54 protein-coding genes (2 of these 54 only partly in view) are annotated in these 54,947 nt (G+C 61.2%); 23 read left to right on the forward strand and 31 right to left on the reverse strand.

The window, feature by feature from the left end; translation table 11 throughout:
- From JJJ17_RS12900 to JJJ17_RS12920, 5 genes are all read left to right on the forward strand, one after another.
- Positions 1 to 317: the 3' portion of an NADPH-dependent FMN reductase gene (locus JJJ17_RS12900; RefSeq protein ID WP_200687103.1), read on the forward strand. 253 nt of this gene lie to the left of the window's left edge; 317 of the gene's 570 nt are visible here — the last part of the coding sequence; its start codon lies beyond the left edge, outside the window; its stop codon occupies positions 315 to 317.
- Between the two features lie 94 nt (positions 318 to 411).
- Positions 412 to 1,338 (forward strand): hypothetical protein, encoded by a 927-nt coding sequence (locus tag JJJ17_RS12905; protein ID WP_200687106.1) that lies wholly within the window; start codon positions 412 to 414, stop codon positions 1,336 to 1,338.
- A complete protein-coding gene (locus JJJ17_RS12910) occupies positions 1,316 to 1,705 on the forward strand; it encodes a nuclear transport factor 2 family protein (protein ID WP_200687108.1) in 390 nt (129 codons plus the stop codon). Before JJJ17_RS12905 ends, JJJ17_RS12910 begins: the two co-directional genes overlap by 23 nt.
- Positions 1,706 to 1,732: 27 nt before the next feature.
- Positions 1,733 to 2,785, forward strand: coding sequence for a C4-dicarboxylate TRAP transporter substrate-binding protein (locus JJJ17_RS12915; protein WP_200687110.1), 1,053 nt, complete (start codon positions 1,733 to 1,735; stop codon positions 2,783 to 2,785).
- Between the two features lie 48 nt (positions 2,786 to 2,833).
- Positions 2,834 to 4,783 (forward strand): TRAP transporter large permease subunit, encoded by a 1,950-nt coding sequence (locus JJJ17_RS12920; RefSeq protein ID WP_200687112.1) that lies wholly within the window; start codon positions 2,834 to 2,836, stop codon positions 4,781 to 4,783.
- On the opposite strand, the gene JJJ17_RS12925 is transcribed toward JJJ17_RS12920, so the two are convergent.
- Positions 4,764 to 6,512, reverse strand: coding sequence for a SulP family inorganic anion transporter (locus JJJ17_RS12925; RefSeq protein ID WP_200687114.1), 1,749 nt, complete (start codon positions 6,510 to 6,512; stop codon positions 4,764 to 4,766). The genes JJJ17_RS12920 and JJJ17_RS12925 overlap by 20 nt on opposite strands.
- A gap of 46 nt (positions 6,513 to 6,558) precedes the next feature.
- Positions 6,559 to 6,819, reverse strand: a complete 261-nt coding sequence (locus JJJ17_RS12930) for a helix-turn-helix domain-containing protein (RefSeq protein ID WP_200687116.1) — start codon at positions 6,817 to 6,819, stop codon at positions 6,559 to 6,561.
- Between the two features lie 168 nt (positions 6,820 to 6,987).
- Between JJJ17_RS12930 and JJJ17_RS12935 the strand changes: the two genes are divergently transcribed.
- From JJJ17_RS12935 to JJJ17_RS12950, 4 genes are read left to right on the forward strand one after another with little or no spacing between them, the layout of a single operon-like run.
- On the forward strand, positions 6,988 to 7,416 hold the full coding sequence (locus JJJ17_RS12935) for a carboxymuconolactone decarboxylase family protein (RefSeq protein WP_200687118.1): 429 nt from the start codon (positions 6,988 to 6,990) through the stop codon (positions 7,414 to 7,416).
- 16 nt (positions 7,417 to 7,432) lie between these two features.
- Positions 7,433 to 8,308, forward strand: coding sequence for an RNA polymerase sigma factor SigJ (gene sigJ / locus JJJ17_RS12940; RefSeq protein ID WP_200687120.1), 876 nt, complete (start codon positions 7,433 to 7,435; stop codon positions 8,306 to 8,308).
- Entirely contained in the window at positions 8,305 to 9,735 is a 1,431-nt protein-coding gene (locus JJJ17_RS12945; RefSeq protein ID WP_200687122.1) for an MFS transporter, read from the forward strand. Before sigJ ends, JJJ17_RS12945 begins: the two co-directional genes overlap by 4 nt.
- Before the next feature lie 17 nt (positions 9,736 to 9,752).
- The gene (locus tag JJJ17_RS12950; RefSeq protein ID WP_200687124.1) at positions 9,753 to 10,178 is read left to right on the forward strand and encodes a barstar family protein; all 426 of its coding nucleotides are present in this window, start codon (positions 9,753 to 9,755) and stop codon (positions 10,176 to 10,178) included.
- A 27-nt stretch (positions 10,179 to 10,205) separates the two neighbouring features.
- On the opposite strand, the gene JJJ17_RS12955 is transcribed toward JJJ17_RS12950, so the two are convergent.
- The 5 genes from JJJ17_RS12955 to JJJ17_RS12975 all read right to left on the reverse strand — a co-directional run bounded on the left by JJJ17_RS12955 (position 10,206) and on the right by JJJ17_RS12975 (position 16,966).
- Positions 10,206 to 12,884 (reverse strand): M10 family metallopeptidase, encoded by a 2,679-nt coding sequence (locus tag JJJ17_RS12955; RefSeq protein ID WP_200687126.1) that lies wholly within the window; start codon positions 12,882 to 12,884, stop codon positions 10,206 to 10,208.
- Between the two features lie 381 nt (positions 12,885 to 13,265).
- Positions 13,266 to 14,039, reverse strand: a complete 774-nt coding sequence (locus JJJ17_RS12960; RefSeq protein ID WP_200687128.1) for an ABC transporter permease — start codon at positions 14,037 to 14,039, stop codon at positions 13,266 to 13,268.
- Complete coding sequence (locus JJJ17_RS12965; protein ID WP_200687130.1) at positions 14,023 to 14,859, reverse strand: ABC transporter ATP-binding protein; 837 nt, start codon at positions 14,857 to 14,859, stop codon at positions 14,023 to 14,025. The genes JJJ17_RS12960 and JJJ17_RS12965 overlap by 17 nt, the downstream gene beginning before the upstream one ends.
- Complete coding sequence (locus JJJ17_RS12970) at positions 14,856 to 15,860, reverse strand: ABC transporter substrate-binding protein (protein WP_200687132.1); 1,005 nt, start codon at positions 15,858 to 15,860, stop codon at positions 14,856 to 14,858. Before JJJ17_RS12970 ends, JJJ17_RS12965 begins: the two co-directional genes overlap by 4 nt.
- Before the next feature lie 26 nt (positions 15,861 to 15,886).
- The gene (locus JJJ17_RS12975) at positions 15,887 to 16,966 is read right to left on the reverse strand and encodes a 4-oxalomesaconate tautomerase (protein WP_200687134.1); all 1,080 of its coding nucleotides are present in this window, start codon (positions 16,964 to 16,966) and stop codon (positions 15,887 to 15,889) included.
- Positions 16,967 to 17,053: 87 nt separating this feature from the next.
- On the opposite strand from JJJ17_RS12975, the gene JJJ17_RS12980 reads away from it, so the two are divergent.
- Complete coding sequence (locus tag JJJ17_RS12980; protein ID WP_234464081.1) at positions 17,054 to 17,956, forward strand: LysR family transcriptional regulator; 903 nt, start codon at positions 17,054 to 17,056, stop codon at positions 17,954 to 17,956.
- A gap of 149 nt (positions 17,957 to 18,105) precedes the next feature.
- Here JJJ17_RS12980 and JJJ17_RS12985 read toward each other — a convergent pair whose 3' ends face one another.
- The 5 genes from JJJ17_RS12985 to JJJ17_RS13005 all read right to left on the reverse strand — a co-directional run bounded on the left by JJJ17_RS12985 (position 18,106) and on the right by JJJ17_RS13005 (position 23,224).
- Positions 18,106 to 19,164, reverse strand: coding sequence for an ABC transporter ATP-binding protein (locus JJJ17_RS12985; RefSeq protein WP_200687137.1), 1,059 nt, complete (start codon positions 19,162 to 19,164; stop codon positions 18,106 to 18,108).
- Positions 19,164 to 20,216: an NAD(P)-dependent alcohol dehydrogenase gene (locus JJJ17_RS12990; protein WP_200687139.1), complete on the reverse strand. Its 1,053-nt coding sequence runs from the start codon at positions 20,214 to 20,216 to the stop codon at positions 19,164 to 19,166. The genes JJJ17_RS12985 and JJJ17_RS12990 overlap by 1 nt, the downstream gene beginning before the upstream one ends.
- Before the next feature lie 5 nt (positions 20,217 to 20,221).
- Positions 20,222 to 21,040 (reverse strand): carbohydrate ABC transporter permease, encoded by an 819-nt coding sequence (locus JJJ17_RS12995; RefSeq protein WP_200687141.1) that lies wholly within the window; start codon positions 21,038 to 21,040, stop codon positions 20,222 to 20,224.
- The gene (locus JJJ17_RS13000; RefSeq protein ID WP_200687143.1) at positions 21,037 to 21,900 is read right to left on the reverse strand and encodes a carbohydrate ABC transporter permease; all 864 of its coding nucleotides are present in this window, start codon (positions 21,898 to 21,900) and stop codon (positions 21,037 to 21,039) included. The genes JJJ17_RS12995 and JJJ17_RS13000 overlap by 4 nt, the downstream gene beginning before the upstream one ends.
- A 79-nt stretch (positions 21,901 to 21,979) precedes the next feature.
- Positions 21,980 to 23,224: an extracellular solute-binding protein gene (locus JJJ17_RS13005; RefSeq protein WP_200687145.1), complete on the reverse strand. Its 1,245-nt coding sequence runs from the start codon at positions 23,222 to 23,224 to the stop codon at positions 21,980 to 21,982.
- A gap of 146 nt (positions 23,225 to 23,370) precedes the next feature.
- Here JJJ17_RS13005 and JJJ17_RS13010 point away from each other — a divergent pair, with 146 nt between their 5' ends.
- The 4 genes from JJJ17_RS13010 to JJJ17_RS13025 all read left to right on the forward strand — a co-directional run bounded on the left by JJJ17_RS13010 (position 23,371) and on the right by JJJ17_RS13025 (position 26,960).
- Positions 23,371 to 24,330, forward strand: coding sequence for an AraC family transcriptional regulator (locus JJJ17_RS13010; RefSeq protein ID WP_200687147.1), 960 nt, complete (start codon positions 23,371 to 23,373; stop codon positions 24,328 to 24,330).
- A 165-nt stretch (positions 24,331 to 24,495) separates the two neighbouring features.
- On the forward strand, positions 24,496 to 25,461 hold the full coding sequence (locus JJJ17_RS13015) for a methionine ABC transporter ATP-binding protein (protein ID WP_200687149.1): 966 nt from the start codon (positions 24,496 to 24,498) through the stop codon (positions 25,459 to 25,461).
- 6 nt (positions 25,462 to 25,467) lie between these two features.
- On the forward strand, positions 25,468 to 26,136 hold the full coding sequence (locus JJJ17_RS13020; RefSeq protein WP_200687151.1) for a methionine ABC transporter permease: 669 nt from the start codon (positions 25,468 to 25,470) through the stop codon (positions 26,134 to 26,136).
- A 14-nt stretch (positions 26,137 to 26,150) separates the two neighbouring features.
- Positions 26,151 to 26,960, forward strand: coding sequence for a MetQ/NlpA family ABC transporter substrate-binding protein (locus JJJ17_RS13025; protein WP_200687153.1), 810 nt, complete (start codon positions 26,151 to 26,153; stop codon positions 26,958 to 26,960).
- A gap of 59 nt (positions 26,961 to 27,019) precedes the next feature.
- Here the strand turns inward: JJJ17_RS13025 and soxZ are convergent, their stop codons facing one another.
- From soxZ to JJJ17_RS13065, 8 genes are all read right to left on the reverse strand, one after another.
- A complete protein-coding gene (gene soxZ / locus JJJ17_RS13030) occupies positions 27,020 to 27,352 on the reverse strand; it encodes a thiosulfate oxidation carrier complex protein SoxZ (RefSeq protein ID WP_200687155.1) in 333 nt (110 codons plus the stop codon).
- An 8-nt stretch (positions 27,353 to 27,360) separates the two neighbouring features.
- Positions 27,361 to 27,858, reverse strand: coding sequence for a thiosulfate oxidation carrier protein SoxY (locus JJJ17_RS13035; protein WP_200687157.1), 498 nt, complete (start codon positions 27,856 to 27,858; stop codon positions 27,361 to 27,363).
- Complete coding sequence (locus tag JJJ17_RS13040; RefSeq protein ID WP_200687159.1) at positions 27,842 to 29,176, reverse strand: FAD-dependent oxidoreductase; 1,335 nt, start codon at positions 29,174 to 29,176, stop codon at positions 27,842 to 27,844. The genes JJJ17_RS13035 and JJJ17_RS13040 overlap by 17 nt, the downstream gene beginning before the upstream one ends.
- Positions 29,176 to 30,201, reverse strand: coding sequence for a YeeE/YedE family protein (locus tag JJJ17_RS13045; protein WP_200687161.1), 1,026 nt, complete (start codon positions 30,199 to 30,201; stop codon positions 29,176 to 29,178). Before JJJ17_RS13045 ends, JJJ17_RS13040 begins: the two co-directional genes overlap by 1 nt.
- Positions 30,198 to 31,478 (reverse strand): NAD(P)/FAD-dependent oxidoreductase, encoded by a 1,281-nt coding sequence (locus tag JJJ17_RS13050; RefSeq protein WP_200687163.1) that lies wholly within the window; start codon positions 31,476 to 31,478, stop codon positions 30,198 to 30,200. The genes JJJ17_RS13045 and JJJ17_RS13050 overlap by 4 nt, the downstream gene beginning before the upstream one ends.
- Entirely contained in the window at positions 31,475 to 31,777 is a 303-nt protein-coding gene (locus JJJ17_RS13055; protein ID WP_200687165.1) for a c-type cytochrome, read from the reverse strand. Before JJJ17_RS13055 ends, JJJ17_RS13050 begins: the two co-directional genes overlap by 4 nt.
- A 157-nt stretch (positions 31,778 to 31,934) precedes the next feature.
- The gene (hpbD, locus tag JJJ17_RS13060; protein WP_200687167.1) at positions 31,935 to 33,044 is read right to left on the reverse strand and encodes a 4-hydroxyproline betaine 2-epimerase; all 1,110 of its coding nucleotides are present in this window, start codon (positions 33,042 to 33,044) and stop codon (positions 31,935 to 31,937) included.
- Between the two features lie 38 nt (positions 33,045 to 33,082).
- Positions 33,083 to 34,318, reverse strand: a complete 1,236-nt coding sequence (locus tag JJJ17_RS13065; protein ID WP_200687169.1) for an aromatic ring-hydroxylating oxygenase subunit alpha — start codon at positions 34,316 to 34,318, stop codon at positions 33,083 to 33,085.
- 122 nt (positions 34,319 to 34,440) lie between these two features.
- Between JJJ17_RS13065 and JJJ17_RS13070 the strand changes: the two genes are divergently transcribed.
- On the forward strand, positions 34,441 to 35,316 hold the full coding sequence (locus tag JJJ17_RS13070) for a LysR family transcriptional regulator (protein ID WP_200687171.1): 876 nt from the start codon (positions 34,441 to 34,443) through the stop codon (positions 35,314 to 35,316).
- Positions 35,317 to 35,365: 49 nt separating this feature from the next.
- Here JJJ17_RS13070 and JJJ17_RS13075 read toward each other — a convergent pair whose 3' ends face one another.
- On the reverse strand, positions 35,366 to 36,589 hold the full coding sequence (locus JJJ17_RS13075; RefSeq protein WP_200687173.1) for an aminotransferase class V-fold PLP-dependent enzyme: 1,224 nt from the start codon (positions 36,587 to 36,589) through the stop codon (positions 35,366 to 35,368).
- Positions 36,590 to 36,671: 82 nt separating this feature from the next.
- Between JJJ17_RS13075 and JJJ17_RS13080 the strand changes: the two genes are divergently transcribed.
- Positions 36,672 to 37,478, forward strand: a complete 807-nt coding sequence (locus tag JJJ17_RS13080) for an IclR family transcriptional regulator (protein WP_234464082.1) — start codon at positions 36,672 to 36,674, stop codon at positions 37,476 to 37,478.
- Here JJJ17_RS13080 and JJJ17_RS13085 read toward each other — a convergent pair.
- From JJJ17_RS13085 to JJJ17_RS13115, 7 genes are all read right to left on the reverse strand, one after another.
- Positions 37,466 to 37,975, reverse strand: coding sequence for a RidA family protein (locus tag JJJ17_RS13085; RefSeq protein ID WP_200687175.1), 510 nt, complete (start codon positions 37,973 to 37,975; stop codon positions 37,466 to 37,468). The genes JJJ17_RS13080 and JJJ17_RS13085 overlap by 13 nt on opposite strands.
- Positions 37,965 to 38,927: an ABC transporter ATP-binding protein gene (locus tag JJJ17_RS13090; RefSeq protein ID WP_200687177.1), complete on the reverse strand. Its 963-nt coding sequence runs from the start codon at positions 38,925 to 38,927 to the stop codon at positions 37,965 to 37,967. Before JJJ17_RS13090 ends, JJJ17_RS13085 begins: the two co-directional genes overlap by 11 nt.
- On the reverse strand, positions 38,924 to 39,925 hold the full coding sequence (locus tag JJJ17_RS13095) for an ABC transporter ATP-binding protein (protein WP_200687179.1): 1,002 nt from the start codon (positions 39,923 to 39,925) through the stop codon (positions 38,924 to 38,926). The genes JJJ17_RS13090 and JJJ17_RS13095 overlap by 4 nt, the downstream gene beginning before the upstream one ends.
- A 15-nt stretch (positions 39,926 to 39,940) precedes the next feature.
- Positions 39,941 to 41,065, reverse strand: a complete 1,125-nt coding sequence (locus JJJ17_RS13100) for an amidohydrolase/deacetylase family metallohydrolase (RefSeq protein ID WP_200687181.1) — start codon at positions 41,063 to 41,065, stop codon at positions 39,941 to 39,943.
- A gap of 1 nt (position 41,066) precedes the next feature.
- Entirely contained in the window at positions 41,067 to 41,930 is an 864-nt protein-coding gene (locus JJJ17_RS13105; RefSeq protein WP_200687183.1) for an ABC transporter permease, read from the reverse strand.
- On the reverse strand, positions 41,930 to 42,871 hold the full coding sequence (locus JJJ17_RS13110) for an ABC transporter permease (protein WP_200687185.1): 942 nt from the start codon (positions 42,869 to 42,871) through the stop codon (positions 41,930 to 41,932). The genes JJJ17_RS13105 and JJJ17_RS13110 overlap by 1 nt, the downstream gene beginning before the upstream one ends.
- An 88-nt stretch (positions 42,872 to 42,959) precedes the next feature.
- On the reverse strand, positions 42,960 to 44,468 hold the full coding sequence (locus tag JJJ17_RS13115) for an ABC transporter substrate-binding protein (RefSeq protein WP_200687187.1): 1,509 nt from the start codon (positions 44,466 to 44,468) through the stop codon (positions 42,960 to 42,962).
- 251 nt (positions 44,469 to 44,719) lie between these two features.
- Here JJJ17_RS13115 and JJJ17_RS13120 point away from each other — a divergent pair, with 251 nt between their 5' ends.
- Complete coding sequence (locus JJJ17_RS13120) at positions 44,720 to 45,799, forward strand: alpha/beta fold hydrolase (RefSeq protein ID WP_200687189.1); 1,080 nt, start codon at positions 44,720 to 44,722, stop codon at positions 45,797 to 45,799.
- A gap of 113 nt (positions 45,800 to 45,912) precedes the next feature.
- Here JJJ17_RS13120 and JJJ17_RS13125 read toward each other — a convergent pair whose 3' ends face one another.
- Positions 45,913 to 48,741, reverse strand: coding sequence for a hypothetical protein (locus JJJ17_RS13125; RefSeq protein WP_200687191.1), 2,829 nt, complete (start codon positions 48,739 to 48,741; stop codon positions 45,913 to 45,915).
- A 60-nt stretch (positions 48,742 to 48,801) separates the two neighbouring features.
- Here JJJ17_RS13125 and JJJ17_RS13130 point away from each other — a divergent pair, with 60 nt between their 5' ends.
- The 4 genes from JJJ17_RS13130 (at position 48,802) to JJJ17_RS13145 (ending at position 51,824) form a co-directional block, all read left to right on the forward strand.
- Positions 48,802 to 49,023, forward strand: a complete 222-nt coding sequence (locus JJJ17_RS13130) for a hypothetical protein (protein WP_200687193.1) — start codon at positions 48,802 to 48,804, stop codon at positions 49,021 to 49,023.
- Between the two features lie 160 nt (positions 49,024 to 49,183).
- Positions 49,184 to 50,161, forward strand: coding sequence for a DUF1852 domain-containing protein (locus JJJ17_RS13135; RefSeq protein ID WP_200687194.1), 978 nt, complete (start codon positions 49,184 to 49,186; stop codon positions 50,159 to 50,161).
- 29 nt (positions 50,162 to 50,190) lie between these two features.
- Positions 50,191 to 51,222 (forward strand): methionine synthase, encoded by a 1,032-nt coding sequence (locus JJJ17_RS13140; RefSeq protein ID WP_200687196.1) that lies wholly within the window; start codon positions 50,191 to 50,193, stop codon positions 51,220 to 51,222.
- A 98-nt stretch (positions 51,223 to 51,320) separates the two neighbouring features.
- A complete protein-coding gene (locus JJJ17_RS13145) occupies positions 51,321 to 51,824 on the forward strand; it encodes a flavin reductase family protein (RefSeq protein ID WP_200687198.1) in 504 nt (167 codons plus the stop codon).
- A gap of 134 nt (positions 51,825 to 51,958) precedes the next feature.
- Here JJJ17_RS13145 and JJJ17_RS13150 read toward each other — a convergent pair whose 3' ends face one another.
- Together JJJ17_RS13150 and JJJ17_RS13155 are read right to left on the reverse strand one after the other, a co-directional pair.
- Positions 51,959 to 52,258: a DUF1330 domain-containing protein gene (locus JJJ17_RS13150; RefSeq protein ID WP_200687200.1), complete on the reverse strand. Its 300-nt coding sequence runs from the start codon at positions 52,256 to 52,258 to the stop codon at positions 51,959 to 51,961.
- Positions 52,259 to 52,324: 66 nt separating this feature from the next.
- On the reverse strand, positions 52,325 to 53,356 hold the full coding sequence (locus JJJ17_RS13155) for a zinc-binding alcohol dehydrogenase family protein (protein WP_200687202.1): 1,032 nt from the start codon (positions 53,354 to 53,356) through the stop codon (positions 52,325 to 52,327).
- A gap of 97 nt (positions 53,357 to 53,453) precedes the next feature.
- Between JJJ17_RS13155 and JJJ17_RS13160 the strand changes: the two genes are divergently transcribed.
- Positions 53,454 to 53,819, forward strand: coding sequence for a winged helix-turn-helix transcriptional regulator (locus JJJ17_RS13160; RefSeq protein ID WP_200687204.1), 366 nt, complete (start codon positions 53,454 to 53,456; stop codon positions 53,817 to 53,819).
- Positions 53,820 to 54,217: 398 nt separating this feature from the next.
- Positions 54,218 to 54,947, forward strand: the 5' portion of a protein-coding gene (locus JJJ17_RS13165; RefSeq protein WP_234464083.1) for a zinc-dependent alcohol dehydrogenase family protein. 266 nt of this gene lie beyond the right edge of the window; only the first 730 of its 996 coding nucleotides appear in the window; it begins with the start codon at positions 54,218 to 54,220; the stop codon falls past the right edge of the window.

Raw genomic sequence — 54,947 nt, forward strand, 5'->3', positions numbered from 1 at the left:
ACAACTATTCCATTCCCGGTGCGCTGAAGAACGCGATGGATTATCTCAGTGCGGAATGGGCGGGCAAGCCGATGTCAACGGTCGCTTATGGCGGCATTTCGGGTGCCGCCCGTGCGGTCGAGGATCTGCGCCGCGTCGCCATCGCTTTGCGGATGGTCCCGTTGGTTCAGGGCGTCGTCTGCCCGCTTTACGCCCAGCAGCGCGACGAAGAGGGTCGCTTTATCGGCAATCCGCTGCAAACCGCTGCGGCGGGCGAGATGCTGGATGCGCTGGCCGATTTCGGCAGTCTGCTGAAGTCGCGCCGCGCCATGCAATAAGGCCGAAAGGCACAAGGGGACTGAAGGAGGAATATGCCGGGCGCCAGTGGCGACCGGGCCGGAGCGGGCTTGCCCGAAGAGAGGAGAGGAAACCATGCCAACACCACTTGTCTTTCGTCTTGGCTATGTCGCGCTGAACGTCACCGACCCGCAGCGCACCGCCGAGGATACCTGCAACATCGCCGGCACCCGGATCAGCGGGCAGGACGGAGGGCGGATCATGCTGACCTCGAACCGGCGCCGGGCGGAAATGATCCTGTATCCCTCGGACGCGAACAACCTGCGCCGGGTCGGGCTTGAAGCGGTCACGCCGGATGCCGTGGACGAGGTCCGCGACCGTGCCCGCGCTGCTGGCCTGCGGATCTTGTCAGAGCGTCCTTCGCTGGACTGCATCGACAAGGGCGTGACCTTCCTGACCAGCGAGGGCCACGCGATAGAGGTGCATACACCGATGCCGATGGATCAGCCTTTGCGCTATCACGGTCCTGGCGTGCATCCGCGCTTTCTGGACCATGTGAACTTCGCCGCCATCGATCCGGTCACCTTCTCGAAAGAGCTAGGTGCCGCCACCGGCATGCTTCTGACCGAACGCACCAGCGGCTACGAGATCATGTGGATGCGTGCCGCCGATGGCCGCCATCACACGCTGGCAGCGGTCAAGGGCAATAGCGGCGTCCATCATATCAGCTGGGAGTTCGAGAACTTCGACGGGCTGAAGCGGATCGCCGACAGTCTGGGGATCGAAGAGCGCCGCGTTGTCTGGGGTCCGGGCCGTCATGGCGCGGGGGATAATCTGTTTCTCTACTATGTCGATTCCGCAGGCTTCCTGATCGAGTGCATCGCCGAGATGGAGGTGATCCAGGATCTGGACATGCCCACCCGCGTCGCCGATCCGGGCGAGAATCTGTCGAACTGGAAGGTGGTGAATCAGTGGGGCGCCCTGCCCTCGCTTGAATGGATCCAGCATTTCAGCCCCTGCTGCGGCGTGGATGAGCATGATGACCTGCTACAGCTCGCCTGAGGATCGCCGACTGGCCGAAACATTGGAGGCGCGGCGCTACAATGCCATGAAGGCGCGGGATGCCGAGACGCTGGAAGACCTGCTGGATGATGAACTGGTCTATACCCATTCCTTCGGCGACCGCGACAGCAAGGCCAGCTTTCTGGCCAAGCTGCGCGAAGGCTTCTTTCTCTATCACGAACTGAAGCCCTCGATCGACATCATCGCAAGGCGCGGTGACGTGCTGATCCTGACCGGGACCATGTGGGCCCGCGCCACTGTCGGCGGCGAGGATCGCATCATCGACAATACCTGCACCAATATCTGGGCGAAGACCGGCGGGAACTGGCGGTTCCTGTCCTTCGCACCCACGCCAATCCGGCGCTGATCGACACATTTCGGGAAGGAGAACACCATGAAGCTCGCGAAAGCGGCATGCCTTGTGCTGCCTGTCACCCTGCTTGGCGCGCCGGTCGTCGCCAAGGAAATCAACCTGACGATCTCATCCAGCCACAATGTCCAGATCCCCTGGGTCGCGCCGCTGCAACAGGTCATCGTCGCCGAGGCCAACCGGCGTCTGGAAGAGATGGGATCGGAAAACCGGCTCGACTGGACGGAATCCTATGGCGGCGCGCTTTACGGCTTTGGCGATACGCTTGAGGCCGTGGGCGATGGCATTACCGATGCGGGCTGGATCGGCTCGATGTGGGAGGAAAGCAAGATGCCTTACAGCAATCTGTCCTTCTACACGCCCTTCACCACCGACGATGCCGGGCTGATCATGGAGGCGTTCAATCGCCTCTATCAGGAAATCCCGGCGCTTGAGGCCGAATGGACCAGAAACAACGTGGTCTTTCTGGGCGCGACCGGGGCCGACACCTATCACCTATACACGCGCTTCCCGGTAAACAGCCTTGAAGATCTGCGCGGTCGCAAAATCCTTGCCCCCGGCCCGACGGCCACATGGATCTCGGCCGTGGGCGCAGTGCCGGTGAACGGCGCGCTGCCGACCTATTACAACCAGCTTGAGACCGGCGTGGCCGATGGCGTCCTGTCCATCGTCAGCGGCGCCCATCCGCTGAAGATCCACGAGGTCGCGCCGCATGTGACGCTGGTCGGCGCGGGGGCGAACATGATCGGCGGTTTCGGCATCAACAAGGACATCTGGGACGGCCTGCCCGAAGACGTGCAGCAGGTGCTGACCGAACTTGGCCCCGAATACAGCCGCCTGAACGCTGACCTGCTGCAACAACGCTACGACACCAGCATCGCCGAGCTTGAGGCCGATCCGAACGTCACCCTTACCCGTCTGGACGAAGCCGAGCGTCAGAAATGGGTCGATCTGCTGCCAGAGCTTTCATCGCAATGGGCCGCTGATCTGCCCGAAGGTCAGGCGCTGCTGGCAGGTTTCATGAGCGCAGTCCGCGATGCAGGCGCCACGCCGATGCGGGACTGGGCGATCCAGTAGCAACGGCTGCCGCAACCGGCAGTTTTCATCTCAGGGAGGAGTGATCTTATGAGCGAGGCAGTCGAGACATCCAGCCCCCCCGAATGGGCGATCAACCGCAGTTTCGGCTATGTCACCGGCGGTCTTTCGGTTCTGGGAACGGTCTGGATATTCATGCTGATGCTGCTGATCTGCGCCGATGTCGCGGGTCTGGCACTGTTCTCGCGCCCGCTTTACGGTGTGGTCGAGATGACCGAGATGACTATCGTGCCGGTCGTCTTCCTGCAACTGGCCCATGCGCTGCGCCATGGCCGCCTGACCCGCGCCGATTTCTTCTTCTCGCCGCTGAAACGCGCCAATCCAAGGGCCGCCGCGCTGCTGGACATCCCCTTCCTGCTGGTCGGCGCGGTGATCTTCGGCGCGTTGACGCAGCTTCTGTGGAACGAGTTAGTCATGTCCTGGCAATCGGCGGAATATTTCGGCACGCGCGGGATTTTCTCGGCCCCGACATGGCCCTTCAATCTGCTGACCACCATCGGCTCTGCCGCCGTCACCGTGCAATTCGTCATCGAGACCGCGCAGATCGTCGCCACGCTTAAATCCATGCCACGCGCTGACCGCAATCGAGGCGTCGCCATGGTCACCGGCGGCCTGATCCTGTTCATCGCCGCGCTGTCCCTTGTCATTTTCGGCGATTTCGACCGGGTGACGCTGGGCATTCTGGCGACGGTCTTCATGCTGGTGATGCTGATGGCGGGGATGCATGTGCCGGTCGTCCTTTGCGCGGTCGGCGTGGTGGCGATCTGGCTCATACGCGACAATCCAACGGTGGCGCTGAATTCGCTGAAGACATCGGCGACCGGGACGATCAACAAGTTCGATTTCGGCGTGGTGCCGCTGTTCGTGCTGATGGGCATGTTCACCGCCATTTCGGATATCGGCCGCGACGCCTATCAGGTGGCGGCCTGGTGGACGCGGCGTATCCTTGGCGGGCTTGGCATCGCGACGGTGGTGGCGAATGCGATCTTCGCGGCGGTCACCGGCATCTCGATCGCGTCATCGGCCATCTTCTCTCGGGTGGCGGTTCCGCAAATGGTGGCGCATGGCTACACGCCGCAATTCGCAACCGGCACCGTGGCGGGATCGTCGGTTCTGGGGATGCTGCTGCCGCCAAGCCTGCTGCTGATCATCTACGGATTCGTCACCGAAACATCGGTCGGCAAGCTGTTTCTGGCGGCGATCATTCCCGGCCTGCTGCTGGCTGTCCTCTTCTGCATCACCATCCTGCTGCTGGCCCGCATCCGCCCGGATTTCGTTGGCCAACCATCCGGCAACGACGACCTTCCGCCGGAAACACTTGCCAGCTCTGCCCGCCTGCTGGCGCCTATCGCATTGCTGGTAACGGTCGTACTGGGCGGCATCTATCTGGGCTGGTTCACGCCGACACAGGCCGGGGCTATCGGGGCCTTTGCCACCATGGTCCTGACCGTGATCCGTGGCCGACTGAACCGCAAGAACCTGTGGGAAGTGCTGCATGAAAGCGGCCAGATCACCGTTTCGGTGCTGACTTTGGTGATCGGCGCCAGTGTGTTCACCAAGGCGCTGGTCATGTCCACGCTGCCTGCGGTCATGGTCGAGTTCACCATCGCCTCGAATTTCGGGTTCTGGGGGGTGATGCTGCTGTTCGTGGTGGTGATGATCGTGATGGGGATGTTCCTTGACCCGACCTCGATCATCGTCATCACCATCCCCGTCATCGCACCAATCGTGGTGGCGCTTGGCACCGATATCATCGGCCCCGAAGTGCTGATCTGGCTGGGCATCATCACCGTCATCGCGGTCGAGATGGCGCTTCTGACACCGCCCTTCGGGATCAGCGTCTTCGTGGTGAAAAGCATCGTCGGCGATCTGTGTTCGCTGCCGCGGATCTTTCTGGGATCGCTGCCCTATGTCGTGGCAATGGCCGTGATGATCCTGACCTGCATGGTGTTTCCGGGGATCATTCTGGCGTTGATCTAGCGTCAGATTGATCCTTGGAAGATGCTGGCAGAACCGACTTACCGCGCTGCCGCTCAACCGCAGTCCTGATATCGGGCGCGTAGTGGCAGGTGGGCGGGCGCAGGCCGTGGGTCAGCAGCACCCGCCTGACGCCTCGGCTGGCCCCACTGATCCAGATCGCCACGCCGCGACGATGCGCCTTTTCCGCCAACCCGCCAATCATGTTCGCGCCGGTCGAATCCAGAAACGGCACCGCCGACAGGTCGATGACCAGCGCCTTGTGCCCGTCCCGGATCTGATCCAGCACCGCCCCGATCGAGGCCGCAGCGCCAAAAAACAACGCCCCGCTGATCCGGTAAACCACGATTTCGGGATCGGCGGCCTGCTCGTCATAGGCGGCGCGCGGCTCGGCCGTGTCGGGCAGATCGACCGCAACCAAGGGCGCATCGACCTCGACAGCGGCGATCTGGCTCATCCGGTGGATGAAGATCAACGCGCCGAGGGAAAAGCCGATGACGATTGCCTCGGTCAGGTCGCGGAAGATCGTCAGCAGGAAAGTCGCCGCCAGAACGATCCCCTCGGCCCAGCCTGACCGCAGCAATACACCGATCTCGACCCGGTCGATCATGTTCCACGCCACCACGGCCAGAACTCCGGCCAATGTCGCCAGCGGAATATAGGAAGCCAACGGCGCGGCGATCAGCACGAAGAGCAGCAGGAACAGCGCATGCAGCATCCCCGCGACCGGCCCATGCGCGCCCGCACGAACATTGGTCGCCGTGCGGGCGATGGTGCCGGTCACGCAGAAGCCGCCGAACAAAGCCGAGCCGATATTCGCCGCGCCCTGCGCCACCAATTCGCAATTCGAACGGTGCCGCCGCCCGGTCATCCCATCGGCGACGACGGCCGATAGCAGCGACTCGATAGCTCCGAGCAAAGTGAAGGACATTGCGGCGGGCAAGACGGCCACGATCTTTTCGACCGTGATCGCGGGCAGATGCGGCAGCGGCAGGGTCGAGGGGATGCCACCGAAACGGGTGCCGATGGTCTCGACCGGCAGCCCCGCCAAAGCGGTGAGGGCAGAGGCAGCGACCACGGCAATCAGCATGCCGGGCCAATGCGGGCGATAGCGTCCGATCAGCAGGATCAGCGCAATGGTCGCCCCGGCGACGGCAATCGCAACGGGGGTCACGCTGTCGCGCACGGCCCAGAGCGCGGGGATCTTCTCCAAAAGTTCGCCCGGCTCATGGGCCAGCGTCAGGCCCAGCAAATCCTTGATCTGACTGGCGAAGATGATCACGGCGATGCCTGCGGTGAAACCCACCGTCACCGGGAAGGGAATGAATTTGATGAAGGTGCCAAGCCGCAGAAAGCCCAGCAGCGCCAGCATGATCCCCGACAGCATTGTGGCAAGGATCAGCCCCTCCATCCCATGTGCGGCGACCGTCGCCGCGACCAGCACGATGAATGCCCCCGCAGGACCGCCGATCTGGAACCGCGAACCGCCAAGGGCCGAGACCAGAAAGCCGCCGACAATGGCGGTATAAAGCCCCTGTGCCGGGGTCGCGCCCGAGGCGATTGCGATCGCCATGGACAAAGGCAGCGCGACAATTGCGACCGTCAACCCGGCCAGCGCATCGGCACGCAAATGGCGCAGATGATAGCCTTCACCAAGGACGGTCAGCAGTTTCGGGGCGAAAAGCTGGACGAAACGGGGCGATCTGCCCGGTTGCTCTGTGGTGGCATACATGGCCGCACCATTCGAAGCGTCGGCAAGCGCCGTCGCGGTTGTTCTGTCAGGACTTCGGCAGAGGCTCTTTCAAGCGCACGCCGCGTCCCCCTGTCTGGCTGGTCGCTCCATCGCCGATCAGTTCGATCCCGGCGGCATCAAGCGCCTCGATCACGCGGGTCAGGCTGTCCACCACGCCGCGCACCGTCCCCTCACTGGCTTCCATGCGCTGAATCGTCGGGACAGACAGACCGGACAGTTCGGCCAGTGCCTTCTGATCCATGCCCAACAGGGCTCGCGCGGCGCGCATTTGGGCAGAGGTGATCACGCTGAGACTCGCTTGGATATGGACTAGCTGTTATCAGATATAAATAATGATGTTTCATATATCAATACTGATATACTGAGCGGTCCTTCGGCGGAATTTCCTCAACGGGGGTCACAAAAACGCTGCGCCAATCGTCACAAGGGTATGAAGCCTGAAAGGATCACCCCGATGACGACGAAACCCGTGAACCACTACACCAATATCCCCGATGTCTTTTCCTCGCTGGAAAAGGTGCATGGGGCAATCGATCAGCACGGGCTGGACCGGATGCTGCACCATCTGGTCCAGCTTCGCGCCTCGCAGCTTAACGGTTGCGCCTATTGCGTGAAGATGCACACGCGCGAAGCCCGCGAGGATGGCGAAACGAACGAGCGGCTGGACCGGCTGATCGTCTGGGATCACGTCAGCGATTTCACCGCCAAGGAACGCGCCGCGCTGGCCTGGACCGAGGCCTTGACGCAGATTGACCGGCGGACCGATTATGGCGCGCTGCGTGCCGCCCTGCGCGAGCATTTCAGCGACACCGAGATCAGCGCTCTGACCGCCGAGGTGGCGATGATCAATCTGTGGAACCGCATTCAGGTCTCCACGCACTGACATGGACATGCACGCGATGGACCTGTTCGAAGCCCGCCGCCCGTTTCTGACCGGGCTTGCCTATCGCATCCTTGGCTCTCTGGCCGAGGCCGAGGATGCGGTTCAGGACACCTGGCTTAAATGGCGCGAGGCCGATCACGGCTCTATCGCCAATCCCGCCGGCTGGCTGACAACCACCTGCACGCGCCGATCAATCGACATGCTCAGATCGGCGCGCCGGTCGCGGGTCGACTACGTTGGTGCGTGGCTGCCGGAGCCGATCCAGACCATGACCGACGACACCGCCGAAAGCGCCGCTGACCTGTCTTCCTCGCTGTCGCTGGCCTTCCTGCTGGTGCTGGAACGGCTGGCCCCGAAGGAACGGGCTGCCTATCTTCTGCGCGAGATCTTCGATCAACCCTATGCCGATGTGGCCGCAGCATTGGGCGTGCAGGAGACCGCGTGTCGCAAGCTGGTATCCCGCGCGCGCGACAGGGTCGGGCGGGCGGAGCCGGGACCAACCGTCGCGAAGGAGCGGCAAGAGGAACTGCTTGCGGCCTTCAAGGCAGCCATTGCCAGCGGCTCGACCGATCAGCTTTCGGCGATGATGGCCGAGGATATCGAGCTGCGCACCGATGGCGGCGGCAAGGTGCAGGCACTGCTGGACCCGCTGAAGGGCAAGCCCGGCGTGTTGGGCTTTCTGGGCGAGGTGCTGCACCGCTATTGGCAGGATTATGTCTGGCAACCGACCAATATCAACGGCGCCCATGGCGCGCTGATTTTCGACGGGGCGACGATCGTGGCCTCGGTCAGTCTGGCCTCTGACGATCAGGGGCGGCTGTCGGGGGTCTATATCATGCGCAACCCGGACAAGCTGGCCAATCTGGGGCGTGAAGGGAGGATGATCCAATGAGCGATATCCGGGTGACACCTTCCGCGCCGGGTTGGGCCGAACTGCTGTCGGGCGGCAATCTGGTCCGCTCCTTGGCTTTGTGCGGCGGGGTCGTGCTGCATGCGATCAATCTCTACATTTCGACCACGATCCTGCCCTCGGTCGTGCGCGAGATCGGCGGGATCGACTATTACGCGTGGAACACGACGCTGTTCGTCATCGCTTCGATCCTTGGGGCGGCGCTGGCCTCGCCGGTTCTGACGCAGGCGGGGCCACGGGTCGGATATCTGCTGGCGGTCACGGTCTTTGTCATCGGCACACTGATCTGCGCGGCGGCGCAGACGATGCCTTGGATGCTGGCCGGTCGCTTTGTGCAGGGCTTCGGCGGCGGCATACTTCTGGCGCTAGCCTATCCGATGGTGCGGCGGATCTTCCCCGAGCGGCTTTGGCCGCGCGCGCTGGCGCTGCTGTCCAGCATGTGGGGGATCGCCACCTTGCTTGGCCCGGCCGTCGGCGGCGTCTTTGCCGAAATCGGGATGTGGCGGGGGGCGTTCCTGTTTCTGGTCCCTGCCGCTGGCTTGGTTGCACTTGCCGCGCTGATGGTCCTGCCCAAGCAAGAGCGCGACCGCAGCCAGAGCGAGCCGCTGCCGCTGCTACAACTTGCCCTTCTGACCCTTGCCGTCTTTGCGGCTTCATGGGGCGGGGTCGGGGTCAGTTTGCTATCCTCAATCCTCGGCATAGGGGCGGCGCTGCTGCTGGTCGTGCTGACCATCGCGGTCGAGCGGATCTCACCGCGCCGGTTGCTGCCTCGGGCGACGTTCCGTCTGCCTTCGGCGCTTGGCAGTCTCTATGCGGCGTCGGCCCTGCTGGCGGTCACCGTCACCTGCACCGAGATTTTCCTGCCGCTGTTCCTTCAGGAACTGCATGGCCGGTCGCCGTTGCAGGCGGGCTATATCGCGGCGGTGATGTCGGCGGGCTGGACCATTGCGGCGGTCCTGACCTCGGGGTTCGCGTCAGACCGGCGCGTGATGGTGGTCCGTCTGGGGCCGGTGCTGTCGCTGATTTCAATGGTGACGCTGATCATCGTCATGCCCTGGTCGGGCGCGGCTTGGGCCTGGTTGCCGCTGGTGCTGATCTCGGCGGCATTGCTGATCGGCGGGGCGGGTGTCGGCATCGCCTATCCGCAACTGTCGGCGATGGTCCTGCGCGCCGCCCCGGCGGGGGAAGAGGATAACGCTGCCTCATCAATCATGACGGTCCAGCTTTGCGCCACGGCTTTTGGCGCGGCACTGGCGGGCCTGTCGGTCAACCTTGCCGGGGCGGGCGGTGGCGATATTGCCAATGCGGCGCGGTGGCTGTTCGTGACGGTGGCGGCGGCGCCGCTTCTGTGCATCGTGGTGCTGCGCAGCGCATCCTTCCGCCGCGCTGAAGAGGCACAGGCCGGATGATGCAGACAGAGGCAGAGATGATAACGCTGACCATCGACGGCGACAGGATCACCGACATTCCGTCGTTCTATGACGAAATCAACCGCGTCTTCATGGCGGATGAGGACTGGGCACTTGGCGAAAGCCTCGATGCGCTGAACGACATGCTTTATGGCTCCTTCGGCGCGGCAACTGCCGAACAGCCGCTGATATGGGTCTGGAAGAACATCGCCCAAAGCCGCGAGGTTCTGGGCGTCGAGACGACCCGCGCATGGTATGCCGACAAGCTGGCACAACCCGGCAGGTTCAATGTCAGGCAGATCAAACGTGATCTTGCTTTGCTCGAAAGCGGCGAAGGCCCCACCTATTTCGAGATCGTGCTGGAGGTCATCGCCGACCATCCCCGGATCCGTCTGGTCGATGAACGGGGGCAGGCGGTCGCGCTGCCTGCGACCTCTGGCTGAGATCGCAGGCGGGCTTGCGGTTCGGTGTCAGCCGAAAATCATGTCATCCTCAAGCGCGGCAAGCACGACGTTGCGCACCGTCAGCACATCGCCGCCGCCGAAATCGAAGATGACATCCGCGCCGCTTTGCACCGCACGGTCGCGGGCCTGAGCGAAGCTGTTGACGCCGACGCCCTGCATCTGGATCACGTCGATGCCGATCTCGAAATCGGTGATCACGTCGCGGTCAAAGTTCTTGCGGAACAGGAAAGTATCCGCATCGCCGCCGCCGGTCAGCCGGTCGTTGCCGAAGCCGCCATTCAGCAGATCCCTGCCGCCTTCCCCGCGCAGCGTATCGTTCCCGGCCCCGCCAAGCAGCGTATCATCGCCCAGCCGACCGAACAGCCCGTCGTCACCGTTCCCGCCGCTGACAAGATTGCTGCTATTATCGCCCCGCAAGGTGTCATTCGAATCGCTTCCGGTCAGATTCTCGATGCCGGTATAGACATGCCCGCCCGCTATTCCCGTATTTGCCGAGGCGTTTGCCAGATCGACAAGAATGGACGAGGTGACATTCTGGTAGCTGACCGTATCAACTCCGGCGCCGCCAGACATGGTATCGGCGCCCTTGGTCGCGATGATCAGATCGTTGCCCGCGCCGCCATCGATCAGATTGGCCCCGGTCGTGCCGCGCAAGGTGTCATTGCCGCTGCCCGCAAGAATATCCTCGATCCCGTCGATCTGCGATCCGGTCATGAACCCGCCATGACTGTTCGAGATCAGATCAAGCAAAACCGAGCCCTTGCTGCCGGTGAAATCAAGCGTATCCCGCCCAAGGCCGCCCGAGATCGTGTCCCTGCCGGAACTGGCGATGATCAGGTCATTGCCCGCATCACCCCAGATTTGGTCGCCGCCGGTGCCGCCGTTCAGCGTGTCATTGCCCGCACCGCCGCGCAAAACGTCGTTCCCGTCGCGCCCGCCCAGCCGGTTATCGCCCGCATTTCCGGTCAGCCGGTTGCCCGCAGCGCTTCCAAGCGCGCTGAGATTCGCGCTGTCCGCCAGAATGACATGCTCGACATTGCGGTATTTCTGCGCCGTCAGATCGATCGCAATGGTCGATTGCAGCGTGTCCGACCCACCCGCAGCCGTTTCGACCACGACATCGCCGACATTGTCGACCTGGTAGGTGTCATTACCCGCACCGCCCTCCATCCGGTCGGCACCTGCGCCGCCGATCAGCGTGTCATTGCCATTATGGCCGCGCAGCGTATCGTTGCCGGTGAAGCCGTGCAGATAGTCGTCACCATCGCCGCCACCAAGCAGATCGTGCCCCGCCCCGCCACGCAGATCGTTATCGGCAGTATTGCCGATGATGGTGTCGTTGCCGGAACCGCCGATCACCTTCTCGATGATCGTGCCGCGGGCGATGCCCAGATTGCCGATCCCGCCCAGCACGTCCGAAAACGCCTCGGGCCGAATATCGATCCGGTTGGCCGTCCGGCTGGGCGCGAGGTTCAGCGTGTCATACCCGCCATGATCGTAAATCGTATAGGCGACGGGATTGGTTGACACATGCCTGCTGCCGATCCCCCCAAGAAGTGCATCGAAAAGCGCGCCAGCATAGCCGGTCAGCGTGGTGTTCGCCCCCCAAACGGTCGCTCCGCTGGTGGCGTTCGACGCGCCATACAATTCCTGAATTGCCAGAATATCGACCATCATCGGCGAGGTGGCATAGGCATAGCTGGCACGGACCACATCGTTCTGCGACTGGTCGAAATAGGACATCAGCGAGAATTGCCAGCTATCGTTCACGAACAGGCTGTCATCGTGATAATTGCCGGTGAAGTTGTAATTGCCCTGATGGCCCAGCCCAAGCGCATGGCCCAATTCGTGCATGTAGGTCATGAAGCCATAGCTGTCGATCGAGGTGCCGAACTGGTTCAGCCATGCACGCGAGATCTCGATATCGGCAGACCGGATTTCACCCCGGAACCCCACATTTGTATAAGTCACCGCCGTCAGCTCGCGGTCGTCGTCATTGTCGTCAAAGGTGATCCGCGCGCCGCGAGTGACCTCGACCAGATCGATATCCGCTACCCGCTCCCACGCCTGCATCGCCCAACGCGCCAGTTGCTTTCCGGCATCTGTCAGCGCGGTGATGTCCACCGTAATCCGGTTACTGGCAGAGACATCGTGGCTGTGCGGCGCCATTCCCCGATCCAGCCAGAACCCTTCGCGCAGATATTCGGACAAGGTGTCAAGCGAGGCATATCCATTCGCCGCCTGCGCCCGCGTCTCGATCAGATAATCGCCGGAGTGGCTGTCGTTATAGCCCGCCGCCGAAATGTAATAGGTGCCGGTCTTGTCGGCCCGAAACTCGATCCGCGAATCGCGGTGCAGCCAGTCGTCGTTTTGGTCAACCAACCGCCCCGAGGCATCGTAAAGCCGAAGATGCGGGTCATTCAGGCTCGCACTGTCGCCGATACCTTTCAGGTCAATCTGGTAGGTTTTGTCTTTCTGAAGCTGGATCGCGATCCAGTCGCGATCTCCGCCACCATCAATCGTGCCACGGAATTGTTCACCAAGCTGCAGGCGATATGCCGTTGATATATCTGCTGCCGCATCGCCTCGTTCAGTCACGGTGCCGCGCGTTGCAAAGACGGGATCAGCGGATTCCGAATGTCGGCTGGGATCGAAGGTGCGGCTGATGCCACAAAGAGTGCACATGGCGAACGGCTTTCGTAAATGTGGCTTGTCAGGCGTGATGTCAGTTCATCTGACAATGCAAAAATGGGTTTAAATGTAAGGTATGAACAATCTGGTTACATAAATTCGACTGCGTATTCGCGCAACAAAATCCACGCATTTCTTGCGCGATGGTTTTCGCCTGTGTTCCGTTTGCGACGCCGTCCTTGATGAGGCGAAATTCAGCGAAGGCCGGCAGCATCGACAACGCGTATAATCGCGAAGGCCAGACCGCGCAAATATCGGCCCTCCCGGCTGGCTCTGTCTCGGTCACGCCAGCCTTATGCAGCACGGCGGCCCGTTTCCAGGCCGCCGTCGGTTCAGATTGCCAATGAGTGGATGCGCCGCCCCTTGGGCATTGCATCAGGCGGGGCGTTCGCCCTCTTTCGGTCGCCAGGTGATCAGACGGTTTTCGACCACATCCAGAATGCTGTCGATAATCAGCACGAAGATCGCCAGAACGGTGATCCCGGCAAAGACACCTGCTGCGTCGAAATTCCCCTCGGCCTGCGAGATCAGATAGCCAAGCCCTGCCGACGATCCCAGATATTCACCGATGATCGCGCCAACCACCGCGAACCCGACCGAAGTCCGCAGCGATGACAGGATCCAGCTTGCCGCCGCCGGGAAATAGACATGCCGCAGCAGCGCGGAACGGTTCGCGCCAAGCACGCGGGCATTCGACAACACCACCGGATTGACTTCGCGGACACCCTGCATCGCGTTGAAGAAGGTGACGAAGAAGACCAGCGTGACCGCCAGTGCCACCTTGGACCACAGGCCAAGGCCCAGCCACAGCACAAAGATCGGGGCCAGCACGACCCGCGGGATCGCGTTCAGCGTCTTGATAAACGGGTCAAGGATGCGTGCGGTGCGGCGGCTAAGTCCCAGCCAGACACCAGCGCCCACACCAAGCGCGGTTCCGATGACATAGCCCAGAACGGTCTCGCTGAGGGTGATCGAGACGTGCTTGTAGAAGCCGGGATTGATGATCCAGGCGACGATCTGTTTCAGGATGTCCAGCGGTGCGGGGAAGAAGAACGGATCGATCAGCCCGGCGGTCACGCCAAATTGCCAGCCGCCGAAGATCAGCACCAGCAAGGCAAGCTGGATCAGGCGGTCATTTATTGCGTGCATAGCTTTTCTCCACTTCGCCACGTAGCGACGCCCAGATGTTGCGATAAAGTTCCATGAAACGGGTATCGAGTTTGATCTCAGCCACGTCGCGGGGACGCGACAGATCGACCTCGAAACTGTCGATCACCCGGCTGCGCGGACCGGCGGCCAGCACCACCACCCGGTCGCCAAGTGCAATGGCCTCTTCCAGATCATGGGTGATCATCACCACCGCCCGGCGATCTTCCTGCCACAGTGCCAGCAATTCGTTCTGCATCAGATGTCTTGTGTGGATGTCCAGCGCCGAAAACGGCTCGTCCATCAGGATCACCTTGGGGCGGGTGATCAGCGCCTGCGCCATCTGCACCCGCTTGCGCTGCCCACCGGAAAGCTGCTGCGGATACCGACCCTCGAAGCCTGCAAGTCCGACTTTGGCCAGCCAGTCCATCGCCTGCGCCCGACGCTCTGCCGCGCCGACGCCGCGAAACATCAGGCCCAGTTCGACATTCTCCAGTGCGGTTTTCCACGGCAGCAGCGCATCCTGCTGAAACAGATAGCCGATATCGCCGCCGGTGCCGGTTACGCGCTGGCCGTCGATGCTGACGGTGCCTTTCGCGGGCTTCAGCAGTCCGGCAACGGCATTCAGAATTGTGCTTTTGCCGCAGCCGGTCGGGCCGACGACGGTGAGAAACTCACCATCGCCTACGTTCAGATTGACGTTCTCGACCGCGACGAAGTCGCCGAAAGCCATGGTGACATCGGCGATCTCGACCATCGGCTTCGCGGGGTCGGGCCGCCTTTCTACGCTGACCGGCGGCACAGATCGGGCCAGCACGCTCATTGGGTCACCTCGGCGGGCGCGACGTTCTCGACGAAGGCGTCGGTATAGGTGCGCGACAGATCGATTTCGGCATTGGCGACGTTTTCGTTGAACGTCTTCAGCACCTCCAGCGGCGTATTGATCGTCTCGGGATCGATCATCCCGTCCGGCGAAAAGATCGCCATCGCGTTCTGCACCGCCTTGACATAAGTGTCGCGGTCGCCGGTGACGAATTCCTGCGGCAACACATCGACGATCTCTTCGGCGGTATGGTCGTGCATCCAGCGCAGCGCCTCGACTGTGGCGTCGGTGACTTTCTGGATCGTCTCGGGGTTCTCATCAATGAAATCCTGCCGCGAATACAGGACCGAGGTGGGATAGATCCCGCCATAGATCGCGATTGCCCCCTCGTCCGAGCGCGCGTCGATCAGGATCTTGCCGATGCCGCGTTCGGTGATGATGGTGGCGGCGGGGTCATAGTTCACCAACAGGTCGATCTTGGCCTCTTGCAGCGCCGCGACCGCCGTTCCGCCCGAGCCGACACCGATCAGTGAAACATCGGCATCGCTCAACCCGTGGCGCTGAAGGTAATAGCGCACGAAGAAGTCCGATGAAGAACCGGGGGCGGTGATGCCGATCTTGGCGCCCTTGATCGTTTCGGGGTTGGCGGGATCGAAGGTCGCATCGGGGCGACCGGCCAGCACCAGCCCGGAATTGCGGGCAAGCTGGACGAAGGCCACGACTTCCTTGTTCTGCGCCTGCATCTGGATGGTGTGATCATAGAAGCCCACGGCGACGTCGGTCGAACCCGCAACCAGCGCCTGCAGCGTCTTCGAGCCGCCCGAGGCGAAGTTGTCCACCCGCACCTCCAGCCCGTGCTTTTCATAAAGCCCAAGGCCCTGTGCCACCGGAAAGGGCAGATTGTTCAGATTGAAAGAGCCGACGGCGATGCGGACATCCTCGGCCATTGCAGGGAAGGCAAGGGCCGTCGATGCGGTCAGCGCCATGATCAGGTTTCGCATTCTGTTTCTCCTCCGTTAGTCTTGGTTCAGGCCGCGCATTGCGACGCGGCGGGTTTGGCAAGGACATGTCCCTCGAACAGGCGGCGGGCCGTGCGGATGATCCCCGCGACGATCTGCCCGTCCCGTTCCTCGATATCCACCGACAGCTGGCCGCCGGGATGTTCGATCCCGATGATGGCCGGCAGCGCGGGGGTGCCGAATTGCCGCGCCAGCACCGTGCCGGGTGTGATCGCGGCGGTGGCGATGCCGACCGCGCCGGTTGTGGCCAGCGAGGGGTGGCATTCATGCGGCATGAAATAGCGCACGGCAAAGTTGCCGCCGTGATGAGGCGCACTGAACAGCACCGGCTTGGGGATGACCAGCCCCGAGACATCGCCCATTCCCATGGCAGCCCCCGCCTTGCGGCGCAGCGCCTCTAGTCGGGCCAGCATCTCGGCATTGCCATTCAGCGCGGCGACGGTCTCGGTCCCGGTCACGCCCATATCTGCGGCAGCCAGGATGATCATCGGCATGGCACAGTCGATGCAGGTCACGTCAATACCGTCGATCCGGTCCACCGGACGCCCGGTCGGCATCAGTTTGCCCGTGCGCGCCCCCGCCGCATCCAGAAACGACAGCGAGATTGGCGCCGCATTGCCGGGCACCCCATCGATCCGCGCCTCGCCCAGATAGCAGACCTTGCCGTTCGGTGTGTTCAGCACCGCCTCGATCATCTTGCTGGTATTGACGTTGTGAATCCTGACCCGCGTTCGTTCGCCGGTCGGCACGACCAGCCCCGCCTCGATCGCGAAAGGGGCGACGGCGGCAAGCATGTTGCCGCAATTCGGGGACGTGTCCACAAGGTTCTGGTCAACCCGAACCTGCGCAAAAAGATAGTCCACATCGGCCCCCGGAACGGTGCCCGGCCCAATGATCGCGACCTTGCTGGTCACCGGATTGCCGCCACCGATCCCGTCGATCTGCAGCGGATGTCCCGAGCCCATCACCGACAGCAGCAGCCGGTCCCGCTCGACCGGATCGGCCGGAAGATCCGTCGCCAGAAAGAACGGCCCCTTCGACGTGCCGCCCCGCATCATCACGCAGGGGATTGGGATCAGATCGTTCATCTTCCGCAGTCCTTGCATCAACATGCGACACTGATGCAGAATTCGCACCAATTACTGAAATGCAAAGATCACATGGAGTGATGCGTTTTGATTATCAATTGTGACATCCTCGACTTGCGGGCCTTCCTGATGGTGGTCGAAACCGGCGGCTTCCACCGCGCCGCGGAAAAGCTGAACATCTCGCAACCGGCGCTGACCCGGCGAATCCAGAAGCTGGAGCAGATCGTCGATGCGCCGCTGCTGGAGCGCACCACCCGCCACGTCGCCCCGACCGCCACCGGGACCGAGCTTCTGCCACTGGTCCGCCGCCTGCTGGACGAATTTGATTCGACGCTGTTTTCCATCCGCGATGCCGGGCGCGCCGGTGGGCATTTCACGCTGGCCTGCGTGCCGACGGCGGCTTTCTATTTCCTGCCCGGCGTCATCCAGAAATACAGCGAGCGTTATCCGAATATCCGGGTCAGCATCCTCGATCTGCCTGCCATAGATGGGTTGCAGGCGGTGGCACGCGGCGAGGCCGAGTTCGGCATCAATTTTCTTGGCGGCACCGAAAGCGGGCTGATCTTTGACAAGCTGGCCGACGATCCTTTCGTGCTGGCGGCGCGGCGCGATCATCCGCTGGCCTCACAGGACGAGGTTCACTGGTCCGATCTTGAGCCGCACCGCCTGATCACCGTCCACCGTGCCAGCGGCAACCGCACCCTCCTGGATGCGGGCCTAGCGCACAAGAATATCAAGCTGCGCTGGTTCTACGAGGTGACGCATCTGTCCACCTCTCTGGGTCTGGTCGAGGCGGGGCTGGGCGTTTCCGTCCTGCCCCGCCTTGCCACCCCCTCGGGCGATCACCCGATTCTGGTGACGAAACCGCTGGAAAATCCGCGCATCAACCGCACCATTGGCGTGGTCCGCCGTCAGGGCGCGCGCCTGTCGCCACCCGCCGACAGGTTCCTGTCGCTGCTTTTGGAGATGTGGACAGAGAAACCGGACTGACGCTCAGCCGTGTTTTTGAGACAGGCTTTGCATCCAGCCCAGACTGGTCATCTACGGATCGTCCTTCCCGTCAGATGCGTCAGAAATCGGCGCGTTCACCGCATACTGTTCGACAAGCGCGAGGGCGCCCAAACCCGTTCCGGTGCGGATCACGCGTCGATCCTTGCCCCGCTTTCCGTGTCGAAAAGGTGCAACTGATCCGGCGCGAGGCTGACGAAAACCTGCTCGCCTTCCGCCACCCGGACCGAGGCGGGGACCGCGACCATGAAGCTCTGCCTGCCTGCCGTGAGGCTCAGCAACCGCGTCTCTCCATGAAACTCGTCCCGATCCGCAATCGCCGGGATCGCGCCCGGCATGCCGTCGCGGACAAGGCTGATCGCGCCGGGGCGGATGCCGACCGTCACCGGACGCTCGCTCAGCGGGAAGGGCGCGTCGATGCTGATCTCTCCGTCGGTCAGCTTGCCGCCGCTGGCGACGAGGTTGAAGAAATTCATCCCCGGCGTCCCGATGAACCCTGCCGCGAACAAAGTGGCCGGGCGGGAATAGATTTCCTCGGGCGTTCCCATCTGCTCGATCCGGCCCGCATTCATCAAGACGATCCGGTCGGCCAGCGTCATCGCCTCCAGCTGGTCATGGGTCACGTAGATCGAGGTTGAACGCAGTTCCTTGTGAAGGCGCGCGATTTCGACACGCAGATGCCCGCGCAGCTTGGCGTCAAGGTTCGACAGCGGCTCGTCGAACAGGAACACTTCGGGCGTCTTGATCATGGCGCGGGCGATGGCGACGCGCTGTTGCTGACCACCCGACAACTCGGTCGGCTTGCGGTTCAGATAGACCTGAAGGCCCAGCGTCTCGACCACGGGCGCAAGGCGCCTGGCGATCATGTCCTTCGTCTCGCCCGCGCGTTCCAGTGCGAAGGTGATGTTCTCGCGCACCGACATATGCGGGTAAAGCGCGTAGTTCTGAAACACCATGGCGATGCCCCGGTCGCCGGGATCAAGGTCGTTCACCCGCCTGCCGCCGATCATCAGATCGCCGCCGGTGATGTCTTCCAGACCCGCAACCATGCGCAGGATGGTGGATTTCCCGCAGCCCGACGGGCCAAGGAAAACCACGAATTCATGATCCTCGATCGACAGGCTGAAATCGCTGATCACCTCATGCTCGCCGTAGGATTTACGGACCGAGCGGCATTCGACGGTTGCCATTAACCCTTCTCTCCCTGTTGATCGACAAGGATTTGCAGCTTCACATCCTCGGGGCGGCCCTCGGCTGCGCGCTCGAAGGCGGCGATGGACTGGTCAAAGCCGAACGTGTCAGAGATCAGCGGCTTCAGATCGACCTTGCCCGCGCTGATCAGCGCCAATGCGCGGTCGAAAACGTTGGCATAGCGGAACACCGTCTCCATCCGACATTCACGCGCCGCCGCACCCGAGATGTCGATGGCCACCGGCTCGGGCGGCAGGCCGACGAAGACCACCGTGCCGCCGGGGCGGACGATGCGGAACAGATCGCGCATTGCCGCCTCGGCGCCCGAGCATTCGAAGACGATATCGACGCCCCAGCCTTCGGTCTCAGTACTGACCACCTCGCGCAGCGACACCTCGCGGACATTGACGCCGGTGATGCCCTCATACTGCTGGGCCAGGGCCAGCTTGGGTGCGGACACGTCCGAAATCAGCACCCGCGAACAGCCCCCGGCCAAAGCGGCCAACGCCGTCATGATCCCGATGGTGCCCGCGCCGATGACCACGGCGGTATCGCCCGGCTCGATCCGGGCGCGCTTCGCGGCCTGCATGCCGACGGCGAAGGGTTCGACCATCGCGCCTTCGGCGAAAGAGACATTGTCGGGCAGACGGTAGGTGAAGGCGGCAGGGTGGATCACCTCGGGGGTGAGGACACCGTGGATCGGCGGGGTCGCCCAGAAGGTGACGGCGGGATCGACGTTGTAGAGCCCCATTTTCGACGCGCGCGACAGCGGATCGGGGATCCCCGGCTCCATGCAGACACGGTCGCCGGGGCGCAGATGGGTCACATCTGCGCCGACCTCGATCACGGTGCCGGCGGCTTCATGGCCCAGCACCATCGGCGCATTCACCACGAAATCACCGATCCGACCATGGGTATAGAAATGCACGTCAGAGCCGCAGACGCCGACCGTATGGATGCCGATCCGCACGTCATCCGGGCCAAGCGTCGTTGGCAGGTCGATATCGCGCAGTTGCAATTCGCCGATACGTTCAAGAACAAGTGCTTTCATGATCTTCAGTCCTGAGGAGATTTCTTGGAGAAGGCTGTATTCATGCCGCGCCCGACCAGCGCCAGCAGGATCAACGGCGGTAAAGACAGCAAGACGACAGCGGCGTTCAGGATGCCCCATGGCACATTCATGCCAAGCTGGGACATTTCCGACGCCACGATGGGCAGGGTTTTCGCCTTCGACGTGGTCAGCATCAACGCCAGCAGAAACTCGTTCCAGACAAGGATGAACGAGAAGGCGATGGCCGACAGAACCTGCATTCGTGCGATGGGCAGCGCCACCCGGAAGAAGGTTGCATAGGGGCCAAGCCGGTCCACGCGGGCGGCCTCTTCCACGGCGATGGGCACGCGCTCGAAAGCGGGGACCGACAGCCAGATGGTGATCGAGATGGTGATCGTCAGATAGGTCACGATCAGCGCGATGCGGCTGTCATACATGCCAAGGCTGATCCAGATCACCATCATCGGAATGGCGACCGCGACCGGCGGCATGAAGCGCAAGGACAGCGCGAAGAACTGTGCCTCGCGGGTGGCGCGGTTCTTGATCCGGGCGATCACATAGGCCGCAGGCACGCCCAGCACCGCCCCGATGACCACCGCTGACGAGCAGATGATTAGCGAGTTCTGCAAGGCCCGCGCGACCGACCGGCGGCTGAGGACATAGTCCATATTGTCCCAGACCGGGGTGAAGAACAGCTTCGGCGTCCCGACCAGCAGATCGGCATTGGTCTTGAACGCATTCAGCAGCGTCCACAGCAGCGGAATGACAACGACCAGCCCGGCCAGTATCAGCACCGCGCGCAGGATCAGGGTTCCGGGTCTCATGTGCCGATCCTTTTCCAGATGGTCGAGAACATCAGGATACTGATGACCAGCATGATGACCGCCATGGATGAGGCGTAAGATATTCGCCCCGCCTCGATGAAGCCCTGTGAATAGGCATACATATCAAGCGTCTCGGTCGAGATGCCGGGTCCGCCGCGGGTCATCACATAGACAAGATCGAAGGACCGCAGCGACTCGATCGCCTTCACCAGCGTCAGTGAGATCAGCGGCAGCTTCAGCATCGGCAGGGTGATGTAGCGATGAACGCGCCAGCCCTTGATGCGGTCGATGCGCGCGGCTTCGATCGGCTGCGGCGGCAGGGATTCCAGCAGCTTCAGCACGATCACCGCGAAGAACAGGCCCCATTGCCAGACATCGACGAAGGCCACGGTGAACAGCGCGCTGTTGGGCGAGGCCAGCACGTCAGGCGTCTGCCCGGTCAACGCCCGGACCGGCCATGTCACCGAGCCGTAAAGCGGATGGACGGCGAATTTCCAGACGAAGGCGGCGCAGACGCGCGGCAGCAGCACCGGGATGATGAACAGGAAGCACAGGATATTCCGCCAGCGGGGCGAGGCCGCCTCGAACATGGCGATGCCAAGGCCGATGCCGGTGATCATGGTCAGGCTGACGCTGATCACCTCCCATTTCAGCGACACCCAGAGGGCGTTGAGGAAGCGGGCGTCGGAAAACAGTGCGATATAGTTGGCGAACCAGACGTAATCGGAATCCGGCGCGCTAAGCGTGCGGTTCTGTAGCGAGATATTGATGGCGTAGATCGTCGGGATCAGCGCCAGCACGATCAGGACCACAAGCGCCGGACCAAGGAAAACGACCGGAAGAGAGCGTCCGCGATTCATGACATTCTGCCCGAGATTGAGATAGGAAATGACAGGGGCGAGGGGGGTTTCGCCCCTGTCTCGTCGCGATCCTTTCAGATCACAGCGATCTTGCGAATTCGTCCAGTTCCTTGACGGCACCATCGACATCAGTGCGCGTCCCGGTGATCAGCTCTTCCAGCTTGATCCCCCAGTTGTTGCCCAGCTCTTGCCAGCGCGGATCCTGCCAGAACAGAACCTGCGTATGGTTGCCCGTCGCGGCCATGGCGTCGGCAAGGTTCTGGCCGAACGCCTCGACATAGGCCGGGCTTTGATAGGTGCTGGTGCGGGTCAATTCGCCCGGCTGACCGGCTTCCAGACGGCGAGCCTCCTGCTCTTTCGAGGTGGACCATGCCACGAACAGACCGGCGCAGGCCTTCTCCTCATCCGTCGGGTTGGCGGCGGCGGCGATGGCGAAGCCATGCGCATAACCCGAACCGGCCAGCGGCGCGGGCGGTGCCAGGAAGGCCACCTTATCGACGACCTGACTTTGCGCCGCGTCAACCGACATTCCGCCCAGCGGCGCGGATTCGACAAGCAGGGCGATCTTGCCCGCCCGGAACGCGCCGGTCGATTCATCGAAGGAACCCGTCTGCGTGCCCGGTGCCGAATACTGGAACAGCTCCAGATATTCCTGCGTCGCGGCGGTCGCGGCTTCGATATTGATCGGCGTGTCCTCGGACTCGAACCACTTGCCGCCGTGCAGCGCATAAAGCGGCAGCCAGCGCCACACATTCGCACCCGACCCGCGCTGCCCGCGCAGACCCGTGCCATAGATACCCGCCGCAGGATCGTTCAGCGCCTCGACCGCGGCCTTGTATTCGTCCCATGTCTTCGGCGGCTCGATCCCGGCGGCTTCCAGAATGTCGGTGCGATAGACCAGCAGATCGCCTCCGCCCTGAATCGGCGCGAACCATTGCTTGCCGTCATAGGTCGCGACCTGACGCATGCCGGCGTCGAAATCGTCATAATCGTATTCGTCGGGATAGTACCCGGGCAGCGGCACGATCCAGCCCGAAGACGCGAAGAGCGGCAGGTTGGCTTCGTCCACGTAATAGACATCATAGCTGCCAACGGTCGAGGCATCGGCCTGCGACTTCGCCCGTCGGTCGTTCTCATTCAGGTAGTCAATTTCGAACCCGGCGCCGGAAAGCTCTTCGAATTCATCAACATAGTCTTCCAGCAGCGTCAGCCCGTCACGCGGTTGTGCCAGAATGCGCAGATCTTCCGAGCAAACGGCCTGCGCCCATGAGGCACTACCCATCAGGGCCGCCGAAAGACCGGCGGTCGCAAAAAGTAACTTCATTCTGAATCTCCTCCCCGAGATGAAGCAGATGCGGCTTCGTCACATCTGCGCTTATGATTTGCCGATAAAAGCGCCTCTTCTAGCTTATCTCTTGACATAAACCGATACTTTTATGTCATTCTTGGGGAGGGGAGAGCATTAATCGCATGGACAAAACACCATTACGCCCAAGAGACGACCAGCAGACCGAGGAACACGACTACAACGCCCATCAGGTGCCGCCGCGGTCCTTCTCGGCCAAGCGTGAACAGATCAGCATCCCGGAAGAGCGGTCTTATCTGATCCGTCTCGACGACTATCCGTATCAGCTTTGCATCTGGAATTATCACCCGGAATGGGAGCTGCATTATATCCCTTATGCCAGCGGTCTGGCCTATGTCGGCGACTATGTCGGCTCGTTCGAGCCGGGGCATCTGGTCCTGTGCGGAAAAAACCTGCCGCATAACTGGATCACGCCATCGGGCGTCGTGCCCGAGCGCGATTATGTGCTGCAATTCGACGCCGACCGGCTGATGGCGATGCCAGAGCTGCGCGCATTGCAGGCGCTGGCGCCGATGGCCGAACGCGGCATCGAATTTTTCGGTGACGACGCGGCCCGGATTGGCGCAATGGTCATGCGGCTTGCCGAAAGCAGCCCGGCCGCGGGTCTTGGCATCTTCGCGGAAATTGTCGGACAATTGCATGCGGCCCAGGACAGCCGATTGATGGCGAGTGCCGGTTTTGTCGAAAACTATGTTCCGCTTTCGGGTCGCCGCCATGCCCGGATCGATGAGGCGATCCAGATGCTGCAATCCTCGCCCAGCACCAATATGCAGACCATCGCCAAAAAGCTTGGCACCGATCCGGCGACCTTCTCGCGCAGCTTCAAGGCGCTGACCGGGATGAATTTTTCGACCTATCTCTGCGCGGTCAGGCTTGGGCGGGCGCGGGCGATGCTGGCCGATACCAGCCAGCCGATCACCGATATCTGTTTCGATTCCGGCTTCAGCAACCTGTCGAATTTCAACCGCACCTTTCTGCGAGAAACCGGAATGACGCCGCGCACCTACCGCAAGATCGCGCATCTGAAAATGTCGCAGGGCGAGACAGGTCCGAAAGTCGCATAAGACCGCCGCAGCCACCCGAAAGAATCCCCGCTGACGTTGCGTCAGAGATGAACCTGTTCAAAACGTCCAGAAAATCTGGCCGTTTTATGTCGAATCGGGGCAGACATTCAAAAGCCATTTCCCTTAATACTCGACTAAACGTCTGGTGATTAAGGAATGCGCAATATGATCTCTCTCCGGAACGTGTTCAGGATATTCGATGACGGCACGACGGCGGTTCGGGCGGTCTCGGATGTGGATCTGGACATCTCGAACGGCGATGTCTTCGGTATCATCGGCTATAGCGGCGCGGGCAAAAGCACGCTGATCCGCCTGCTGAACGGGTTAGAGCGCCCGACCAGCGGCAGCGTCCGCGTGAACGGGGTAGAGATCGGCACCGCGACCGAGGCACAGCTTCGCCGCATCCGCCCCCGGATCGGCATGATCTTCCAGCATTTCAACCTGCTCTGGTCGCGCACTGTCCGGGGCAATATCGCGCTGCCGATGGTGATTGCGGGCGTTCCGAAGGCCGAGATCGCCGCACGCACCGAAGAACTGATCCGCCTTGTCGGGCTGGAAGGGCGCGAAGAGGCATGGCCCTCGCAGCTATCTGGCGGGCAGAAGCAGCGCGTCGGCATCGCCCGCGCGCTGGCCAACAATCCCGAAGTGCTGCTTTGCGACGAAGCCACCTCGGCGCTGGACCCCGATACCACCGATCAGATCCTTGATCTGCTGTCGGACATCAACCGCCGCCTTGGCCTGACCATCGTGCTGATCACCCACGAAATGCACGTCGTCCGCCGCATTTGCAGCCATGTCGCGGTGATGGAACAGGGCCATATCGTCGAAACCGGCCCGGTTTCGCAGGTCTTCGCCAACCCGGAACAGCCGGTCACGCAACGCTTCCTGCGACAGCTTCCGGCAACGGGGAACGATGGCGCGCGCAAGCTGTCGGTGATCGTGCCGCAGGGGCGAGAGGCCGATTTGCTGCGTCTGGTGCATGACTTGCAGCTTGTCCTGACCCCGACACCCGGACGCGACGCAGATAACGGCCAGGCCCGGTTTGATCTGACGCTGGACGATGCCCATCCCGACCCCGAACCGATCCTTGCCCGGTTGCAGGACAGCGGCCTGACGCTGGCGGAGGGCTGATCAATCATGTTCGAGACGATTTTTCCCCGCGTCCGCGGCGATCAGCTTTGGCAGGCCACGCTGGACACGCTTTACATGACCGCCTTTGCCGGGGTCGCGACCTTCCTGCTGGGCCTGCTTCTGGGCGCGGCGCTGTTTCTGACCTCGCCCGGACAGCCGCTGGCGAACCGGCCCATCTATGCGCTGATGTCGGTCATCGTGAATGTGGGCCGGGCGATCCCCTATATCATCCTGCTGGTCCTGCTGATCCCGTTCACCAAGGCGGTCGTCGGCTCGATCCTTGGCGTGAACGCCGCCCTGCCCTCGCTGATCTTCGGCACCGCGCCGTTCTACGCACGCCTTGTCGAGATCGCCTTTCGCGAGGTCGATCGCGGCGTGATCGAGGCGACCCGCGCCATGGGCGGCGGTCTTGGGACGATCCTGTTCCGGGTGATGATCCCCGAATCCAGCCCGGCGCTGGTCTCGGGCATCACAGTCACGCTGATCGCGCTGGTGTCGTTCACGGCAATGGCCGGGGCGATTGGCGCGGGCGGCCTTGGCCATCTGGCCTATCTCGAAGGATTTCAGCGCAACAACCAACAAGTCACGCTGGTCGCGACCGCCGTGATCCTTGCCATCGTCTTCATCATTCAGCTAACCGGCGACCGCCTGACGCGGTTTCTGGACAAACGTTAACGAAAGGAAAAAGAATGAAGAAACATATCGTTGCAGCCGCCGTTCTGGCGCTTGGCACCAGTGGCGCATTGGCCGACACCACGCTTCGCGTCGGTGCAAGCCCGGTTCCGCATGCCGAGATCCTTGAATTCGCAAAGCCGATCCTTGCCGAACAGGGCATCGATCTGGAAGTGATTGTGTTTCAGGACTATGTCCTGCCGAACACCACCCTTGCCGGGGGCGAACTTGACGCCAACTACTTCCAGCACGTCCCCTATCTGAACTCGGTTCTCGAACAGAATGCGGGCGATGAAAGCTATGATTTCGTCAATGCCGGGAATATCCATGTCGAGCCTATCGGCATCTATTCCAAACGCTGGAAAACGCTGTCGGAACTGCCGCAGGATGGCCGGGTCATCCTGCGCGATTCCGTGGCCGAGGAAGGCCGCATCCTCTCCATTTTCCAGCGCGAAGGCGTGCTGACCCTGAAAGAAGGCGTCGAGCCGGTCGATATCCGCATCTCGGACATTGCCGAAAACCCGAAGAACCTGACCTTCCTGCCCGATATCGAGGCATCGCTGCTGCCGCAGGTCTATGCCAATGACGAAGCTGACGCGGTGACGATCAACGCCAATTACGCGCTTGGCGCGGGGCTTGATCCGGTGAACGACCCGATTGCGGTCGAAAGCGCCGAGAACAATCCCTATGCCAATATCATCACCGTCCGTCGCGGCGATGAAGAGCGGCCCGAGATCAAGGCACTGGTCGAGGTGCTGCAATCCGACGCCACCCGCGAATACATCAACGAAACCTACAAGGGCGCAGTGCTGCCCGTCGTCGAGTAACAAGACCCGCAGGGGCGCTATCCCGCCCCTGCCCTCTCGCGGAACAGGTCCGGTCGCGCCTAACCGCCGACCGTGATCTCGCGGGTGACAGTGGCGATATCGCCGCTCTGATCGGTCCAGACCATGCGCAGCGCCCCGCTGCGGCGGGCAGCGAAGGTGAACTCGATATAGGGGTTCTGCGAAATCGCCGTCTCGGGCTGCCATTCCATCAGCAGATCATCGTCCAGATGCGCCTGAAAGCCCTGCAACAGGTTTTCCGGCATCGGCTGACCGGCGGCATCGATCCGAAACCCGGTCTCCATCGGATGAACGATCTGCGCGCGGATACGGACAACCTCGCCCTGGGCGGGGGTTTCGTTGCTGATCCAGATGCGGGGGGGTGTCGTGGACATGGGAAACCTCACATACCGCAGCCGCCGGCGGCGACGGTGATTTCACCCTTGGCCTGCAACACGCGGCCATCGCTCATCCGCGCCAGCGCGCGCAGTTTCATCGACTGGATCAACCGCACCCGCACCGCCACATCGGCCGAGCCGGTCATCGGCGTGAACCGGAACCGGCACGCCAGCGGCAGGGGATTGCGCGAAGCCAGAACGATGATCTCTTCGCAGAAACTGTCCCCGGTCATCGCCTCGGTCACATGAACACGCAGCGGAACGGCGGCAGGATTGTCGCCAAGCGCAGGCAGCTCCAACACCAGCCCCTCATTCACCGGCTGCTGCCCGTCCAGAAACTGGGCGGCCAACCGATCGGATTCGGCATCGTCCGGCTGCGGCTCGGCAATGGTCGAGATCTGGGCGCGCGCCGGGAATGGAACCGCCACGGCGGCAAGCCCCGCGCCCAAGGCCGCGCCGGTCAACAGCAATTGGCGACGCCGCATTTCAGCGAAGGAAGTCATTGAACATCCCGTCGATCCAAACGAAATCCTCCTTCATCAGATCGGGCGTTCGCACGTCGATGTCGATCTGCGTCTGATGCACCTGATTGTCGGCGCCCATCTCATAGGTGAACTCCACCGAGATCGCCTCTTGCGGATCGCCGTTCACCATCATGTAGCACAGGTTGTCCGGAAGGCGCATGGCGACCTCTTCACCGCGGACCCGCTGGCCGATATAGCCCGCGACGATCTTGCCGATATAATTCGCCACATGCGCGCTTTTGGGATAATGGCCGAAATGCGGTGACACCGCGCCCATGCTGTCGCCGATCACATAGACGCTGTCATCCTGTCTCGCATGGAAAAACAGCGGGTCCATATCGGCCCAGCCGGTCGGTTTCCCCTCGGCATCGGTGCCGATCAGACCCGCATGAAACACCATGTCCGAGGCTTGATGAGGCGGCATCAGCACCGCCTCGTCAAAGTCGAAATCCCCGGCCTCGGTCATGATCCGCTTGTTATAGGGATCGACCTCCTTGACCTTCGCATTCGGGACATGGGTGATGATGTCGGGATAAAGCTCTTCGAAGGCGGCGCGGTATCCGGCGCCGATGGGCGCGACCTGCGGCTTCGGATCAAGGATGATGATCTTGGCCGGAATGTTGTTGGTCTTGTAATGCCACGCCATCACGCAGGCCCGCTCATAGGGCGATGGCGGGCAGCGATGCGGCGGCGGTGGCAGGGTCATCACAATGGTGCCGCCGGTAAAGTTGCGGACCTTGTTCTTCAGCGCCAGCGATTCCGCACTGGGAATATAGGCCGAGGGGAAATGCGTCCGCGTATATTCAGCCGCCTCCAGATCCTCTCCGAACCACGCGTCATAGGCATTGCGGATCCCGCCCGCGAGGATCAGGAAATCGTAATCCACATTCCCCTGCGAGGTGCGGACGATCTTGCGGTCACGCTCAATCGCGGTGATTTCGCATTGCACGGTGGTGTAGCCGTATTTCTGTGCGGGCGCGATCATATCATGGGCCAGAAAGCCGGTATCGACCACATCGATCAGCCATTTGTTCGACATCGGACAAGACCAGAAGATCGGGTTCCGCTCCAGCACGATGACATCGGCATCGGGCAGTTCCTCGCGCAGATAGCGCGCGGCAGTCAGCCCGCCCCAGCCTCCGCCGCAGATGACGATCCTCGCAGCATTGCCCTTGCGCGGCAGCAGCACGGTCTCCGAGGTCAGCGCGGCGGGTGCGGCCAAGGCGTTCCGGCCGATCAGCCCCATGCCGATGGCGATAGCGGGGGCAGAGGTCAAAAGCGTGCGGCGGCGTAACATCAGGGCGTCTCCTTGTCAGGCGAGCGGATCAGGACAAGCCCGATCACGATCCCGGCAAGGATGCCTGAAAACGCGACCAGACTGGCCAGCGATAACGTGGAGGTACCGGAAATACCCTGCCCGATAGAACAGCCCAAAGCAAGGACACCGCCAAAGCCCATCAGCACGCCCCCGGCAATCGCCTGCATCGCGCGCCCCGTGGAACCGATGGATTCCAGCCGGAAATCCGACGACAGCACCGCCACCACCAACGCGCCTAGCGCCGTTCCGGCCACCGCCGCGACGCCAAAGCTCAACTCGCGACCCGTGGACAGGATCAGCCATAACAGCCCCTCGCCCATCGGTCCCACATAGCTGAGCGAGGTCAGCACCTTCGGATCGAACGGATCATCTGTGACAAAGCTGACCCACCAGCCCGCCGCGATGACCAGACCGATGATGACTGCCATAGCCGCCTCGGCCCGCCGGTTGCGGATCAGCGGCAGCGCAAGCCAGATCAGCAGCCCGACCGGCAACCCAATGGCCAGCAGCATGGCAGGCCAGCGGCCAAAACCTGCGAAAACATCTATCAGCGACAGGCGCGACGGTTCGACCACGCCCATCGCCTGAACCGCATTCCGCAGCGGCTGCAACACCCCGGTCAGGCTGGCCTGCGCCGCCAGCGCCAGACTGACCAGCACCAGACCCGAGCGCAAATTTCCCCCCGCCGCCAACACGACCGAGCGCGCGCCGCAGGCATTCGCCATCACCATGCCCAGCCCAAAGATCGCACCCCCGGCCAACATCGCCATCCACGAAAAGCGCGGCCGCATCGGCAGTGACCCGGCAAGATTGGTGCCTCCGGTCAGCGCAAGGATTTGCGTGGCAAGGATCGCCACCGCAATCGCCAGCGCGAATGCCCGCAGCGGCGACAGATCGCCTCGCCCGACCAATCCCTTCATGCCGCGCAGCAGACAGAACCGCCCCGACCGCGCCGCCGCTCCGAAGATCAGCCCAAGCACCAGCCCCGCAATGACCGCATTCACGACCTGCCCCAGATGTCGGCGGTGATCGAGGCATACCAACCCGCGCCATATTCCGCCTCGGCCTTGCGGAAATGCGCATCGGCATCGATTGGGCTGACACCGCCGGAATCGGGGATTTCGATGATCGCATCCCCGTCAGCCGCATAGACCCCCGCGACCGAGATGCCCCAGTCAGGCCCGATCAAGCTGTAGCAGGTATTGGCAAAACTGGCAGGCGGCGGGGCGCGTCCGGCCAAATCGGCGCTGATCGCGGCGACGGCAACCTTGGCCTGCGCATTGGCGCAAAAGCCGGATTTCGGCATCGGCGCAGCAATGGTCGCATCGCCCACCACATGAATATCCGGCACCAGCATGGATTCGAAGGTGTTTCCTTTCACCGGCACCCAACCCGTCTGATCGGTGACACCGGCCCGCTCGGCGATCCAGCCCGCTTTCTGCGGCGGCACCACGTTCAGCACATCTGCCCGATGGCGTGTTCCGAAGGTCGTCTCGACCTCACGCGCCGCCGCATCGACCCGAAGCACCTGCCCATCGTTCGTCAGGCTGACCCATTCGATCATCCCGCCATAAAGCGCCTCCCACCCCTGTTGAAACAGCGCCTGTTTCGAGAACGTATCCTTGCTGTCCAGCAGCAGCACCTTGGATCGCGGCTTATGCGTCTTCAGATAATGCGCGACCATCGAGGCCCGCTCATAGGGGCCGGGCGGGCAGCGAAACGCGCCGTCGGTGATCGACATGACGAAAAGCCCGCCATCCTCCATCGCTTCAAGCTGTGCTTTCAGCGCCTGCGTCTGCGGCCCGGCTTTCCATGCGTGCGGGACGATTTCAGCCGCGGCTTCGTCATAGCCCGCCAACGCGTCCCACCGGAAATCGATCCCCGGCGACAGAATCAGCCGGTCATAGTCCAGCGACTGACCATCGCTCAGGATCACCCGGCGTGCCGCCCCGTCGATCTGTTCGGCGGTCGCATGGATCACGTTGATCCCCGCGGCCCTCAGACCGTCAAAGCCATGGCCGATACTGGCCCAGTCGCGCAACCCGCCCAGATAGAGGTTCGAGAACGGACAGGTGACAAAGCTGGTCGCCGGTTCGATCAGCGTGATTTTCATCTCCGGGTTCAGCCGCCGCAGATAGCGCGCCGCCGTCGCCCCGCCAAAACCGCCGCCCACAACCACGACATGCGCCGAAGCAGCCTCTGCCCGGACCAGACCCGGCATTGCCAGCGCACCGATACCGGCCCCGATCCCCATCAAGGTGCTTCGCCGCGAAACGCTCATTCCTCGACCTCCGAGAACCAGATGGCGAGCGTGTCGATCTGCGTCCGGTCATATCCTTGCATCAGCCGCGTCATGATCGTTGCGGGCTCGCTGCCGTCCTGAAACGCGGTCAACCTTTCCAGCAAATACTCTCGCGGAAGCCCGGCGATGTCAGGCATAACACCGGGCGAGCGGCCATCCGGCCCGTGGCAACTGGCACATGGTCCGGCCAGCACCTGCGCCGCATCACGATCATAGCTGTCTGCACCGGACGCCTGTGCCAACAGGAGGCTGCAAAGAAAAACGGCGATCAGGCGCATGGCGGGCGGTCCTCTCCGTATCTCGGGAACGGCCCGGACGCATCCGTAGAGACCGCAGGATCAGTTGGCTGGCACGATACCCCTAGTCGTAACGAAACCACGCGCCGCCTGTCCACAAGACATCGGTCTGATACGGCAACGGCCACAGAGGGGCCGGTCAGCCGTATTGCTGCACCGGCGATCCGAACAGTGTCTCATCGGGCGAGATACCAAGCCCCGCGCGCTTCGGCAGGTCGATATAGCCATCCGTGATCCGAATGCCATTTTCGGGGTCATACGGGGTGGCGATATAGGGTTGCGCGATCCAGACACCCTCATTCAGGCGTGGCTGAACCGTCGCGCCGATCTGGGTACAGGCGGCCGCGATGATGTCACCGCCCCATGCATCGTCGCAGGTATGCGGCAGGGCACGCGCCTCGCAGATATCCCGGAAGGTTGCCATTGCGGCAAGTCCGCCGATCCGGGTCAGTTTCATACCGAAGCCATCACAAAGCCCCTGTCCCGCAGCGCGGATCACGGTCGAAAGATCCACCCCGCTTTCGTCCAGATAGATACCGTGCAACACCCGGCCTTTCAGAAGCTCGATCTCTTCCAGCGTGTTGCAAGGCTGTTCAAGGATGAAAGGGATGTCGGGACATTCCCGGCTAAGGCGCAGAACATCGCGGGCGGGCAGACTGCGGTTGCCATCAACCGCAAGCCGCACGCCGGTTCCCTTGATCCGCTCCCAAACCTTGCGGATGGTTTCAATATCGATATCCACCGGGCGGTTGCCGATCTTGATCTGAAGCCGCGGGAAACCCTGGGCAACCTTTTCTGCGGCAATCCGCGCGATCTCTGTCGGTTCACCGATGCCGGTCGCGTAATAGGACGGCACCCGCTCGCTGGCGACCCCGCCCAACAGCTCCGCCACCCGGACGCCGTAATGTTTGCCCATCAGGTCATGGGCGGCAATGTCGATCGCCGCCTTGGCGTAGTTATGACCACATAGCAGCCCATCCATCTGCCGCCGCAGCATCAGCGGTTGCAACGGGTTCGCGCCGATCAGGGCCGGGGCCATTTCGGCCAGCGCAGCGCGTGCCCCAAGGGCGTGGGACGGCGCATAGGTCGGCCCGACGGGGCAGGTTTCACCCCAACCGATCAGGCCGGTATCGGCGACGATCTTGACCAGCGTCGTCTGCAACGACCAGACGGTCGAGCTTGCAATCGTATAAGGCCCGTCCACGACCGGAAGGTCATGTGCATAGACATGGATTTCGGCGATCCGCATGGAGGGCCCCCTTGCTGATGGATGAGATGTGAGGGCGGCTATTCCGCCGCCATGGGGCGGGGCAGCGCGGTGCGCTCCATGCGGTCGGCATACCAGTCAACGAACTGGATCACGCCGCTTTCCCAGTCCGGCGAATAGGGGCCGGGCACGAAAGCGGGCGAGAAGATACCATCCTGATTGGTCTCGACGATCTCGCGATCCTCGTCATTGGTGGCGATCCAGACCTCTGTCAGGCGTTGCAGATCGTAATCCACGCCTTCAACCGCGTCCTTGTGAACCAGCCATGTCGTCGTCACCTCGGTCTCGGTCGGGCTGATCGGTGTGACACGGAAGGTCAGCGAGTGATCGGGCAGGAAGTGGTTCCAGGTGCTTGGGTAGTGAAAGACCAGAAGCGATCCTGCATCGGCAGGCGCGACCCGGCCCAATGGCTTGGTCACAGCGGCCTTGCCGTCCATCGTATAGCTGACCGCCGGAACCTCCAGCGGCATTCGTGCCAGGCGGAACTGACCGTCATCGCTCAGCAGGAACTGCGCCGGGGCACCTGCCGCCGCGCAACGGTCGAAATGCGCCTGCAACCTGCCCGAAATCGAGCCATCGGCCGAGACGCCCGCAACCTCGGGATCCAGCGGGAAGGACCGGCACAAAGCCGGGTGATTGGCCGCGCAGTGATAGCATTCGCGGTTGTTTTCCCAAACCAGCTTCCAGTTGCCTTTTTCAATGATGGAAGAGGTATGGGCGACCTTCGCATTCCTCAGGTCATGGACGGCCAGATAAGGTTCGGCCTGCCGGGCGAAATCGTCGAAATCGGGGGGCGTATCGGCAAGGCAAATATAGATCAGCCCGTTCAGATCCCGTAACGCCACGCTGCGCAGACCATGCTGGCCGGGATCGAAATCCGGGCCCATGCTATTGGCCCACAGCAGTTTGCCGTCCAGATCGTAGGTCCATGAATGATAGGGACAAACCAGCTTGGCGACCTGACCTTCGCGCGATTTGCAGATCATTGAACCGCGATGCCGACAGGAATTGTGGAACGCCCTGATCTCACCATCCCCGCCCTTCACGATGACGATCTGATACGCCCCGATCTTCAGCGTCGCATAGCTGCCCGCCTTGACCAACTGACAGGCCGGAATGGCGAATAACCACTCTTTGTAGAAAATCTGATCCAGATCCTGCTGATAGACTTCGGGAGAGATATAGAAGGGCTGTTCAAGCGCGTGCCCCTGTTTGCGGCGCTGAAGCAGTTCGGCAAGATTGGCGGTGGCTGACATGGCTTCCATCCGTGGCGTTTGTGCTGACGAAGATGTTCAGTCGGCAGCGGATGGTTGACAACGGCATAAAAATTCATCCTGGATTACTTGAGCTAATCCAAGATGTGATAAGGCTGCTGTTTATGAAACGGCCATACGACCTGTCATCCATGACCGCCTTGACCTGTTTCGAGGCTGCGGCCCGTCATATGAGTTTCAAAGTTGCGGCCAGTGAAACTAATGTCACGCCCGCCGCCGTCAGCCACCAGATCAAAGCGTTGGAACGTGATCTGGGCTGCGCGCTGTTTACCCGCCGCCATCGCGGGGTCGAACTGACCGAGAAGGGTGCCTTTCTTCTGGTCGCTCTGCAACGCAGCTTCGAGACGATCTCGGAAGCGGTGGGGCAATTGCGCGAAAGCGCAGAGACGGTCGATGTCACCATCCGAGCCTCGACCGCGGTCAGCGCGCTGTGGCTGACCCCGAAGATCGCCGCGTTCTGGAAGGTCCATCCCGCCATCACCGTTTCGCAGATCGTCAGCGATGTGCCGGGATCGGCAGGGCGGGAAGATCTGGGCATTCGCTATGCCGTTCCTCAGGATTCGGGCGAAGAATGGCGGCCGTTGTTTCAGGACCGGATCATCGCCTTGGGCACGAAGCGGTTTCAGCAGGATTACCGCATCCGTAACACGGCCGACCTGCTCAACGCGCCGCTGATCCATATGAAAATCGAAGAAAATGACTGGACCGGCTGGGCGGACTGGTTCGCGGCCTTTGGGCATCCGCCGCCGAAAGGCCGCAGCCTGCATGTGAACAACCACATGATCGCCTTGCAAGCCGCGCAGGACGATGTGGGCGCCGTTCTGGGTTGGAGCGGGCTTTTGGGTGATCTGCTGGATCAGCAGCGGTTGGTCAGGCTTGTGCCCGACAGCATGCCTTCGCCTGCCGGTTTTCATCTGACAATCCATCCACGCGCCTCGGTCGAGGCACGGCTGTTTGCCGATTGGCTGCAACAGGGTTGATCCGGAAGGGTGGCGGGACGGCGAATATACCGCCCCGACCAAGCTATCGTTACGCCAACCAGTTCATATAGGCCTGCGTTCCGCCGTTCCTCGCGGCGGCTTTTGCAGCATCGGCGTCGATGGCGGCGGCATCGGCTCCACTAGTAAGCATGTGAACCAAGGCGTCGCGGACCAGTTCGGCCTGGCCCCGCATAAGGTTGCAGGGATCAAGCTGGAAATAGCCCTTCTCGACCTCGTGTCCCCGCACGATCAGGGGCGGGTCCAGCCTCCCGAAAGCCTCGGCGAACTGGGCGGCAGAGGCTCCGGCTTTGGCGGGATCGACCCAGACTTGCAGGCGTTCCAGCGGGTTATTGGTCGGATCGGGGATGCGCATCGGAGTGATGCCGGGCAGATCGGCGATTGCTGCCTGCCACATCTGCAACGCACGCGTCTCTTCGGCGCGGATAGCGTCGTGATCGCGTTCCATCCATTGTTCCATGGCGGCAATCGCGCCTGCGATGCTTTCCTTGCCGATCTTCATGCCCCGACCAATGCCGATATTCTGCAAATAGGAGGCACGGATCAGATCCCTGCGTCCGGCGACGATCCCCGATGTCGGGCCCCCAAGGAACTTGTGGCCCGAATAGATGACGATATCCGCGCCCTTGGCCAGAAAACCCGTCAGGTCATATTCAGACGCCGCATCCACGATCACCGGCACGCCTTTGGCATGGGCAATCTCGGCAAAGGTTTCCAACGGGATCATGCCGTAATCGACGACGTGGTGCGACACCACATAAAGTGCGGCGGCGCAGGTCTCATCCAACGCGGCATCCAGTTGATAATCCTTCGCCAATGTGGATTGACCAACGGTCCGAGTGTCGCCGCCCGCCAGCGCGATGGCCTGCGATACCGGCGCGCCATATTCGCACAGATGGCCCATTTGCACCGCCACCGCCCTGCGCGGGCCGGGGTCCTGCGGCAGCGCTTCGGCGCGGGCGGGGTCCATGCCGGTGATCGCGCCTGCGACCGCCAATGTGATCCCGGCGCTGGCCGATGCGGTCAGAAATCCGGCCTCGGCCCCGGTGAGACGGGCGATCACCTCGGACGCGCGGGCCTGCATTTCGTGAATACGGGCAAAGCGCGGCATCGCCGCAGCAGTTGCCGCCGCGACCCGCTGCGTCGCAATCGAGCCGCCCAGCGAGGTCATCGTGCCCGAGACATTGACCATCCGGCCAAAGCCCTCGGCGTCGTGCCATGACCAGTCGATCGGATATTCGGTGTTTCTAAGCATCGTCTTCTCTTTCGGTTCTTGAGGTAGGTTCCATAACTGTGGTATTTGTGCCAAAATGATGGAAACGGCGAAGGTAGGTGGTATGATGGGTGCCGATCTTGCGGCAGATGAAGCGGAGGGTCCGGCGCGCCGGTCCCGCACCAGCGGCATCGACCGTTCGTTGCAGATCCTCGACATCCTGACCGAGCGTCATCAGCCGATGACGGCCTATGAATTGGCAAAGGTCACCGGCGCGCCGCCTTCCACCGTTTACAAGCTGATCGATGAGTTGGAAGAACGGGCGATGTTGTCGCGCAGTGCCGATGGCCGGGTCTGGCTGGGGCCGCGTCTGATGCGCTACGGGCTTGCCTATCGCGCGCGGATGAGCGCCTTCAGCGAGGCGGAACGCGCCATGTTCGCGCTGAATGAGCGGGTCGCCGAAATGGTGCAGATCTGTGCGCGCGACGGCGGCCTGATGCAGGTCGTCGCGATGGCCGAGGGGACCGGAGCGTTCCGCGTCACCTCGGATGTGGGCACAAGGGTGCCGCTGAACTGGACCGCATCGGGACGCTTGTTGATCGGCCATCTGCCGGATGCCGCACGTCTGGCGGTGTTTCAGGATTGCGCCCGCCCGTCGAATACCGGGCTTGCCGAAACCGATCCGGCCAAGCTTGCCCAGATGTCGCGCGAAGATTTTGTGAACGGATTGTCGGTGCAGATCGACACTTCCGAAGATCAGGTGGCGTGCATCGCGGCGCCGATCCGGGGGCTGGACGGCACCTGTGAGCTGACCCTGTCCGTGGTGATGCCGAAGCACCGGGTCCGCGACAAATTCGCCCTTGTTTCGAGCGAGGTCCGCGAAGCGGCGCTGTCCGTCGAAAGGGCGCTTGGCTTGCATCACCGCGCCTGATCCACTGCGGCGGAGGCAGCGACTTCAAAGATCGCCTCGATCTCAACCGGGATACGGTTGGGCAATGAGCCGACCCCGAAAGACGACCGCGCGTGAATCCCCGCCTCTCCAAAGATTTCCGCCAGCAGGTCAGAGGCACCGTCGATGACGAAGGGATGCCGTTCGAAATCCGGGTCCGCATTCACCAGTCCCAGCAGTTTCACCACACCGCCAACGCGGTCCAGCGAACCAAAGGCGTCGCGCAGCGCCGTCAGGATGTTGACCGCGACCAGCTTTGCATGTTCGCGCGCCTCTTCGGCGGTCACTTCGCTGCCGACCTTGCCTTGAATCAGCGTGCCATCTGCCCGGACCGGACCCTGCCCTGACACATAGATCATGTTGCCCGAACAACGGACGTTGCGGAATGAACCGATCGGCGCCGGTGCCGTCTTTGGCAGCGTGATGCCCAAGGCGGCAAAGCGGGTTTCGGGCGTGCTTGCCAGCGCGTCAGTGTCCATAAAGTTCCTCAGTTCTTTTGCAGTAGCTTTGATGGTGAGCACCCAGAAGATGCGCGTCGGGCACGCCTGTCGCGCAAAGATCGGCGACATGCGGGCAGCGGGTGCGGAAAACGCAGCCGGAAGGAGGGGCGAGCGGACTTGGGATGTCGCCCTGCAACGGCGTGCGATTGCGCGCCGCACGCGGATCGGGTTGCGGGATCGCCGAGTTCAGCGCCCGGGTATAGGGATGCGCCGAGGCCCGCTGGACCCGATTTGTCGGCCCGATCTCCATCAGGCGGCCAAGATAAAGAACCGCGACCTGATCGCAGAGATAGTTCACCACCGACAGATCGTGGGCGATGAACAGCATCGTCAGATTGCGCTTTTCCCGCAATTCCAGAAGCAGGTTCAGCACCTGCGCCTGAATCGACACGTCCAGCGCCGAGACGCTTTCATCGGCAACGATAAAATCCGGCTCCAGTGCCAGTGCGCGGGCGATGCCGATACGCTGCCGCTGTCCGCCCGAGAAAGCATGGGGATAGCGGTTCATGTGGTCCGCATTCAGTCCCACCTCTTCCAGCAGCGCGGCCACCCGGTCGCGACGATCCCGGCGGGTGCCGATGCCAAAGGCGCGCAAGCCCTCGGCGATCAGGTCGCCGACTTTCAGGCGAGGGTTCAGGGACGAGACGGGGTCTTGAAAGATGATCTGCATCCGGCGGCGCATGTCGCGCATGCCTTTTGCATCCAGCGTGGTGATGTCGGTGCCGTCAAAGCGGATCTGGCCGCTGGTCGGCTCGACCAGACGAAGCAGCGCCCGGCCTAGCGTGGTCTTGCCCGACCCGCTTTCCCCCACCAGCCCCATGATCGAGCCCCGCGGGATGTCGAAGCTGACATCTTCGACCGCGTGAACGGTGCCGGATGCGGTATCGAACCGCTTGGTCAGGTTTCGGATTTGCAAAAGCGCGTCGGTCATGCGGCCCCCGCAAAGTCGAAGATGCAGGCTGACAGATGGCCGCTGGCCTTCTCCTCAAGCGATACGGGCCGGTGGCATTCAGGTTGCGCATGGCTGCAACGGGGCGCGAAGGCGCAGCCGGATGGCAAGGCGGTCAGCGACGGGACCGATCCGGGGATCGGCACCAACCGCTCGCCATCGACCAGATCATCCCGCGGGATCGAGGCCAGCAGCCCTTGGGTATAGGGGTGGCGGGTATGGTCGAACAGATCCAGCACCCCGGCCTGTTCCACGACCGCGCCCGCATACATCACCGCCACTTGATCCGCCATTTCGGCGACCACGCCCATATCGTGGGTGATGAACAGGATCGACATGTCCAACTCCTTCTGAAGCCTGCGCATCAGGTCAAGGATCTGCGCCTGAATGGTCACGTCCAAGGCTGTCGTCGGCTCATCCGCAATCAGCAGCGCCGGGTTGCAGATCAGCCCCATGGCGATCATCACCCGCTGTCGCATACCGCCCGACAATTCATGCGGATAGGATTTGGCCCGCGCCGCCGCCCCCGGAATCTCGACCAGTTCCAGCATCTCGATCACCCGCTTGTCCCGCTGTGCCGAAGAGACATTTTCGTGCAGCAACAACATCTCACCAATCTGATCGCCGACGGTGAAAAGCGGGTTCAGCGAGGACATCGGTTCCTGAAAGATCATCGAAATACCCGGCCCTCGCATCGCCCGGTATCCTGCAGCGTCCAGCCCGGCCAGATCGACGACCGTGCCATCTGATCGGCGAAAGTTCAGCCGTCCCGACAGGATTCGCCCCGAAGGCGGCAGCAGACCCATCAGCGCCAGCGAGGTCACCGATTTGCCCGATCCGCTTTCACCGACCAGTGCCAGCGTCTTACCCCGGCCCAGCGTGAAGCTGACATCGCGCAACGCGGTCACGGTGGCAGCCCCCCGGCCAAAGCCGACGCGCAGCCCCTCGACCGACAGGATCGTGTCATCCGGCGTCTGCATCGCGATCATCCTTTCTCAGGTCTCGGGCGGCAGCCGCCGTGAGGCGGGCTTGGCGTCGTCACCCAGAACGGTCAGGCGCGGTTCGAACACCCGGCCCATCACCATGTGGTTGCCCTGACTGTCCATCACGTCGATTTCGGCATCCTCAAGATCGAAGACGGTGAAGTCGGCACGGATGCCAGAGGCCAGCCCATTGGCGCCCGACAGACCAAGGACGGATCGCGGCGCGTTGGTCGTGGCCTCCAGACAGTCCTCAAAGCTCAGCCCGACCGCCAGCAGTTTCGAGATGGTCGTGGCCATGTCATAGACGGGCTTGGCCATCGAATGCTGGTGAAGATCGGTCGAGATCGAGAACGGCCGCAGCCCGTCGGCAATCGAATCCCGCGCGGTCTTGAAGTTGAAGGACGCCCCGCCGTGGCCGATATCCATCAGGATGCCGCGCGCGGCCATATCCTGCGCCATCTGGAAGAGCGCTGCCGTATCGCGGATCGATCCTGCCGCTTTGCCGTTGAAGCAATGGGTGACGATGTCGCCGGGTGTCAGCAGCTCGAACACCTCGTCGATCAGGGGGGGCGGTTCGCCGACATGCACCATCAGCGGCAGATTGACCATTTCGGCCACGCGCTTGGCGATCTTGGCCGGGGTGATGCCCCAGCTTCCGACGATCACGCCCGATGCGCGGACTTTGATGCCGCAGATGACATCGCGATTGGCCTCGATCACGGCAAGCGTACGGTCGATGTCGATTGACCGCCAGTCGATCAGCTCTGGCACCCGGTTGCAGGCAACCAGCCCGATCGAGCCGATGTTCAGGAATGCCTTGATCGTCTCACTTGCCGGGTCGATCACATATTCCCGCAGGCCGTGAAAGCTGGCCTCGCCCGCAGACCCTGCATCGGCCATTGCGGTGACGCCGGTGGGGCGACCGGCCTCGGACGCGCGGACCGAGATATCGGTGCCGCCGTGCCAGACATGGACATGCAGATCGCACCAGCCGGGCGACAGATAGGCACCGTTCAGATCCAGCGTCTCGGCGCCCTCTGCCGGGGTGGCTGCGACATTGCCTGACGCATCGACGAAGATTTCGTCCGGAGTGGTGTCGAGGCCTACAGCTTTGAAATTGGTCAGTCTCAGCGGCACGTCAGGTCTCCTTGGCAAGTTTGGGGTCCAGCGCGTCGCGCAATCCGTCGCCGACGATCTGCAAAGACAGAACCGAAAGCGCGATGGCGAGGCCGGGAAAGAGGATCAGGAAGAAGGCGTTGTCGATATACTGGCGGCCTTCGTTCACCATGATGCCCCAGGTCGGGATCTTCGGATCGACGCCGACACCAAGGAACGACAGCCCGGCCTCGGCCAGCATGGCATAGGCAAAGATGAACGTGGCCTGCACCAGAATGGGCGACACGATATTGCGCAACACATGCGTCACCATGATCGTCGGTGTCCGGGTGCCAAGGGCCCGCGCGGCCTCGACATAAGGCAACTCGCGGATCACCAGCGTCGAGGCGCGGACGATGCGGGCAATCCGCGGGGCGTAAACGACGGATAGCGCAAGGATGACATTGCCCATCGATCCGCCGAAGATCGCCACCAGCGACAAGGCCAGAAGGATATCGGGGAAGGCCATCATCGCGTCGATAAGACGGGACAAAGGGGTGTCCAGTTTGCGGAAGAACCCGGCAACCAGCCCGATGAAGACCCCCGCCACCGAAGACAGCAGCGCCACGCCCAACCCGATGCCCAGCGAGGTCTGACCCGCGACCATCAGACGGCCCAGCACATCGCGGCCAAAGGCGTCCGCGCCCAGCATGTATTCCGCACCGGGTCCGGTCAGACGGTTCCTGACCGACATGCCGCCGATGCTGGTCAGCCCAAAGGCTGGCAACAGAAAGCAGGCCGCAACGATCAGCACGAAAACCGCAAGCGCCACCACGACCGACGGCCGTTGCATCAGCAGCTTGCGCAGGCTGGGGGGTGCTGCAGCAGAAGAAGCGGGGCCGGCCATCAGTATTTCACCCTCTTGTCAACGGCGAGGTAAAGAAGGTCGGTGATCAGGTTCACCAGCACGTAAAGCGCTGCGACGACGATCAGCGTGCCCTGAATCACCGGATAGTCCCGGCGCAGAACCGCATTCACCACCAGATTTCCCATGCCGGGCAGATTGAAGACCCGTTCGGTGACGACCGCGCCGGATACCAGCAATGCAAAGGTGAGCCCGACGACCGTGATGATGGGAATGCCCGCATTCTTCAGCGCGTGACGCAGAACCACGCGGCGTTCGGTCATGCCTTTGGCGCGGGCAGTCCGCACGTAATCCTCGCCCAGAATGTCCAGCATCGACGCGCGGGTAAAACGCAGGATCAGCGCGGAATTGGTGATGCCCAGCGTGATGGCGGGCAGGATCAGATGGCGCATCCGCTCGGTAAAACCTGCGCCCGCACCGCCATAGCCTGATGCGGGAAACCAGCCCAGATCGGTGGCGAGATAGCGTTGAAAGACCAGCCCGGTCAGAAAGCTGGGAACCGACGCGGCCAGCATCGCCGTGGTGATCGAGGTCTGATCCAGCACAGAGCCGCGTCGATAGGCGGCCCAGATCCCGATAGGGGTCGCGATCACCAGCGCCACCAGCAGCGAAAACAGCGCAAGGACGATCGTCGGCTCGGCCCGGCTGGCCAGAACCGTGGTGACCGGCTGATTGAAGAACAGCGATTGTCCCAGATCGCCCCGCAGCGCATTGGCAAGAAAGCTGCCGAACTGAGCGATGATCGGCTGATCCAGTCCCAGTCTGACCCGCAGCGCCGCCACCTCTTCCGGCGAGGCGTCGGGCCCCAGCATCAACGAGGCGGGATCGCCGGGCGCAAGGCGCACCAGCACGAAGGCGATGGTCAGCACCAGAAAGATGACGACGATCATGCCGATCAGGCGGCGAAGAAGATAGCTGCGCATGTTGATCTCGATGCGTTGCGAAAGGTGCCGTTTCGGATGGCGAAAAATCCGTCGCGCGGGCTTGCCGCGCGACCGGAAGGATCATCGTCTATTCAGCCTTGGCGGCATTCCAGAACGCGGGCCAGGGCGAGGGCACGACGCCCGACAATTTCCGCGATTTGCCCTGCACGGCGCTGAAATTGCCGATCTTGATCATGCCCACGTCGCCATAGACCTGTTCCTGCAGCTCGGCATAGATCGCCTTGCGTGCGTCGAGATCGGTTTCGCGGGTGAACCGCTCCAGAACCTCTTCCTTGTCCGGGTTGACCCAGCCTTCACGGGCGGTGCCAAATAGCGACGATGTCAACGTCGGCTCGGGCAGGAAGGGCGAGTGGGTGATATAGATGTCCCACAGATCCGGGTTGTCGCGGTTCTGCGCCAGCGTCGCCCAATCCACCACATCAAGCTGGACAGTAAAGCCAGCCATTTCCAGCGCCATCTGAGCGACTTCGGCCATCTGATAATGGAATTCATACTGGCGCGAGGTCAGGATGCGCAGCGGCTGGCCGTCATAACCGGCCTCTGCCAGATACTCGGCGGCTTTTTCAGGGTCGTTGATGTTATAAAGCTCGGTCGCGGCTTCTGTGTGCCACGGCCAGCCTTCGGGATACAAAGCGCCATCGGTCTGGAAGAACTTCTCATCCCCGAATGCCGCGAAAAGCATGTCGTCATAGGGCAAGGCCGCCTGAACCGCGCGCCGGATATTCAGATCGGTCATCAGCCCCTTCTTGTGATTGACCGCGAAAAGCGGCCAGCCAAAGGCATCCAGCAAGACGGGTTCGGCCACGTCCGAGCCTTCGATCCGGGCAAAGGCCTCGGTGGACAGGCTGTCGGCATAGTCGAACTGCCCGGACAGCAGACCCTCGACCCGCGTATTGGTGTCGGGGACAGGGATGAAGCGGATCTCGTCCGGCGTCTGGGCACGTTCGCCCGCCGCCTCGCCCGGCTGCGTATAGTCATCGAAACGAACCAACTGCGTGTATTGGTCAGGCTGATAGGCTTCCAGCTTGTAAGGTCCGGTTCCGATCGGCTCTTTGATCTCGGGGGCGATGATTTCTTCCGGGTAGATCACCGCCGCCGAATTCGAAAACGCCAACAGCGTCACCAGCGGCGCATAGGGTTCGGTCAGCGTGATGGTGATTTCCGACGGAGCGGTCGCTTCGATGCTTCCGATCTGGTCGGCAATCGCCATGCCCCGGCTGGCGACATCTTTCCAACGGCTCAAGGACGCGGCGACATCGGCGCTGTCCATGGTCGAGCCGTCATGAAAGCTGACACCCTCGCGCAGCGGGATTGTGTAGGTCGTCCCATCTTCGCTGATCGTCGGCATGTCCGCGGCCAACAGCGGCACGACCTGCCAGTTTTCATCGAAGGTATAAAGGGTCTCCAAGAAGTGCTGCGTCACGATGCTGACCACATCCTTGGTCGAGATCATCGGATCGAAGGTATCGGCGTCGCCAATGATGGCGACATCAACATTTCCCTGGGCGGCAAGCGGGCCAGCAGCGCACAGCGCAACGGCGGCAGCGCCTGCAAGGCAGGTGGCGCGGAATTTCATCTGAGGCTCCCTGTATTCTCTTATAATGTTCTATAGTCCGCAACAAGGAGTAGAGATTCGAACCTACATAAGAGTCAACTATGTTCCATAATTGCGAACGAGACGAAGCCGGGAATGTCGAATCTTAATATTCTTGCGCAAGTTGCAAAATTTGATGCGCAATTTGCCCGATGGTGAAGGTAGGCCTCTGCTTACCTTACCCTTGAGGCCTCATCGTTCTGACATTCCTCTGCCAGCGTGGGCGCTCGGAAATGCAGCTTGCTCTATGGGGTGTCCCGATGAAGAGATTGAATTTCGCCGCGCTTACCGCTTCCGCAATTCTCAGCGCCGCCCCCGGCATCGCCGAAGAAGAGCGTGCAGCCCGCGATCCCTCATCGCTGCGGCTTCAGGAAAGTTTCGATCACATCGGGGCAGAGGTCCACTCTCTGTCAAAAGACGGAAGGGATGTGTTCTACATCGATGAGGGAAGCGCCGAGGACAAGCCGGTCGTATTCATCGGCGGACAAGGCACCAGCCTTGAAGCATTTCAACTGACCGAATTCGCCCGGACAACCCGTGAAGAGTTGGGAATCAGAGTGATTTCCGTCGAGCGCAATGGATTTGGAGAATCCGAGTTCGACCCGAGCCTTGGATATAAGGATTACGCGGACGAAGTGCTGACGGTTCTGGATGATCTTGGCATCGACAAATTCGCGATCATGGCGATTTCAGGCGGTGGCGCATATGCGGCGCATCTTGCAGCAGCGGTGCCGGATCGCGTCACATCCATCCATGCAGGGGCAGCGGTATCGCGCACGCTTTCATCGCGTGCAGAGCCTGATTGCTCCCGAAGTGCTGCGGACTGGGACGAAAGCCTGTCCGCCTATACCCATAAGCCAAAGGATTGGTGGGGCGTTCCGGGGTCTCCGGTATTGGTTATTCCGGGCTGGCAGACGCGGGCCTATGCGGACGGCACGCGGTCGTTCTATGTCAGCGGACAGCTTGGCGATCCGTCAGCACTTACCCATGAATCGATGCTGGTTTGTCGGGATAATGCCGTCGTCGATACGTCGGCTGTTCAGGCGCCGGTTTATCTTTATTTCGGGGAAGCCGATCAGGCTGTGCCGGCCGAAGAGATGGAGCACTGGCAAGCAGCCTTCCCCAACATCGCGAAGGCTGTCGTTTATCCGGGTGAAGGTCACACCGTGCAGTATCGCCACTGGGACCAGATCCTCGCAGATATGGCGGGTTACGACGATCATACCGTGGTGTGCCGCGACGGCGAAAGCAAACTCATCGCAAACGAGGACGTCGCAGAAGGCGAATTCCTTGGAATTTGCGCCTGGCAGTGATCTGCATGGGAAAGGCGATATCGCAGGCGCGGGCAAAAGCTGTTTCATCTAAACGATGCATGCCGCGCCCGCGCCCGATTCAGTGACGGAAACCCGTTGCCGAAGCGCCCGAGTTAGCCGATCCGGTCCAAACGAGTGTCCAGATTGTCGCCATCTCCCTTGTAGTCCTTATGCTCGACATCGTCGAAGCCCGGACTCGGCAGGTGATCGTTATCAAGGTAAAACTGCCATTCTTCGGGACGGTAATCGAAGACGCTTACATCATCCGGTGCGTCGCGCTGACCGTAGTTGTAAAGGTATTCGTCCAGATATTCGTAGCGCTTGGCACCGTCACCCATCAGCACGTCCTGACCATCCAGCCGCGAGAACAGGTCCCTCATATCGTCGCGGTGCTTGTCCATCTTATTGTTGTGCTTGATGTCGTCGATGATCATCGACGGCAGGAAGGCGATTGCGCCAAGCAAAGCCCCGACGCCCAGCAGCGGCCCCGCTAATGCGCGCCCTATCGCGGCGCCGATCCGGCCAGCGGTCGCGGCACCCGTCGCCGCGCCACCGCCGAAGGTAAAGGCCCCCGCCGCCACCTGAATCGCACCGCTGGCAATCGCGCCAGCATCGCCCGCGCCGACACCACGTTTGATCGACAATCCGCCCAGAACCACATCGGCCACGCCGGTAAAGACATTGGCCCCCGCATCCATGATCCGCAGCGCGGCCGAGGCCATGCGCGAGAAATTGGTCGATCCGGGCAGTTCCGGGTTCTTCACATAGCCGTTTTCGATGCCCTTCTTGATCTCCTTGACCTCGTTCTCGCTGAGGTTCAGCCGCTTCGACAGATCGGCATTGCCATCGATATTCGCTTCATCCAGCACGGCTTCAAAGTTTTGCACGAAACGTTCGCCGATCTCCGGGGTGAAGGGCGTTCCACCCGAGGCATTATCGCGGCTGAAGATCTGCGGCAGGGTCTTATCAAGACCCAGCATCTTGTTGGCATTGGTGCCCATCACCTTGTCATAGATATTCGAGCCGAGATTGGCGAAATGCTGACCCGCTCCAAGGAAGCTGACAAACTCTTTCGCGACGGCCAGACGCTCTTCGGGGGTATCCGCCAGCGTGCCGCCCTTTCCGGTCAACTGATAGATGCCGGATGCCAAAGAGATGGCGCCGCCGACCGAACCCAAGGTGCCATTGCTGTTCAACTCGCCCAGCACGCTCAGCGCGGCGCCGTCACTGCGCTCGTTCAGCGCTTTGAAAATATCCTTGCCCTTGGAATCGGCAACTTTCTCGATATCGGCCTGGGTCAGCGTGCCATTCTTGTTGAACTTGTCGCCCAGCTCTTGCAGGACCGCGTTGAAGGTCTTGGCCTGCTGTTTGTCGTCCAGAAACTCGTTCACGAACTTGTCGAGCGTATCGACCGTCCGGCGCGGCACGTCGATACCGCCCTTCTTCAGGGTCGAAAGGACTGTGACCAGAACGTCCTTGGTCGCCAGCGCCTCGTTTTCCTCACTGATCGAACCGGGATCGCCCATGATCTTATCCAGATCTGCGGTCAGCCCGTTCAGCAACATGGTCTGCGCGAACTGGCCCGCCTCTTCCTTGTCAAAGGCGGCCAGCCCCGCATAAGTGCGGGCGATATCGGCCTCGGCCAGATCGCCGTCGCCCTTTTCTTTCAGGTCGGCAATGTAGCTTACATAATCGTCGCTGAAGGCCAGATCGCTTAGCCGGTCATGAACTTTGTCACCATCGGGCAGCGATTTGATCGCCTCGTCCTGCGCCGCGATATAGTCTTTCTGCACGCTTTCCGACCCCATCAGGTCGGCGATATTCGTGTCCAGCTTCGACGCATCGATGATCGCGGCCATGTCCAGATGGTTCACATCAACAAGATTCTGTCCCATCGACATATCCAGCGCGACCATCTTTGTGCCGTCGTCCAGCATGGTTTTGGCGCGCAAGGTATCATAGAGCTTTGCCCGGTCGTCATCCGCGCCGATGCTGCCGTCATCTATCCCGCGCTTCCAGCCGTCCAGCGTATTGCGCCACGCCAACCCGGAAACGGTCAGCTTGGTGTCATCATCCTTCGAGACGGTCTCGGTCGTCTCCATGCTCAGCGGATCGACATCGCCGACCGAGGGGAGATCGCTTTTACCGCGCGCATCATCGACTTGCCCGTCGGTATCGACAAAACCGGAGCGGGCCGAGGCAAGCCGGTCATAGAGATTCGGGTTAAGCTCTTCCGAGACGATCACCTTACGGACATCGTCATCGCCGACCGGGATTTCGGCGCGGATCAGACCCGGACCAACCTCATCTTCCGCGCCAATCTTCGCCTTCTGTATCTGCTGGTTGCTGTAAACGTCATCGACCGTGTTCTTGTAGCCCTGCTCCTCGCTCATTTGGATTCCGTCCACCGTACGCGCCAGCCCTGCCGCAGCGTCAAAAGATCCGGGCGCAAGTTGGCGTGTCACGACATGACGGTCGCCGTCATTCGTCTCCAGCATCACGGCATCGCCGCGGGTTTCGGCAGAACGGATGTCCTTCAGACCGGGCAGATCACCGTCACGCTGCCAGATCTTTGCATCGAATTCGTCAGCCTGCGTCTCGGCATATTCCACGGTCTTTTCCGAGGCGCTGAATTCCTGATGGCGTTCAAGATAGTCATACAGCTCGGGGTTCGTCTTGCGGTCCAACTGGACGAATTTGCCGCCGTGATTGTCAAAATATTCCAGCTTCGGGCGACCCTGCTCATCCGATTCCCCCTCGACTCTCGTGACAGAGGTTTCCGTCGGATCGGGCCATTTTTCGTTCGAGGTGCCGTCGCGGGTGTTCTTGTCCTTGGCCTGATCAAGACCTTCCTGCATCTGCCGGGGAATACCGTCGTTTACGTCGCGATGCGGAACGGTTGCTGCATTGTTCGGGCGCGGCAGATCGACACTGACAGTCATGGGTGGCAGTCCTGCGATTGTTCATTTTTCGCGTCATTGCCACCCCATCATGACAAGGCCATGACGAATCCTGAAATTTATGCCCTTGACAAGATTGATAAAAACAATTTCTCGGGACGCTATGAGCGCGACAAGCGGGTGCGTGGATCGGTGGCCGCAGATATGCCCATGATCGACAAGGCTTGCCCTGCTGTCACGCCACTCCGATTCTGGCACTGTCATTCGCCGACTGTAACCCTGCCAAGGCAAGGCATGAACGCGGTTCATGCGTCAATGAAGTAAAATCATTTCTGTTCATGCTTTTCTTCGATCATACAGCAGGCACGGCCCTGACGCTGGGCAACATGAAGACTGCTGATTGAGGATCTGAAGGCTGGGACGTCCTGCAAGGACAATAGCTGGATCCAGGCCTCAAATCAGATAACTGGGATATCCGACCACGATGAACAACGGTTTCGCATTTAAGGTAAAAAGTGTTAGTTTCGACGAAAATTATCATCCGTCGGACAATACACGTATTACGACCAACTTTGCGAATTTGGCGCGTGGGGACAGCCGCAAGGAAAATTTGCGCAACGCATTGCGGATGATCGACAACCGTTGCAATTCCTTGGCGCAATGGGACAATCCCAACGGCGACCGTTATTCAGTCGAACTCGAGATTATCTCGGTCGAGATGGATGTCGAAGGCTCTGGAAACACCTTCCCGGCCATTGAAATATTGAAACCAACAATCATTGACCGCAAGAACGACAGCCGCGTCGAAGGCATCGTTGGAAACAACTTCTCTTCTTACGTGCGCGACTATGACTTCAGCGTGGTTCTACACGAGCATAACAGGAACAGGGACGGGTTCAGCATCCCTGCGGACTTCGGGGAACTGCACGGAAAGATCTTCAAATGCTTCGTCGAGTCGAAGGCGTATAAAGAGAAATTCAGCAAGCCGCCTGTGATCTGCCTCAGCGTTTCGCACAACAAGATCTACCATAGAACGGCAAATACTCACCCCGTTCTGGGCGTTGAATATCAGCCGAATGATACGTCGCTGACCGAACAGTATTTCCAGAAAATGGGACTGCAGGTCCGCTATTTCATGCCGTCAGATAGCGCCGCACCTTTGGCGTTCTATTTCTTTGGCGATCTGCTGACCGACTACACCAATCTGGAACTGATCGGCACTATCAGCACGATGGAGACCTTCCAAAAGATCTATCGACCCGAGATCTACAATGCCAACTCTACAGCGGGCCAGAGCTTTGAGCCAAGCCTGCAGCATGAGGATTACTCGCTCACACGAATCGTCTATGATCGCGAAGAACGCAGCCAATTGGCTGTTGCGCAAGGCAAGTTTGCTGAAGAGCATTTCATCAAACCATATCATGCCATTCTTGAAGAATGGTCTGCCGAATACGCTCTTTGATTGATCGCAAACGCACAGGGTCGCCTATCATGAAAAAACTGCTCCCCACCTCGACTGCTGGCAGTCTGCCGAAACCCTCGTGGCTTGCGCAGCCCGAGAAGCTCTGGTCGCCCTGGAAATTGCAGGGTGAGGAACTGATCGAGGGTAAACAAGACGCGCTGCGTGTGTCCTTGGGCGAACAACAGCTTGCCGGAATTGATATTGTCAGCGACGGCGAACAAACGCGCCAGCACTTTGTCACCACATTTATCGAACATCTCAGCGGCGTTGATTTTGAAAAACGCGAGACCGTCAAAATCCGTGATCGCTATGATGCAAGCGTGCCGACCGTCGTTGGCGCTGTAGCCCGCGAGAAGCCGGTTTTTGTCGAAGATGCCAGGTTTTTACGTCAGCAAACCAAAGCTCCGATCAAATGGGCCCTGCCGGGGCCAATGACGATGATCGATACGCTTTACGACAGCCACTATAAAAGCCGCGAAAAGCTTGCTTGGGAATTTGCCACAATCCTCAATCAAGAAGCCAAGGAACTTGAGGCTGCCGGCGTTGATATCATCCAGTTCGATGAACCCGCTTTCAATGTGTTTTTCGATGAGGTGAACGATTGGGGCATCGCCACTTTGGAGAAGGCGATCGAGGGTCTGAATTGCGAAACGGCGGTTCATATTTGCTATGGATATGGCATCAAGGCCAATACTGACTGGAAGAAAACTCTGGGTGCGGAATGGCGCCAGTACGAAGAGATTTTTCCCAAGCTGCAGAAATCCAGCATCGACCTCGTTTCACTGGAATGCCACAACTCTCATGTTCCGATGGACCTGATTGAGCTTATTCGCGGCAAGAAGGTGATGGTTGGGGCCATCGATGTCGCAAGCGAAACCATTGAAACCCCCGAGGACGTCGCTAATACGATCCGAAAAGCGCTTCAATTCGTGGATGCCGACAAGCTTTATCCTTGCACCAACTGTGGTATGGCGCCGCTTTCGCGGACCGTAGCCCGGAGCAAACTCAACGCGCTGAGTGCGGGCGCGGAAATCGTGCGGCGGGAACTCTCGGCCTCATAGTTGCCCCGAGACGACCGCCCGAATGTTGCGTGAAAAGCCGGAGGGGCCGGATCTTGAAGGACCTGCACATATCTCACCCTTTGACCGGGAAAAGCCCTATGTCTGACACCGCCGTCATAGACGCCATCGATCCCCGCGCCCTGCGCGATTGCTGCGGCAGTTTCGCCACCGGCGTCACGGTCATCACCACCCGCACGCCCGAAGGCGATCACGGCATGACGGCCAATGCCTTCATGTCGGTCTCGCTCGATCCGCCGCTTATCTCCATCTCTCTGGATCGGAGATCGAAAATGCTGGCCAAGGTGCAAAAGTCAGGCCGCTATGCGGTGAATATTCTGTCGCAGCAGATGCAGGCGCATGCCATGCATTTCTCGGGCCGGACCGACGATACATTGACCGAACCGTTCCGTGAGCATCATGGCCTGCCGGTGTTGCGCGATGCCGCCGCCGTGCTCGTCGCCGATGTCGTGCAACAGGTCGAGGCGGGTGATCACGTCCTTCTTTTAGGCCATGTCCGCCATCTTGACCGCAACCCGACAGCCGCCCCGCTTCTGTTTCACGGCGGGCGATTTGGTAGTCTTGCGGCCCAACCAGCCAGTTAAGCATTACCGACTGATCCAGTTGGACCATCTATACCGTATCGACAACTTGCAGAGCGGTTGTCCCTATTCTGATACGGGAAGATGATCCCGACTGCGAAACTCTCTGTCATCCGCGCGGGACTGCCGAAACGGCATCATTCCTCCGCTGGCAACCCCTCGACGATAAATCCCCGGTACCGCGCACCTTTGAAACGGTGCTGTGCGGTCGTCTGATATGCGGAGCTGCGATACCAGGCCCGCGCCGCGTCCATATCGCGGAATTCGAGGATGACCGCTCCGTCGATTTCCTCACCCTCCAAGGTTTCAATCGTGCCGTAATCAGCAAGCGGCTTTACCTCGTGTCCTTCGAAGCTTGCATCGACCTTGGCGGCATATTGATCGAACTCGACGGGATCGACCATCTCGTCCCGCATGAAAACAACATAGGCTGGCATGATAGCTATTCCTTCACTTTGTCGGTTACATCCTGTGTCGGCTCTGCACGAAGCCAGCAGGATGCATCACGCAGGTTTATCGGTCGAGAAGCCTTCAAGGACGAACTTTCCTCGCGCCTTGCCGCTTTCGATCAGCGCATGAACGTGCTTGAGATTGGCGGCATTGATCGGCGACAGGCGTTCGGTCAGCGTGGTTCGCAGCTTGCCCGCATCGACAAGGGCGCTTGCCTCGTTCAGGATTCGTCCTTGTTCGGCCATGTCTGGCGTGCCGTAGATCGACCGCGTGAACATCAGTTCATGGTGGATGGAAACCGCCTTGCGCTTGAACGCCATGATGTCGAAGCCTGCCGGATCGTCGATCAGGCCGAAACGGCCCTGTGGCGCGATCAGTTCGACGATATCGGCGACGTGGTCAGCCGTGTGGGTCGTTGAGAAGACGAAAGCAGGAGCACCAATGCCTAGCGCCTCGATCTGGGGTGCCAGCGGCTTCGAATGGTCAAGGACATGGTGCGCGCCCAGCGTCTTGACCCAGTCTTGAGTCTCGGGGCGCGAGGCAGTTGCGATCACGGTCAGGTCGGTGCGTTGGCGGGCGATTTGCACCGCGACCGAACCGACGCCACCGGCACCGCCAATGATCAAGATGGCGGGGGCCGCGCCCGGAACCGGCTTGGTCACGTCCAGACGGTCGAAGAACATCTCCCACGCGGTCAGCGTCGTCAACGGCAACGCGGCTGCTTCCGCCCAATCCAGCGTTCCAGGCTTTTTGCCGACGATCCGCTCATCGACCAGATGCAGTTCTGCATTGGTGCCCGGACGGATGATCGAGCCCGCATAGAACACCTCATCGCCCGGCTGAAACAGCGTTGCCTCTGGCCCGACGGCGCGAACGATGCCGGCGGCATCCCAGCCTAGCACCTTCCACTCGCCGTCCGGCGGGGTCGCGCTGCGGCGGATCTTGTAATCGACCGGGTTCACGGAAATTGCCTTCACCTCGACAAGAAGGTCGCGCCCGCTGGGCGAGGGATCGGGCAGGTTGATATCGACAAGCGATCCCTCGCCTTCGATCGGTCCGGGGACTTTGTATCCAATGGCCTTCATGTTCGCACCTCAATCTTGATGAAAGCCAACCTAAGACGTATATCCCAACGGCGCGATACGCACAAAATCTACTCTTGGTGTATGAAAGGATACTGCCATGGCCAAACGACGCCACACCAGTCTGGATAGCAGTCCCGGTTGTACGGTCGAGGCGGCAATCAGTCTGATTGACGGAAAATGGAAATGCGTCGCGCTTTGGTATCTTCAGGATAGAGGAACCATCCGGTTCAACGCATTGAAGCGTCTGATGCCGGGCGTGACGCAAAGGACATTGACCAATCAGCTTCGCGAATTGGAAGCGGATGGACTGATCAATCGCGTCGTCTATGCAGAGGTGCCGCCACGGGTCGAATATAGCCTGTCTGATAGAGGCCGGACTTTTATTCCGATCCTGCTGTCTCTCTCGGCTTGGGGAGAAGCGAATATGGATCTGTTCAAGCAGCCTGCAACGGCAGATGCGTAGCGCCGATTAACCTTAGTCATTCGATTAACCATCGCGTTCCATCCTCTGCCGTCATTCGACAGCAGGGGTGCCACGGATATCCGGTGTTTCGTATTTGACAATTCAGAGGCCCGCATTTTGCGGCTTCCGGGTATCAACAACCGTCCCATAATTTGAAGGCGAAACCAGCGCGCTGTTCGCTCGTGCCACCGTTTGGGCGTCGCCTTCAATCCCGGTCGGACAGTGCGCCGGGTCCGGACAAACTGACGGCACCACCGGCTGCCGCATAGCGCCTGATGTCTCGTTGAAATAACGGTATCCCACAAGATACCTAAGCAAAATTTTGTGCGTATTACATAAAAATGACATACGCCCCATTTTGATCTCATAGTTAGCTTAGCTTGAGAAAAGGAAAGATCATGACCTCCACCATGAAGGCGATTGTTCTTGAAAAGTTTGGAAGTTTCGACGCTTTCGCACTGCGCGATGTTCCTGTGGGATCCGTCGGACCGCGCCAAGTCCGGGTCCGCATTCACGCCACCGCCATCAACCCTCTGGACTATCAAATCCGGCGTGGTGACTACACCGACTACGTGCCGCTTCCCGCCATCATCGGCCATGACATTTCCGGCGTCGTGGAAGAGAAAGGGTCGGATGTCAGCGAGTTCGAGATCGGCGATGAAGTTTACTACACGCCAAAAATCTTCGGCGGTCCTGGGTCGTATGCTGAACAGCACATTGCCGATGTCGAACTGGTCGCCCGCAAGCCGCGCAACATCAGCCATCTGGAAGCGGCCAGCCTGACGCTGGTTGGCGGCACGGTCTGGGAAGCCTTGGTAAGCCGCGCTCAGCTTAGCGTGGAAGAGACCATTTTGATCCATGGCGGCGCCGGCGGTGTCGGCACGGTGGCGATTCAGGTCGCCAAGGCGATGGGCGCACGGGTCATCACGACCGCGCGCCAGAGCAACCACGACTTCGTCCGTTCGCTTGGTGCGGATGAGGTAATCGACCATACCGCCAATGACTACGTCTCGACCGTGGCAGAGCTGACGGATGGACAGGGCGTGAACGTCGTGTTCGACACCATTGGCGGCGACACCCTGACCAGAAGCCCGCTTACCCTTGCGGATAGCGGACGGGTTGTCAGTA

It is taken from the genome of Paracoccus caeni (genome assembly GCF_016629665.1).
In the GTDB taxonomy this organism is placed as follows: domain Bacteria; phylum Pseudomonadota; class Alphaproteobacteria; order Rhodobacterales; family Rhodobacteraceae; genus Paracoccus; species Paracoccus caeni.

What these genes read in the sequence shown, in the direction of transcription:
- soxZ (WP_200687155.1), bottom strand. Translation starts at nt 27,352, where the DNA reads ATGTCCACGACACCCCCCCGCATCTGGATCAGCAACGAAACCCCCGCC.
- JJJ17_RS13050 (WP_200687163.1), bottom strand. Translation starts at nt 31,478, where the DNA reads ATGAGCGTTTCGCGGCGAAGCACCTTGATGGGGATCGGGGCCGGTATC.
- JJJ17_RS13150 (WP_200687200.1), bottom strand. Translation starts at nt 52,258, where the DNA reads ATGCCAGCCTATGTTGTTTTCATGCGGGACGAGATGGTCGATCCCGTC.
- JJJ17_RS13005 (WP_200687145.1), bottom strand. Translation starts at nt 23,224, where the DNA reads ATGAAGTTACTTTTTGCGACCGCCGGTCTTTCGGCGGCCCTGATGGGT.
- JJJ17_RS13010 (WP_200687147.1), top strand. Translation starts at nt 23,371, where the DNA reads ATGGACAAAACACCATTACGCCCAAGAGACGACCAGCAGACCGAGGAA.
- JJJ17_RS12955 (WP_200687126.1), bottom strand. Translation starts at nt 12,884, where the DNA reads ATGTGCACTCTTTGTGGCATCAGCCGCACCTTCGATCCCAGCCGACAT.
- JJJ17_RS13095 (WP_200687179.1), bottom strand. Translation starts at nt 39,925, where the DNA reads ATGCAGACGCCGGATGACACGATCCTGTCGGTCGAGGGGCTGCGCGTC.
- JJJ17_RS12945 (WP_200687122.1), top strand. Translation starts at nt 8,305, where the DNA reads ATGAGCGATATCCGGGTGACACCTTCCGCGCCGGGTTGGGCCGAACTG.
- JJJ17_RS12915 (WP_200687110.1), top strand. Translation starts at nt 1,733, where the DNA reads ATGAAGCTCGCGAAAGCGGCATGCCTTGTGCTGCCTGTCACCCTGCTT.
- JJJ17_RS12905 (WP_200687106.1), top strand. Translation starts at nt 412, where the DNA reads ATGCCAACACCACTTGTCTTTCGTCTTGGCTATGTCGCGCTGAACGTC.
- JJJ17_RS13055 (WP_200687165.1), bottom strand. Translation starts at nt 31,777, where the DNA reads ATGCGCCTGATCGCCGTTTTTCTTTGCAGCCTCCTGTTGGCACAGGCG.
- JJJ17_RS13140 (WP_200687196.1), top strand. Translation starts at nt 50,191, where the DNA reads ATGAAAAAACTGCTCCCCACCTCGACTGCTGGCAGTCTGCCGAAACCC.
- JJJ17_RS12975 (WP_200687134.1), bottom strand. Translation starts at nt 16,966, where the DNA reads ATGAACGATCTGATCCCAATCCCCTGCGTGATGATGCGGGGCGGCACG.
- JJJ17_RS12920 (WP_200687112.1), top strand. Translation starts at nt 2,834, where the DNA reads ATGAGCGAGGCAGTCGAGACATCCAGCCCCCCCGAATGGGCGATCAAC.
- JJJ17_RS13105 (WP_200687183.1), bottom strand. Translation starts at nt 41,930, where the DNA reads ATGGCCGGCCCCGCTTCTTCTGCTGCAGCACCCCCCAGCCTGCGCAAG.
- JJJ17_RS13070 (WP_200687171.1), top strand. Translation starts at nt 34,441, where the DNA reads ATGAAACGGCCATACGACCTGTCATCCATGACCGCCTTGACCTGTTTC.
- JJJ17_RS13080 (WP_234464082.1), top strand. Translation starts at nt 36,672, where the DNA reads ATGATGGGTGCCGATCTTGCGGCAGATGAAGCGGAGGGTCCGGCGCGC.
- JJJ17_RS13130 (WP_200687193.1), top strand. Translation starts at nt 48,802, where the DNA reads ATGACGAATCCTGAAATTTATGCCCTTGACAAGATTGATAAAAACAAT.
- JJJ17_RS12910 (WP_200687108.1), top strand. Translation starts at nt 1,316, where the DNA reads ATGACCTGCTACAGCTCGCCTGAGGATCGCCGACTGGCCGAAACATTG.
- JJJ17_RS13135 (WP_200687194.1), top strand. Translation starts at nt 49,184, where the DNA reads ATGAACAACGGTTTCGCATTTAAGGTAAAAAGTGTTAGTTTCGACGAA.
- JJJ17_RS12970 (WP_200687132.1), bottom strand. Translation starts at nt 15,860, where the DNA reads ATGCGAAACCTGATCATGGCGCTGACCGCATCGACGGCCCTTGCCTTC.
- JJJ17_RS13015 (WP_200687149.1), top strand. Translation starts at nt 24,496, where the DNA reads ATGATCTCTCTCCGGAACGTGTTCAGGATATTCGATGACGGCACGACG.
- JJJ17_RS13035 (WP_200687157.1), bottom strand. Translation starts at nt 27,858, where the DNA reads ATGACTTCCTTCGCTGAAATGCGGCGTCGCCAATTGCTGTTGACCGGC.
- JJJ17_RS13000 (WP_200687143.1), bottom strand. Translation starts at nt 21,900, where the DNA reads ATGAATCGCGGACGCTCTCTTCCGGTCGTTTTCCTTGGTCCGGCGCTT.
- JJJ17_RS13155 (WP_200687202.1), bottom strand. Translation starts at nt 53,356, where the DNA reads ATGAAGGCCATTGGATACAAAGTCCCCGGACCGATCGAAGGCGAGGGA.
- JJJ17_RS13025 (WP_200687153.1), top strand. Translation starts at nt 26,151, where the DNA reads ATGAAGAAACATATCGTTGCAGCCGCCGTTCTGGCGCTTGGCACCAGT.
- hpbD (WP_200687167.1), bottom strand. Translation starts at nt 33,044, where the DNA reads ATGCGGATCGCCGAAATCCATGTCTATGCACATGACCTTCCGGTCGTG.
- JJJ17_RS13040 (WP_200687159.1), bottom strand. Translation starts at nt 29,176, where the DNA reads ATGTTACGCCGCCGCACGCTTTTGACCTCTGCCCCCGCTATCGCCATC.
- JJJ17_RS13160 (WP_200687204.1), top strand. Translation starts at nt 53,454, where the DNA reads ATGGCCAAACGACGCCACACCAGTCTGGATAGCAGTCCCGGTTGTACG.
- JJJ17_RS12925 (WP_200687114.1), bottom strand. Translation starts at nt 6,512, where the DNA reads ATGTATGCCACCACAGAGCAACCGGGCAGATCGCCCCGTTTCGTCCAG.
- JJJ17_RS13075 (WP_200687173.1), bottom strand. Translation starts at nt 36,589, where the DNA reads ATGCTTAGAAACACCGAATATCCGATCGACTGGTCATGGCACGACGCC.
- JJJ17_RS13065 (WP_200687169.1), bottom strand. Translation starts at nt 34,318, where the DNA reads ATGTCAGCCACCGCCAATCTTGCCGAACTGCTTCAGCGCCGCAAACAG.
- JJJ17_RS12965 (WP_200687130.1), bottom strand. Translation starts at nt 14,859, where the DNA reads ATGAGCGTGCTGGCCCGATCTGTGCCGCCGGTCAGCGTAGAAAGGCGG.
- JJJ17_RS12935 (WP_200687118.1), top strand. Translation starts at nt 6,988, where the DNA reads ATGACGACGAAACCCGTGAACCACTACACCAATATCCCCGATGTCTTT.
- JJJ17_RS13110 (WP_200687185.1), bottom strand. Translation starts at nt 42,871, where the DNA reads ATGCGCAGCTATCTTCTTCGCCGCCTGATCGGCATGATCGTCGTCATC.
- JJJ17_RS12990 (WP_200687139.1), bottom strand. Translation starts at nt 20,216, where the DNA reads ATGAAAGCACTTGTTCTTGAACGTATCGGCGAATTGCAACTGCGCGAT.
- sigJ (WP_200687120.1), top strand. Translation starts at nt 7,433, where the DNA reads ATGGACCTGTTCGAAGCCCGCCGCCCGTTTCTGACCGGGCTTGCCTAT.
- JJJ17_RS12995 (WP_200687141.1), bottom strand. Translation starts at nt 21,040, where the DNA reads ATGAGACCCGGAACCCTGATCCTGCGCGCGGTGCTGATACTGGCCGGG.
- JJJ17_RS12950 (WP_200687124.1), top strand. Translation starts at nt 9,753, where the DNA reads ATGATAACGCTGACCATCGACGGCGACAGGATCACCGACATTCCGTCG.
- JJJ17_RS12960 (WP_200687128.1), bottom strand. Translation starts at nt 14,039, where the DNA reads ATGCACGCAATAAATGACCGCCTGATCCAGCTTGCCTTGCTGGTGCTG.
- JJJ17_RS13090 (WP_200687177.1), bottom strand. Translation starts at nt 38,927, where the DNA reads ATGACCGACGCGCTTTTGCAAATCCGAAACCTGACCAAGCGGTTCGAT.
- JJJ17_RS13120 (WP_200687189.1), top strand. Translation starts at nt 44,720, where the DNA reads ATGCAGCTTGCTCTATGGGGTGTCCCGATGAAGAGATTGAATTTCGCC.
- JJJ17_RS13020 (WP_200687151.1), top strand. Translation starts at nt 25,468, where the DNA reads ATGTTCGAGACGATTTTTCCCCGCGTCCGCGGCGATCAGCTTTGGCAG.
- JJJ17_RS13085 (WP_200687175.1), bottom strand. Translation starts at nt 37,975, where the DNA reads ATGGACACTGACGCGCTGGCAAGCACGCCCGAAACCCGCTTTGCCGCC.
- JJJ17_RS13145 (WP_200687198.1), top strand. Translation starts at nt 51,321, where the DNA reads ATGTCTGACACCGCCGTCATAGACGCCATCGATCCCCGCGCCCTGCGC.
- JJJ17_RS12985 (WP_200687137.1), bottom strand. Translation starts at nt 19,164, where the DNA reads ATGGCAACCGTCGAATGCCGCTCGGTCCGTAAATCCTACGGCGAGCAT.
- JJJ17_RS13125 (WP_200687191.1), bottom strand. Translation starts at nt 48,741, where the DNA reads ATGACTGTCAGTGTCGATCTGCCGCGCCCGAACAATGCAGCAACCGTT.
- JJJ17_RS13115 (WP_200687187.1), bottom strand. Translation starts at nt 44,468, where the DNA reads ATGAAATTCCGCGCCACCTGCCTTGCAGGCGCTGCCGCCGTTGCGCTG.